This window comes from Shewanella sp. M-Br (assembly GCF_036245925.1).
GTDB classification, from domain to species: Bacteria; Pseudomonadota; Gammaproteobacteria; order Enterobacterales; family Shewanellaceae; genus Shewanella; species Shewanella oncorhynchi.
In genome coordinates, this window is record NZ_BJBV01000032.1 from 1 (window position 1) to 45,954 (window position 45,954).

At 45.7% G+C, this 45,954-nt stretch carries 56 protein-coding genes and 4 tRNA genes; 8 read left to right on the plus strand and 52 right to left on the minus strand.

Going from position 1 to position 45,954, the window contains the following annotated elements; translation table 11 throughout:
• Window positions 1-74 precede the first annotated feature (74 nt).
• Genes AAA952_RS20520 through AAA952_RS20535 form a run of 4 tightly spaced genes read right to left on the minus strand, consistent with a single transcriptional unit; the run spans window position 75 to window position 3,680 of the window.
• Window positions 75-662, minus strand: a complete 588-nt coding sequence (locus AAA952_RS20520; protein ID WP_113941593.1) for a TlpA family protein disulfide reductase — start codon at window positions 660-662, stop codon at window positions 75-77.
• Window positions 659-1,138 carry a heme lyase NrfEFG subunit NrfF gene (gene nrfF, locus AAA952_RS20525; RefSeq protein WP_198573869.1) on the minus strand — a complete coding sequence of 160 codons (480 nt, stop codon included), beginning with the start codon at window positions 1,136-1,138 and terminating at the stop codon, window positions 659-661. Before nrfF ends, AAA952_RS20520 begins: the two co-directional genes overlap by 4 nt.
• On the minus strand, window positions 1,135-1,689 hold the full coding sequence (locus AAA952_RS20530; protein WP_105251044.1) for a DsbE family thiol:disulfide interchange protein: 555 nt from the start codon (window positions 1,687-1,689) through the stop codon (window positions 1,135-1,137). Before AAA952_RS20530 ends, nrfF begins: the two co-directional genes overlap by 4 nt.
• Window positions 1,690-1,700: 11 nt before the next feature.
• Window positions 1,701-3,680, minus strand: coding sequence for a heme lyase CcmF/NrfE family subunit (locus AAA952_RS20535; RefSeq protein ID WP_105251043.1), 1,980 nt, complete (start codon window positions 3,678-3,680; stop codon window positions 1,701-1,703).
• A 400-nt stretch (window positions 3,681-4,080) separates the two neighbouring features.
• Here AAA952_RS20535 and ccmI point away from each other — a divergent pair, with 400 nt between their 5' ends.
• On the plus strand, window positions 4,081-5,331 hold the full coding sequence (gene ccmI / locus AAA952_RS20540) for a c-type cytochrome biogenesis protein CcmI (protein WP_168827730.1): 1,251 nt from the start codon (window positions 4,081-4,083) through the stop codon (window positions 5,329-5,331).
• A 61-nt stretch (window positions 5,332-5,392) separates the two neighbouring features.
• Here the strand turns inward: ccmI and AAA952_RS20545 are convergent, their stop codons facing one another.
• Window positions 5,393-5,692 (minus strand): c-type cytochrome, encoded by a 300-nt coding sequence (locus AAA952_RS20545; RefSeq protein ID WP_105251041.1) that lies wholly within the window; start codon window positions 5,690-5,692, stop codon window positions 5,393-5,395.
• Between the two features lie 318 nt (window positions 5,693-6,010).
• Between AAA952_RS20545 and ccmA the strand changes: the two genes are divergently transcribed.
• The 6 genes from ccmA to AAA952_RS20575 all read left to right on the plus strand — a co-directional run bounded on the left by ccmA (window position 6,011) and on the right by AAA952_RS20575 (window position 9,939).
• Window positions 6,011-6,661: a cytochrome c biogenesis heme-transporting ATPase CcmA gene (ccmA, locus tag AAA952_RS20550; protein WP_131525727.1), complete on the plus strand. Its 651-nt coding sequence runs from the start codon at window positions 6,011-6,013 to the stop codon at window positions 6,659-6,661.
• 11 nt (window positions 6,662-6,672) lie between these two features.
• Window positions 6,673-7,359 carry a heme exporter protein CcmB gene (ccmB, locus tag AAA952_RS20555; protein WP_006079706.1) on the plus strand — a complete coding sequence of 229 codons (687 nt, stop codon included), beginning with the start codon at window positions 6,673-6,675 and terminating at the stop codon, window positions 7,357-7,359.
• Between the two features lies 1 nt (window position 7,360).
• Window positions 7,361-8,107: a heme ABC transporter permease gene (locus AAA952_RS20560; RefSeq protein WP_338259297.1), complete on the plus strand. Its 747-nt coding sequence runs from the start codon at window positions 7,361-7,363 to the stop codon at window positions 8,105-8,107.
• Window positions 8,107-8,307: a heme exporter protein CcmD gene (gene ccmD / locus AAA952_RS20565; RefSeq protein WP_338259334.1), complete on the plus strand. Its 201-nt coding sequence runs from the start codon at window positions 8,107-8,109 to the stop codon at window positions 8,305-8,307. Before AAA952_RS20560 ends, ccmD begins: the two co-directional genes overlap by 1 nt.
• Entirely contained in the window at window positions 8,304-8,792 is a 489-nt protein-coding gene (ccmE, locus tag AAA952_RS20570; protein ID WP_105251038.1) for a cytochrome c maturation protein CcmE, read from the plus strand. Before ccmD ends, ccmE begins: the two co-directional genes overlap by 4 nt.
• A 196-nt stretch (window positions 8,793-8,988) precedes the next feature.
• Window positions 8,989-9,939, plus strand: a complete 951-nt coding sequence (locus tag AAA952_RS20575; protein WP_338259299.1) for an ABC transporter substrate-binding protein — start codon at window positions 8,989-8,991, stop codon at window positions 9,937-9,939.
• A gap of 57 nt (window positions 9,940-9,996) precedes the next feature.
• On the opposite strand, the gene rplQ is transcribed toward AAA952_RS20575, so the two are convergent.
• From rplQ to AAA952_RS20800, 45 genes are all read right to left on the minus strand, one after another.
• Entirely contained in the window at window positions 9,997-10,392 is a 396-nt protein-coding gene (rplQ, locus tag AAA952_RS20580; RefSeq protein ID WP_006083573.1) for a 50S ribosomal protein L17, read from the minus strand.
• Between the two features lie 40 nt (window positions 10,393-10,432).
• The gene (locus AAA952_RS20585; RefSeq protein ID WP_006083574.1) at window positions 10,433-11,422 is read right to left on the minus strand and encodes a DNA-directed RNA polymerase subunit alpha; all 990 of its coding nucleotides are present in this window, start codon (window positions 11,420-11,422) and stop codon (window positions 10,433-10,435) included.
• A gap of 24 nt (window positions 11,423-11,446) precedes the next feature.
• Window positions 11,447-12,067, minus strand: coding sequence for a 30S ribosomal protein S4 (gene rpsD / locus AAA952_RS20590; protein WP_006083575.1), 621 nt, complete (start codon window positions 12,065-12,067; stop codon window positions 11,447-11,449).
• A gap of 32 nt (window positions 12,068-12,099) precedes the next feature.
• Window positions 12,100-12,492, minus strand: a complete 393-nt coding sequence (gene rpsK, locus AAA952_RS20595) for a 30S ribosomal protein S11 (protein ID WP_006083577.1) — start codon at window positions 12,490-12,492, stop codon at window positions 12,100-12,102.
• A gap of 15 nt (window positions 12,493-12,507) precedes the next feature.
• A complete protein-coding gene (gene rpsM / locus AAA952_RS20600) occupies window positions 12,508-12,864 on the minus strand; it encodes a 30S ribosomal protein S13 (RefSeq protein WP_011787581.1) in 357 nt (118 codons plus the stop codon).
• Window positions 12,865-12,981: 117 nt separating this feature from the next.
• Window positions 12,982-13,095: a 50S ribosomal protein L36 gene (gene rpmJ / locus AAA952_RS20605; RefSeq protein WP_006083579.1), complete on the minus strand. Its 114-nt coding sequence runs from the start codon at window positions 13,093-13,095 to the stop codon at window positions 12,982-12,984.
• Window positions 13,096-13,116: 21 nt separating this feature from the next.
• On the minus strand, window positions 13,117-14,457 hold the full coding sequence (gene secY, locus AAA952_RS20610) for a preprotein translocase subunit SecY (RefSeq protein ID WP_007644459.1): 1,341 nt from the start codon (window positions 14,455-14,457) through the stop codon (window positions 13,117-13,119).
• 7 nt (window positions 14,458-14,464) lie between these two features.
• A complete protein-coding gene (gene rplO, locus AAA952_RS20615; protein ID WP_006083581.1) occupies window positions 14,465-14,899 on the minus strand; it encodes a 50S ribosomal protein L15 in 435 nt (144 codons plus the stop codon).
• Window positions 14,900-14,902: 3 nt separating this feature from the next.
• Window positions 14,903-15,085, minus strand: coding sequence for a 50S ribosomal protein L30 (gene rpmD, locus AAA952_RS20620; protein ID WP_006083582.1), 183 nt, complete (start codon window positions 15,083-15,085; stop codon window positions 14,903-14,905).
• Between the two features lie 6 nt (window positions 15,086-15,091).
• Complete coding sequence (gene rpsE / locus AAA952_RS20625; RefSeq protein WP_006083583.1) at window positions 15,092-15,595, minus strand: 30S ribosomal protein S5; 504 nt, start codon at window positions 15,593-15,595, stop codon at window positions 15,092-15,094.
• Between the two features lie 11 nt (window positions 15,596-15,606).
• A complete protein-coding gene (rplR, locus tag AAA952_RS20630; RefSeq protein ID WP_006083584.1) occupies window positions 15,607-15,957 on the minus strand; it encodes a 50S ribosomal protein L18 in 351 nt (116 codons plus the stop codon).
• 10 nt (window positions 15,958-15,967) lie between these two features.
• A complete protein-coding gene (gene rplF / locus AAA952_RS20635; RefSeq protein WP_105251036.1) occupies window positions 15,968-16,501 on the minus strand; it encodes a 50S ribosomal protein L6 in 534 nt (177 codons plus the stop codon).
• 10 nt (window positions 16,502-16,511) lie between these two features.
• On the minus strand, window positions 16,512-16,904 hold the full coding sequence (rpsH, locus tag AAA952_RS20640; RefSeq protein ID WP_006083586.1) for a 30S ribosomal protein S8: 393 nt from the start codon (window positions 16,902-16,904) through the stop codon (window positions 16,512-16,514).
• 24 nt (window positions 16,905-16,928) lie between these two features.
• On the minus strand, window positions 16,929-17,234 hold the full coding sequence (rpsN, locus tag AAA952_RS20645; protein ID WP_006083587.1) for a 30S ribosomal protein S14: 306 nt from the start codon (window positions 17,232-17,234) through the stop codon (window positions 16,929-16,931).
• Between the two features lie 10 nt (window positions 17,235-17,244).
• On the minus strand, window positions 17,245-17,784 hold the full coding sequence (gene rplE / locus AAA952_RS20650) for a 50S ribosomal protein L5 (protein WP_006083588.1): 540 nt from the start codon (window positions 17,782-17,784) through the stop codon (window positions 17,245-17,247).
• Between the two features lie 12 nt (window positions 17,785-17,796).
• On the minus strand, window positions 17,797-18,111 hold the full coding sequence (gene rplX / locus AAA952_RS20655) for a 50S ribosomal protein L24 (RefSeq protein WP_006083589.1): 315 nt from the start codon (window positions 18,109-18,111) through the stop codon (window positions 17,797-17,799).
• 11 nt (window positions 18,112-18,122) lie between these two features.
• Window positions 18,123-18,491 carry a 50S ribosomal protein L14 gene (gene rplN, locus AAA952_RS20660; protein WP_006083590.1) on the minus strand — a complete coding sequence of 123 codons (369 nt, stop codon included), beginning with the start codon at window positions 18,489-18,491 and terminating at the stop codon, window positions 18,123-18,125.
• A gap of 180 nt (window positions 18,492-18,671) precedes the next feature.
• Window positions 18,672-18,920: a 30S ribosomal protein S17 gene (gene rpsQ, locus AAA952_RS20665; RefSeq protein ID WP_006083591.1), complete on the minus strand. Its 249-nt coding sequence runs from the start codon at window positions 18,918-18,920 to the stop codon at window positions 18,672-18,674.
• Window positions 18,920-19,111: a 50S ribosomal protein L29 gene (gene rpmC, locus AAA952_RS20670; RefSeq protein ID WP_006083592.1), complete on the minus strand. Its 192-nt coding sequence runs from the start codon at window positions 19,109-19,111 to the stop codon at window positions 18,920-18,922. The genes rpsQ and rpmC overlap by 1 nt, the downstream gene beginning before the upstream one ends.
• Window positions 19,111-19,521, minus strand: a complete 411-nt coding sequence (gene rplP, locus AAA952_RS20675; RefSeq protein WP_006083593.1) for a 50S ribosomal protein L16 — start codon at window positions 19,519-19,521, stop codon at window positions 19,111-19,113. The genes rpmC and rplP overlap by 1 nt, the downstream gene beginning before the upstream one ends.
• An 11-nt stretch (window positions 19,522-19,532) precedes the next feature.
• Window positions 19,533-20,225, minus strand: a complete 693-nt coding sequence (rpsC, locus tag AAA952_RS20680) for a 30S ribosomal protein S3 (protein WP_006083594.1) — start codon at window positions 20,223-20,225, stop codon at window positions 19,533-19,535.
• Window positions 20,226-20,234: 9 nt separating this feature from the next.
• Window positions 20,235-20,567, minus strand: coding sequence for a 50S ribosomal protein L22 (gene rplV, locus AAA952_RS20685; protein ID WP_006083595.1), 333 nt, complete (start codon window positions 20,565-20,567; stop codon window positions 20,235-20,237).
• 15 nt (window positions 20,568-20,582) lie between these two features.
• Entirely contained in the window at window positions 20,583-20,861 is a 279-nt protein-coding gene (gene rpsS, locus AAA952_RS20690; protein ID WP_006083596.1) for a 30S ribosomal protein S19, read from the minus strand.
• A 14-nt stretch (window positions 20,862-20,875) separates the two neighbouring features.
• Window positions 20,876-21,700, minus strand: coding sequence for a 50S ribosomal protein L2 (gene rplB, locus AAA952_RS20695; RefSeq protein WP_006083597.1), 825 nt, complete (start codon window positions 21,698-21,700; stop codon window positions 20,876-20,878).
• Window positions 21,701-21,716: 16 nt separating this feature from the next.
• On the minus strand, window positions 21,717-22,019 hold the full coding sequence (gene rplW, locus AAA952_RS20700; protein ID WP_025008843.1) for a 50S ribosomal protein L23: 303 nt from the start codon (window positions 22,017-22,019) through the stop codon (window positions 21,717-21,719).
• The gene (gene rplD / locus AAA952_RS20705) at window positions 22,019-22,624 is read right to left on the minus strand and encodes a 50S ribosomal protein L4 (RefSeq protein ID WP_113941598.1); all 606 of its coding nucleotides are present in this window, start codon (window positions 22,622-22,624) and stop codon (window positions 22,019-22,021) included. The genes rplW and rplD overlap by 1 nt, the downstream gene beginning before the upstream one ends.
• A gap of 17 nt (window positions 22,625-22,641) precedes the next feature.
• Entirely contained in the window at window positions 22,642-23,280 is a 639-nt protein-coding gene (rplC, locus tag AAA952_RS20710) for a 50S ribosomal protein L3 (protein WP_006083600.1), read from the minus strand.
• A gap of 30 nt (window positions 23,281-23,310) precedes the next feature.
• Window positions 23,311-23,622: a 30S ribosomal protein S10 gene (gene rpsJ, locus AAA952_RS20715; protein ID WP_006083601.1), complete on the minus strand. Its 312-nt coding sequence runs from the start codon at window positions 23,620-23,622 to the stop codon at window positions 23,311-23,313.
• A 334-nt stretch (window positions 23,623-23,956) separates the two neighbouring features.
• On the minus strand, window positions 23,957-25,141 hold the full coding sequence (tuf, locus tag AAA952_RS20720) for an elongation factor Tu (protein ID WP_105251028.1): 1,185 nt from the start codon (window positions 25,139-25,141) through the stop codon (window positions 23,957-23,959).
• Window positions 25,142-25,213: 72 nt separating this feature from the next.
• Window positions 25,214-27,310 (minus strand): elongation factor G, encoded by a 2,097-nt coding sequence (gene fusA, locus AAA952_RS20725; protein WP_338259326.1) that lies wholly within the window; start codon window positions 27,308-27,310, stop codon window positions 25,214-25,216.
• A gap of 78 nt (window positions 27,311-27,388) precedes the next feature.
• Window positions 27,389-27,859 (minus strand): 30S ribosomal protein S7, encoded by a 471-nt coding sequence (gene rpsG, locus AAA952_RS20730; RefSeq protein ID WP_011787570.1) that lies wholly within the window; start codon window positions 27,857-27,859, stop codon window positions 27,389-27,391.
• A gap of 81 nt (window positions 27,860-27,940) precedes the next feature.
• Entirely contained in the window at window positions 27,941-28,315 is a 375-nt protein-coding gene (gene rpsL, locus AAA952_RS20735; protein WP_006083605.1) for a 30S ribosomal protein S12, read from the minus strand.
• Window positions 28,316-28,494: 179 nt separating this feature from the next.
• Window positions 28,495-32,712, minus strand: coding sequence for a DNA-directed RNA polymerase subunit beta' (rpoC, locus tag AAA952_RS20740; protein WP_105251033.1), 4,218 nt, complete (start codon window positions 32,710-32,712; stop codon window positions 28,495-28,497).
• Window positions 32,713-32,796: 84 nt separating this feature from the next.
• Window positions 32,797-36,828 carry a DNA-directed RNA polymerase subunit beta gene (gene rpoB / locus AAA952_RS20745; protein ID WP_113941599.1) on the minus strand — a complete coding sequence of 1,344 codons (4,032 nt, stop codon included), beginning with the start codon at window positions 36,826-36,828 and terminating at the stop codon, window positions 32,797-32,799.
• A 243-nt stretch (window positions 36,829-37,071) separates the two neighbouring features.
• Entirely contained in the window at window positions 37,072-37,437 is a 366-nt protein-coding gene (gene rplL, locus AAA952_RS20750) for a 50S ribosomal protein L7/L12 (protein WP_105251031.1), read from the minus strand.
• 54 nt (window positions 37,438-37,491) lie between these two features.
• Complete coding sequence (rplJ, locus tag AAA952_RS20755) at window positions 37,492-37,992, minus strand: 50S ribosomal protein L10 (protein WP_006083609.1); 501 nt, start codon at window positions 37,990-37,992, stop codon at window positions 37,492-37,494.
• 268 nt (window positions 37,993-38,260) lie between these two features.
• Complete coding sequence (gene rplA, locus AAA952_RS20760) at window positions 38,261-38,962, minus strand: 50S ribosomal protein L1 (protein ID WP_105251030.1); 702 nt, start codon at window positions 38,960-38,962, stop codon at window positions 38,261-38,263.
• Between the two features lie 4 nt (window positions 38,963-38,966).
• Window positions 38,967-39,395 carry a 50S ribosomal protein L11 gene (rplK, locus tag AAA952_RS20765; protein ID WP_006083611.1) on the minus strand — a complete coding sequence of 143 codons (429 nt, stop codon included), beginning with the start codon at window positions 39,393-39,395 and terminating at the stop codon, window positions 38,967-38,969.
• Between the two features lie 127 nt (window positions 39,396-39,522).
• On the minus strand, window positions 39,523-40,074 hold the full coding sequence (gene nusG, locus AAA952_RS20770; RefSeq protein ID WP_105251029.1) for a transcription termination/antitermination protein NusG: 552 nt from the start codon (window positions 40,072-40,074) through the stop codon (window positions 39,523-39,525).
• A 9-nt stretch (window positions 40,075-40,083) separates the two neighbouring features.
• On the minus strand, window positions 40,084-40,455 hold the full coding sequence (secE, locus tag AAA952_RS20775) for a preprotein translocase subunit SecE (RefSeq protein WP_006083613.1): 372 nt from the start codon (window positions 40,453-40,455) through the stop codon (window positions 40,084-40,086).
• Between the two features lie 261 nt (window positions 40,456-40,716).
• Window positions 40,717-41,901, minus strand: coding sequence for an elongation factor Tu (gene tuf / locus AAA952_RS20780; protein WP_105251028.1), 1,185 nt, complete (start codon window positions 41,899-41,901; stop codon window positions 40,717-40,719).
• A gap of 117 nt (window positions 41,902-42,018) precedes the next feature.
• Window positions 42,019-42,094 (minus strand) — tRNA-Thr (locus AAA952_RS20785).
• Window positions 42,095-42,102: 8 nt separating this feature from the next.
• Window positions 42,103-42,176, minus strand: a tRNA-Gly gene (locus AAA952_RS20790).
• 38 nt (window positions 42,177-42,214) lie between these two features.
• Window positions 42,215-42,299 (minus strand) — tRNA-Tyr (locus tag AAA952_RS20795).
• A gap of 8 nt (window positions 42,300-42,307) precedes the next feature.
• Window positions 42,308-42,383 (minus strand) — tRNA-Thr (locus AAA952_RS20800).
• A gap of 235 nt (window positions 42,384-42,618) precedes the next feature.
• Here AAA952_RS20800 and coaA point away from each other — a divergent pair.
• Entirely contained in the window at window positions 42,619-43,569 is a 951-nt protein-coding gene (gene coaA, locus AAA952_RS20805; RefSeq protein WP_105251027.1) for a type I pantothenate kinase, read from the plus strand.
• Between the two features lie 27 nt (window positions 43,570-43,596).
• Here coaA and birA read toward each other — a convergent pair whose 3' ends face one another.
• Together birA and murB are read right to left on the minus strand one after the other, a co-directional pair.
• A complete protein-coding gene (gene birA / locus AAA952_RS20810) occupies window positions 43,597-44,556 on the minus strand; it encodes a bifunctional biotin--[acetyl-CoA-carboxylase] ligase/biotin operon repressor BirA (RefSeq protein ID WP_168827728.1) in 960 nt (319 codons plus the stop codon).
• Window positions 44,549-45,574: a UDP-N-acetylmuramate dehydrogenase gene (murB, locus tag AAA952_RS20815; RefSeq protein ID WP_263186906.1), complete on the minus strand. Its 1,026-nt coding sequence runs from the start codon at window positions 45,572-45,574 to the stop codon at window positions 44,549-44,551. The genes birA and murB overlap by 8 nt, the downstream gene beginning before the upstream one ends.
• Window positions 45,575-45,954: the final 380 nt, after the last annotated feature.

Below are 45,954 nucleotides of genomic sequence, written 5' to 3' on the forward strand. Positions count from 1 at the left end.
GGGCTTTTTAAATGAAAAAAGATCGCATGGCGATCTTTTAAACAATGGCGATTATTTTACATGCAAAGTGCCCCTTAATTGGGCTTTTTGCTGCCTTTATCGATAAAACCTTGGATTAACGAGACGGCTTTTACGTCATCCCAATCAACATAGGATCGAACAAAGGCAATTAATTGACCCTGTTGATCAAGAATAAAGGTCGCAGGAATCGTGTCGAGCGGAAAAACGTTCCCAAGACTTTGTGGTTGATCGTAGTAAGAGTTAAAATTCGCCATACCCAATGAACTTAAGAACGGCTGAACCTGCTGCTTACCTTCTGCATCAATAGAGATAGGCAGTACGACAAAATCTTCAGTCTTGAACTTAGTTGCTAACCTTTCGATTGCAGGCAACTCTCTGACACATGGCGGACACCAAGTCGCCCACATGTTAACCATAATGATCTTGCCTTTAAATTGGCTGAAGTCGATAGCTTTACCATCGACATCATTAAAGGCAACAGGCTCAATAGGAAAAGTCTTTGGCAGTACATTGATCAAATCAACCGTTGATTCCATCGGTTTAGCCGTTTGCTGCATACCAGGGTACGCATGCGCGACCCCAGCAACAAATACCGAAAGAATGGATGACAACATGAATGCCGTTATGACTTTATGCTTCATTTTGTATTGCGCTTTAGCAAGGTATCTAACTCGCGCTGATCTTCTGCGCTAATTTCGTTCGGCACATTACCGCCAATACGTTGCTTACGAATGAAGATGAATCCAATCACTAGACCCAGAAGTAATAAACCAATAGGACCTAACCAGAGAATGTAGGTCTTGGTTTCCATCTTAGGTTTATAGAGAACAAACTCACCGTAACGACTAGTCATAAACTCGATGATCTCATCATCCCCTTTTCCTTCGTCAACCATCTTGAATACCTCAAGACGCAGATCTCGAGCAACGGGTGAATTGGAGTCGATCAAATTTTGGTTTTGACACTGTGGACAACGTAGTTCATGGGCCAAAGACAAACCGCGCTTTTGATTTTCAGGCGACTTGAATTCGTAAGTATCAACTGGTGTTGCCATGACGGCAGTCGTCATGCTGAACATCAGCACTAGACCACCCATGATTTTTATCAGCGTTCTCATGCTGCGCCATCCTTCGCTGCTTCAGCTTGTAATTGTTGGATCATAGGGTAAAGGGTTTCACTCCATACGCGTTGGTCTATTGGGCCTGCATAACGGAAACGGATAATACCGTTGTGATCAACAATAAAACTCTCTGGTGCACCATAAACGCCAAGATCTAATCCTAAACGCCCATCTTTATCATAGATATTAACGTTGTAGGGATCGCCCTGACGTTTTAACTCTTCTAACGCAGGAACACGCTCATCACGATAGTTGATCCCGTAAATTGGCAAAAGATTTTTACGTTTTAGCATCACTAAGAAAGGATGCTCATATTTACAAGATGGACACCACGTCGCCCATACGTTAAGTAATGATACCTTACCTTTTAATTGCTCATTCGTTATTATCTCAGCCGGTGTTTCTAGACGTTCCAGTTGGAAAGCCGGAATAGGCTTCCCTTCCAGTGCTGAATCCAATTGCTGCGGATTCAGAAATAACCCTTTATATAGAAACACCCCCATGGCGAGAAATATGACCAATGGGATAAACAGAACCAACTTCTTCATACATTCCCCAATTATTGAGCCGTTGCCAATTTTGCCTTTTCGGCCAAAGGCGCGACGGCTGCAGTGACTTTCGCACGGTAACGTTTATCCGATGCAGCGAAGAATCCACCTATCATCATGAAAATTGCCCCAAACCATAACCAACGCACGAACGGCTTATAGTTTAAACGAACCGCAAATTCAGTGCTGGTAATAGGGTCCCCCATAGTCACGTACAAGTCACGGAATAAACCCCAGTCAATACCGGCTTCTGTCATATCCATAGTTCGCACATTATATTGACGACGATCGGGTTTTAGTAATGTCAGTAGCTCATCGCCCTTGTAGATCTCTATCTGTCCCTGCTGTGCAGTGTAGTTAGGACCCACTACGTTTTTGGTCTCGAGATACTTAAAAGTATAACCGGCGAGTTCTTGGCTTACACCAGGTCCCATACGAACACTTTTCTCAATCGAGTAATTTGACACCATAGTGGCACCAATCACAGAAACGGCAATACCGAGATGCGCGAAGATCATACCAAGCTGACTACGACCCATGCGGCTGATGCTGATATCACCTTCTTTCGACTTGACCATGTTATAGGCCGCTCTTGCGGTAGCCAGAATAATCCAAGCAGCGGCAGCAATACCAAAGGTAACCCAAATATTGAATACACCATCGACGATAAATGGCGTCACAATACCGATAGCAGCAGCAATCATTGCTGGGATCAATAGCTGACGCTTAAGCTCGCCCGCTTTCGATTTTTTCCAACGAATAATTGGACCAATACCCATAAAGCCAAATAGCACTAATACGATAGGCACGAACACCGCATTAAAGTATGGGGGTCCAACAGAGATTTTACCCATACCAAGCGCGTCGATGAGCAATGGATATAATGTACCCAATAGTACTGTACCTGCGGCAACTGTCAGTAGCACGTTACACACTAAGAGCATAGTTTCTTTAGACTTAAGCTCGAAACGGGCAGGACTACTCATTTCACTGGCACGTAATGCAAACAGTGTTAATGAACCGCCAACAGCTAAACCAAGTAACAACAGGATGAACATACCGCGGCTTGGATCGGCTGCGAATGAATGCACTGAGGTTAATACACCAGAGCGAACAATAAAGGTACCAAGCAAACTTAAAGAGAAAGCGAAAATAGACAGTAATACAGTCCAGTTACGGAAGGCGCCGCGTTTCTCAGTCACAATCAAAGAGTGAACAAGCGCAGTACCCACTAACCAAGGCATAAAAGAGGCGTTCTCAACAGGATCCCAGAACCACCAACCGCCCCAGCCTAATTCATAATAAGCCCACCAAGATCCTAGTGCGATACCGCCCGTAAGGAAGGTCCAAGCAGCCAATGTCCATGGACGAGTCCAACGAGCCCATGCAGAATCGAGACGGCCGCTCATCAGCGCAGCAATCGCAAATGCAAAGCTTACAGAGAAGCCCACATAACCTAAGTACAACATAGGAGGATGGAAGATTAATCCCACGTCCTGCAGCATTGGATTTAAGTCACGACCTTCGGCTGGGATCGGGAATAAACGTTCAAATGGGCTAGATGTGAGTAGCATAAACAAACTAAAGCCAATCACAATAAGAGCCAATACTGCCAGCACACGGGCAGTAAACACTTCTTCTAAACCTTTGCTAAACAAGGCAACCGCAGCCGCCCAAGTTGATAAAGCAAACACCCAAAATAACAGTGACCCTTCATGACCGCCCCATACGGCCGAGATCTTAAAGAAGATAGGTAACTGAGAATTTGAATGATGTGCCACATAGGCGACCGAGAAATCATCGACGGCAAAACTATAAGCCAGCACGACAACAGATAAGGTAATAAAAAAGAACATTCCGTACGTTAATGGCCAAGCGTACCTAACAAGGTATTGGTCTTTTCTGGCAACACCTATTAGGGGGACGCTGATTAATAAGAAGGCAAAAGCCACCCCTATTATCAACGCAAAGTGTCCAAGTTCTGGGATCATGGGTTTTCCTCAGTCTTCAATAATATGTTGATTTAGAAAGACTCTATCTCAACGCACAACATGCTATTCACGCAAATGCACGAAATTTTGCTCATTTTAGTATTTGCTATTGTTCCTGTCTGCCTCTTTCGTACAAAACTGGGTTACTTGTCTCATTCTCAATTTTAGAGGTCGATGAAAGTCACGGAAGAGGCTCAGTTCTGCATGTGACCGACAAATGACACTTAAGTTTCATACAAAATTTACAAGAAGAATCAATTTGTGAACCAGTGCCCAACTATAAGCTTTCAGCACTGGGATTACCTTATATTACTGTTCAATGAACAATCTTTACGTATAATCTTGCTTCCAAGCCTAGCGGTTACTCCGCTTTCTGCAAACTAAAGTGAATATAGAAACAATGACGACATTTTGGATTTTTATTGCGCTTGTTATGTTAGTCGGCCTGATGCTGATTTGGATCCCGCACTTCAGACAGCAAAAATTGCTGAAAACGGAAGAAGCTGGAGTTCGTAAACAAACGAACCTTGAATTGTTCAATGAGCGCTTAGGCGTTCTTGAAAAAGAATTAAGTGAAGAGCTACTCGATCAAGCCGAATTTGATGCATTGAAGAAAGAACTGGAAATCAGTCTACTCCAAGACATCAAACAAGCGAACGACGATTCACTGGTCAACCAAATAAAGCCAAAGACGATTCTGTGGCCGTCGATCATGTCAGTTTGTTTGATTGTCATCTCAGGCTATCTCTATCAACACTTAGGTGCCTTCGAGAATATTGATAGTGCTCAACAACCTGCAAATCCACATGCAGGAATGGATACGGCTCAAATCATGATGCAACGCGTGCAGATGATGGAAGCTCAAGTTAAAGCCGAGCCAGAAAACAGCCAACTGTGGTTTAGCTTAGGTCATGCTTATGTATCAGCAAACCAATACGATAAAGCGATTGCGGCTTTCGATAAAGTAATCGAATTAGTCGGAAAGCATGCAGAATTGCTCGGTCCAAAAGCAACGGCGATGTATTACAAAGCGGGTCAACAAATGACACCGCAAATCCAAGCTCTTATCGATGAGTCCTTAGCTATGGATGCCCAAGATCCTTCAACGCTACTGCTCGTGGGTATGGATGCTTTCTTTACTGCTGACTACAAGAAAGCCATCACCTCTTGGCAAACGATTTTAGATAGCGGTCGTGCCGACGTTGATCGTGCAGCTCTTATGAATGCAATCGAAACCGCTAACTTACGCATGCAGTCGGAAACCGCTGGCATGCCAAATGATGATGCACATAAGCAAGTCAAAGCGAGTGCTAAATCGGTCAATGTCACTATATCTATCTCTGCAGAACTTGCGGCTAAAGCCAGTCCAGAAGACACCATTTTCATCTTTGCCCGTGCAACTGAAGGACCTAAAGTCCCATTAGCTGCAACCAAAGTCAGTGCTAAGTCTTTCCCGATTACAGTGACATTAGATGACAGCAGCGGTATGGGTGGTGATGTAAAGTTAAGCGATGCAGCCAATGTGGAAGTGATTGCTGTACTGTCTAAACAAGGTAATATCAAACCGCAAACGGGTGATATTCAAGGCAAGATCAGTAAAGTCGCCGTAGGCGATACAGCGAACCTAGTACTTGATACTCAAGTGCAATAAATCGCAGTTAATTGCAGATATAAAAAAACCGGCTTTCGCCGGTTTTTTTATATCTGAAGAATTACTTAGCTGTAGACATAAATTTGATAGCAGCTTTGTAATCATCATCAGTACAATCAGTACACATACCGCCTGGTGGCATAGCATTCAGACCGGTTTTCACACTCTTCACTAGAGCGTCAACACCCTTAGCTAAGCGTGGTTCCCATTCTGCAGCGTTGTGCACTTTTGGAGCACCAGCAACACCCATGCTGTGGCATACGGTACATGCCTTATTATAAATAGCCTCAGCATCTTGAGCTGAAGCGTTAACTGACATAGTCAAAGCAGCGACAGCAGTCATTGCTAACAGTTTTTTCATGTTCAATGTTCCTAATGCAAATACGTACAAAGCTCGGCGCCGCCCTTACTTAGGCAGACTCATTATAGCCGACTAAGATTACTACAAACTTCAAGAAATCTCATCTTTTTGTGATTAGAATCTCAACACAAAATGAATCAGGCGACAAGGATGACAAATTCGTTAATATATTAGCAAGTCGTAAAAAAGTTCGATAAATATTGCGGTTATTGGAACCACATCATATTGCTGACATCTAGTGCAAACCAAGAGTAAACCCCCAATAACGTTTGTGTTAGAATGACTTGTGTTTCCTTCCGGCTTGAGATAGAGGGTTCAGTGACAAATATAACTAAAGAAACCACATTAGTGTCAGCCAGCAAGCTGACCTGTATCCGCGAAGAACGCATCCTTTTTGATGAGTTAAGTTTTGATATAAATGCCGGTGATATTGTTCAGATTGAAGGCCCTAACGGCGCAGGCAAGACCAGTTTATTACGCATATTGGCGGGTCTTTCTCGCCCCTATGCCGGACAAACTTTTTACATTAATGAAGACATAAACCGTTGCCGCGATGAATACAATGAAGACCTCTTGTATTTGGGCCATTTAGCTGGCGTGAAATGCGAGCTGACTGCCGAAGAAAACCTTAATTTCAATTTAAGAATCAGTGGTTATGATGACTTTGATACGTCAGAGATTTTAGCCAAAGTCAATTTAACGGGCTTTGAAGAAGCTCTCGCGGGACATTTATCCGCAGGCCAGCATCGCAGAACAGCGCTATCAAGATTGTGGCATAGCAACTGTAAAATTTGGATCCTTGACGAACCTTTTACTGCAATCGATAAAAAAGGTGTCGAAGAACTGGAGCAGTTATTTATTCAGCATGCGGATAATGGTGGCTGTGTGATCCTCACAACTCACCAAGATATGGGCATTATCACAGATGATAGGCTTCGTAAAATTCGTCTCGATTATCGCTTCATATAAGGTCCGGCTCAATGAAAAGAGGCATCAGTTTTACCCAAGCATTTTTCACCTTACTGCAGCGAGATCTTAAAATTGCTATTCGCCACCGCGGCGACATTTTTAACCCACTGCTATTTTTTATTATGGTCGTTACCTTGTTTCCGCTGGGGATTGGACCAGAACCGCAAATGTTAGCACGTGTGGCACCGGGGATAATTTGGGTCGCCGCATTATTAGCATCGATGTTGTCACTTGAAAGGCTTTTCAAGGCCGACTTTAGTGATGGTAGCTTAGAACAAATGCTATTAAGTCCACAGCCATTAGCCATTCTCGTATTAGCTAAAGTGTTAGCCCACTGGATTTTAACTGGTGTGCCGCTGATTATTATCGCACCACTGTTAGCGGTATTACTCAATCTAGACGGCAACAGCTACGGTGCGTTAATTTCGACGCTTGCGCTAGGCACGCCAGTATTGTCGCTGTTAGGTGCTATCGGTGTGGCATTAACCGTCGGTCTAAGGAAAGGCGGCGTGTTACTCAGCTTACTTATTTTGCCCCTATATATCCCAGTACTCATTTTTGCAACGAGTGCCATAGACGCGGCAGGAATGAATTTACCCTATGATGGTCAGCTCGCTATAATAGGCGCTATGCTGGTCGGATCGTTAACCTTAGCACCTTTTGCAATTGGTGCATCTCTGCGAGTGAGTACTAACTAAAATGTGGAAATGGTTACACCCTTACGCGGATCCTGAACGCGCATATAAATTATCAGGAACGTTATTTCCATGGTTTGCGATCTTAGCCGGTCTATTGATTGCTGTTGGCACGATATGGGGACTTGTCTTCGCGCCGACGGATTACCAGCAGGGAGATAGCTACCGTATTATCTTTATCCATGTTCCTGCCGCGTCTATGTCAATGGCGGCTTATATGGGTATGGCAACCGCGGCCTTTATCGGTCTAGTTTGGCAGATAAAACTTGCCGACTGGGCTGCAGCATCTATTGCTCCCATTGGCGCAGTGATCACCTTTATCGCACTCTTTACCGGAGCGGCATGGGGTAAACCTATGTGGGGTGCTTGGTGGGTATGGGATGCACGCTTAACTTCTGAGCTGGTATTACTATTCCTATATCTAGGTGTGATCTCGCTCTATGCCTCATTTGAGGATAAAGTGCTCGCAGCTCGTGCAGCAGGGATCTTAGCGATCGTCGGTGTGATCAATATTCCTATCATCAAATACTCTGTTGAATGGTGGAGCTCATTACATCAACCGTCGACAATACGCATTACCGAGAAATCGACAATGTCGACGGAAATGCTCTATCCACTGTTAATTAACATACTGGGCTTCGGTCTTATGATTGGCGCCATCACTATTGTTCGTTTTAGAGCAGAAATTTTGGCAAGAAATGGCATGCGCCCTTGGGTCCGTGAACTAGCTAAAGCGGAGGAGGTCAAATGATGCAATTCGATTCAATCAGTGATTTTTTTAATATGGGCGGCTATGCATTCTATGTATGGCTATCCTACGGAGTGACCCTCTTCTGCCTCTCTACGCTCATCATTACCAGCGCACGCCAAAAGCGTAAGGTGTTAATTGATATCGCGAAAAAGATGGATAGAGAAGAACGCTTAAAAGAAACCAGGAGTACTAAATCGTGAACCCAAGACGCAAAAAAAGACTGACATTAGCTGTAGCATTAATCGGTGGCGTTGCTGCGATTACTTCGCTTTTGCTCTATGCGCTGAACTCCAACTTGAACTTATTCTATACTCCGTCTGAAATTGTCCACGGCAAGACAGACACTGGCGTAAAACCTGAAATTGGCCAACGTATTCGTGTCGGCGGAATGGTGACGGTAGGTTCTATGGTGCGAGATCCCAAAAGCTTGCATGTCGAATTTGCAGTACATGACTCCCTCGGCGGTGAAGTACTGGTCACTTATGACGACCTATTGCCCGATCTTTTCCGTGAAGGACAAGGCATTGTTGCTCAGGGTGTACTGGGTGCTGATGGCAAACTAGAAGCTACTGAAGTACTGGCCAAGCATGATGAAAACTACATGCCACCAGAAGTTGCTGAAGCCATGGGCCAAAAGCACGAAAAGTTAGATTATAGCCAGCAAAAGGCACCAGATACTAAGTAGGTTATTGATGGATCAGCAATAGCGTACAAACTAAGCCTCCTAGCTTAATAACTAGTGAGGCTTTTTTATTATCTCAATATGCACAATTAAAGGTGGACTATACTCTAGGCAGCACCAATACCTAAGACTGTATATGATTCAAATAAGACAACTAAACTCTAGTTTGCAACACATTCTAAGCTTCCTAATTATCTGCTTGGTAGGCCTCTCTCAGGAAGCCAATGCTGCTAAAGTTGTTGTTATCGAAAGCTACCATCATAGCTATCAATGGGACCAAGAATACTATCAAGCGATTTATGACACGCTCAGCCCTCACCACGATGTTAGTTATTTCGAGATGGATACCAAACGCTTACCCCAAGAGCAATTTACTGAACGAGCTGACTTAGCATGGAAATACATTCAACAACAAGCACCTCAATTGGTTATTCTCGCCGATGATAATGCGGTTAATCTCTTACACCAGCGCCTAAATGACAGCCTAATCCCAGTAGTCTATTTAGGGGTGAACATGAATCCTAGAGAATATCATCTCAATGAACACAAACGCTTCACAGGCGTCATTGAGAGACCACTACTACGACGTTCTCTACTGCTCATTCAACGTTTACTACCGCAGACTGTACATAGAAAAATCTTAGTTCTATTCGACCAAGGAGTCACCTCTGACTCAGCGGCTGAATACATCAGTAAACAGCACTCAAGCATGTTAGGCGATATCGAAGTCAATTTGGTGCAATTGTCAAAGCTAACGGATTGGCAGCGGAATGTATTGACCGCGAAGGAACAAGGTTATAACGCAATAGTCGTGGCGCTATACCACACGGTTAGAGACGCAGATAATCGCTCAGTGGATGCAGATCAACTCCTAAAATGGATATCTGAAAATACTCCGGTACCGAATTTTGGGTTTTGGGGATTTAGTGTCTCTGCTGAAGGCAATATTGGCGGCTATGTTCTCGATGGCTATCATCATGGAAAGATTGCAGCGAATATGGCGACAAAAATACTCGGCGGCGAGAAACCCAAAAATATTTTCCCAGTAACAGATGATCTTGGAAAATACATGTTTAGCCAGAAAGGCTTAGCTAAATGGAATATCGTCCTCCCAAAAGAAATCGAGAAAACTACACTTTGGGTAAAATAGTAAAAAAGGCATAAAAAAGCCGGGCTAATGCCCGGCTTTTTAAAAGTGTAACCTTAATTACTCAGCAGCTTCAACATCAACAGCTTGAGCAGCTTCTGGGCGACCAACTAGCTCGATGTAAGCCATAGGGGCTTTATCACCAGCACGTAAACCGCACTTAAGGATACGGGTATAGCCACCAGGACGTTCCTGGTAACGTGGACCCAACTCAGTAAATAACTTACCAACGACTTCAGCGTCGCGAGTACGTGCAAACGCTAAACGACGGTTTGCAACGCTGTCACTCTTAGCAAGTGTTATCAGAGGCTCAACTACGCGACGCAGTTCTTTCGCTTTAGCCACAGTTGTCTTGATGATCTCATGACGAACTAGTGAACCGGCCATGTTACGAAACATGGCTTGGCGATGACTGCTGTTACGGTTTAGTTGACGACCACTCTTACGATGGCGCATGACCTAATCCTTATAACCTAAATCTGTACAAACCTGAGACTTATAGGTCGTCTGCTAAACTAGCTGGAGGCCAGTTTTCCAAACGCATACCTAACGACAGTCCGCGAGAAGCTAAAACATCCTTAATTTCAGTAAGAGATTTCTTACCTAAGTTCGGGGTTTTCAGCAACTCAACTTCAGTGCGCTGTACCAGATCTCCGATGTAATGAATCGCTTCGGCTTTCAAGCAGTTAGCCGAACGTACAGTTAGCTCTAAATCGTCGACAGGACGCAGCAGAATCGGATCGAATTCCGGTTTCTCTTCTTTCAGCTCTGGCTCAGTCACGTCACGTAACTCTACAAACGCATCTAGCTGTTCAGCCAGAATAGTTGCAGAACGACGGATAGCTTCCTCAGGATCGATAGTACCGTTTGTGGTCATATCGATAACGAGTTTATCTAAGTCAGTACGCTGTTCTACACGTGCTGCTTCTACATTGTAGGCAATACGTGCAACTGGCGAGAAAGAAGCATCAACCAGCAAGCGGCCGATTGGGCGATCATCGTCTTCGGTCTGTGCACGAGCAGATGCTGGTACATAACCACGACCACGCTCAACGCGAATACGCATGCTGATATCATTGTTACCTGTCAGATGACAGATAATATGATCAGGATTCACGATAGTGACATCACCATCATGCGTGATATCTGCTGCGATGACAGGGCCTGCGCCGGACTTGCTCAACGTAAGCATAGCCTCGTCTTTACCCTCGATGGTCACTGCTAACCCTTTCAGGTTTAACAAGATCTCAAGGATATCTTCTTGAACGCCTTCCTTACTGCTGTATTCGTGCAGTACACCGTCAATCTCGACTTCGGTAACCGCGCAGCCGGGCATAGACGACAATAGGATGCGACGCAACGCGTTACCTAAAGTGTGGCCGAAACCACGCTCAAGTGGTTCCAATGTAACCTTGGCACGTGTTGAGTTAACCTGCTCGATATCAACGAGACGCGGTTTAAGAAATTCTGTAACAGAACCCTGCATTGTGTCCTCTCTTGTTTGTTAGCCTTACTTAGAGTAAAGCTCGACGATCAGCTGTTCGTTAATTTCCGCAGACAAATCGCTACGTTCTGGAACGCGCTTGAAAGCACCTTCCATTTTCGCGTTGTCGACTTCAACCCATGTAGGCTTCTCGCGTTGAGCTGCCACTTCTAAAGCCGCTTTAATACGAGCTTGAGTACGTGACTTCTCGCGGATGCTCACAACATCATTCGCAGACACTTTGAATGATGGAATGTTAACAACACGACCGTTAACCATAATAGATTTATGGCTTACTAGCTGACGTGATTCTGCACGAGTTGCACCGAAGCCCATACGATAAACAACGTTATCAAGACGGGTTTCTAAAAGCTGAAGCAGGTTTTCACCTGTGTTGCCTTTAGTACGTGCAGCATCTTTGTAATAGTTACGGAATTGTTTTTCTAACACACCGTAAATACGACGAACTTTTTGTTTTTCGCGTAACTGAGTACCGTACTCTGACAAACGTGGCTTACGAGCGCCATGTTGTCCAGGTGCAGTTTCCAGTTTACACTTTGAATCGATTGCTCTCACACCGCTTTTTAAGAAAAGGTCTGTACCTTCTCGGCGGCTGAGCTTGAGCTTGGGACCCAAGTATCTTGCCATGATCTTTCTCCAACTATCCTAATGAAACGGCGTTATACACGACGCTTTTTAGGAGGACGACAACCATTATGAGGGATCGGCGTCACATCGGTAATGTTGGTAATTTTATAACCAACAGCGTTCAGCGCACGAATGGCTGACTCACGACCTGGACCTGGACCCTTCACAAACACTTCAAGGTTTTTTAAACCGTAGTCTTGAGCAGCAGCACCTGCACGCTCAGCAGCCACCTGTGCAGCAAATGGAGTAGATTTACGTGAACCACGGAAACCTGAACCACCTGAAGTAGCCCATGACAACGCATTACCTTGACGATCTGTAATGGTGACAATAGTGTTGTTGAAAGAAGCATGGATATGAGCCATGCCATCTGCAACCTGTTTACGTACGCGCTTACGCGGAGAACGTGACGGAACTTTAGCCATTGCTTTACCTTCCCGTTACTTTCTAATAGGTTTACGTGGACCTTTACGCGTACGCGCATTGGTCTTAGTACGTTGCCCACGGAGAGGCAGGCTACGGCGATGGCGGAGACCACGATAACAACCAAGATCCATAAGACGCTTGATGTTCATTGAAATCTCACGACGTAAGTCACCTTCTACTAGGTATTTGGCGACTTCTTCGCGTAGTGTGTCTATTTGAGCTTCGCTCAATTCCTTGATCTTAGCAGTTTCAGCGATTGCTGTAGCCGCGCAGATTGCTCTAGCGCGAGTACGGCCGATGCCGAAAATTGCAGTCAATGCGATGACTGTATGCTTTTGATCAGGAATGTTAATGCCAGCGATACGGGCCACTATGCACTCCTTAAAGTTAAAGGCCAACTGCGAAAAGCCCGAAAGGATACTCGACAGTCGACAGATTTGCAAACAAAATTTTGTTCAGCCCAATTCATGGGCTGAACAAATTACTTTTTAGCCTTGACGCTGTTTGTGTTTTGGTTCAACACAGATAACGCGTACAACGCCACTACGCTTGACGATCTTGCAGTTACGGCAGATCTTCTTCACGGAAGCTCGAACTTTCATTTCATCACTCCGTAAAGCTACTTAGCGACCAAAGCGATCTAAATTCGCTTTGTTAACTAGGTTAGCTTTCTTCATCACAGACTCATACTGATGAGACATCATATGCGTCTGAACCTGAGCCATGAAGTCCATGATTACGACTACCATAATTAGTAGTGAAGTACCGCCGAAATAGAACTGTACTTTCCACGCAATTAACATGAACTCCGGAATTAAGCAGATAAAGGTTATGTATAACGCGCCTGCCAATGTCAAACGGGTCATAACTTTATCAATGTAACGCGAAGTCTGTTCTCCAGGACGGATCCCAGGGATGAATGCACCACTCTTCTTCAAGTTATCTGCTGTTTCACGTGGGTTAAACACCAACGCAGTATAGAAGAAACAGAAAAAGATAATCGCTGTTGCATATAATAATGAGTAAAGCGGTTGTCCAGGTGACACAGCCAGTGAAAAATCACTCAACCATGACATGGACTCATTTTGACCGAACCACTGAGCCAGTGTTCCAGGAAACAAAATGATGCTTGACGCAAAAATTGGCGGAATAACACCTGCCATGTTTATTTTCAGCGGTAGATGGGTACTTTGCGCAGCGAACACCTTACGGCCTTGCTGACGCTTAGCATAGTTAACGACGATTCGACGCTGACCACGTTCCACAAACACTACAAAATAAGTCACTGCAAACACAATTACCGCGAGCAACAACAATACTAACACATTCAAGTCACCTTGACGCGCCTGCTCAGCCGTTTGGCCGATAGCGGAAGGTAATCCAGCAACAATACCTGCGAAAATCAAAATCGAGATACCATTACCTATACCACGTTCGGTAATTTGCTCACCTAGCCACATAAGGAACATAGTTCCTGTTACTAAGCTCACAACCGCAACAAAGTAGAATCCAAATCCAATGTTGACCACAAGGCCTGGCACTAAGTTTGGTAACCCGGTTGCAATACCGACCGACTGGAATGTACCCAGCACTAAGGTACCCCATCTGGTATATTGACTGATTTTCTTACGTCCTGATTCGCCTTCTTTTTTCAATTCAGCGAGTGCAGGATGTACGACAGTCAACAGTTGCATGATAATCGATGCCGAAATGTACGGCATAATACCTAATGCAAAGATAGAGGCACGCTCAAGGGCACCACCCGAGAACATGTTAAACATGCCAAGGATGGTTCCACTTTGCTGAGCAAACAGCTCTGCTAATACAGCTGCGTCAATACCAGGAATTGGCACAAACGAACCGGCTCTAAAGACGATAATCGCACCAATCACGAACAGGAGGCGAGCTTTCAATTCAGAAAGTCCACCTTTCGCGCTTTTTAAATCAAGTCCTGGTTTTGCCATCGACGTATTATTCCTCGATCTTACCGCCGGCAGCTTCAATAGCTGCACGTGCACCTTTGGTTACCTTCAGACCTTTAACAGTCACAGGGCGCTCAATGGTACCTGAAAGAACAATTTTCGCAAACTGGATGTTGCGAGTTATTACGTTCGCATCTTTCAGAGCGTTTAAGTCGATAACATCACCGTTAACTTTTGCCAGTTCGAGTACACGAACTTCAGCTGTTACCATAGCGCGACGCGAGGTAAAACCAAATTTAGGTAAACGGATTTTCAGTGGCATTTGACCACCTTCGAATCCTGGGCGTACACCGCCACCAGAGCGAGACTTTTGGCCTTTATGACCACGACCCGCTGTTTTACCTAGACCTGAGCCCATACCACGGCCTACACGCTTTGGTGCATGCTTAGAGCCTGCAGCTGGAGATAGAGTATTTAAACGCATCTATTAATCCTCCACCTTAACCATGTAGTAGACCTTGTTGATCATACCGCGAACAGAAGGAGTATCTTCTAATTCAACAGTGTGACCAATGCGACGCAAACCAAGACCCGTTAGGGTTGCACGGTGCTTCGGTAAACGACCGATACCGCTTTTAGTTTGAGTAACTTTTACAGTTTTAGTTGCCATGGTGCATTACCCCCGAATTTCGTCAACATTCAGGCCACGCTTAGCTGCGATTTGCGAAGGTGACTTCATGTGCACCAAAGCATCGACAGTCGCGCGAACGATGTTGATCGGGTTAGTAGAACCGTATGCTTTTGACAGAACGTTATGCACGCCTGCTACTTCCAATACGGCACGCATTGCGCCACCGGCAATAATACCAGTACCTTGTGATGCAGGTTGCATGTACACAAGTGAACCAGTATGACGACCTTTAACTGGGTGATGCAGAGTACCTGCATTCAACTCAACGGTCACAATGTTACGACGAGCTTTTTCCATCGCTTTTTGAATCGCGGCTGGAACTTCACGTGCTTTGCCATAGCCATAGCCAATCTTACCGTTACCGTCACCCACTACTGTCAGTGCTGTGAAGCTAAAGATACGACCGCCCTTAACTACTTTAGAAACACGATTAACTGCAATTAATTTCTCTTGCAGATCGTCTTTTTGCTGAGCTTCTAATTTAGCCATTTTATAACCCCTTAGAACTTCAGGCCAGCTTCACGAGCTGCATCTGCTAAAGCAGCTACACGACCGTGATACTTGAAACCAGAACGATCGAACGCAACTGAAGTTACGCCTTTTTCGATCGCGCGCTCAGCAACAAATTTACCTACTGCTTTCGCTGCGTCTACGTTACCGGTACTCTTCAGTAGCTCTTTAACCGCTTTTTCTACGGTTGAAGCAGCTGCCAACACCTGAGCTTCAGGATTTATCACCTGAGCATAAATGTGACGCGGTGTACGATGTACAACCAGACGGTTCACGCCCAGCTCTTGGATCTTCTTACGAGCGCGAGTAGCGCGACGTAAGCGAGATGTTTTCTTATCCATATCGCGTTACCTACTTCTTCTTAGCCTCTTTACGGCGTACTACTTCGTCGTCATAGCGAACACCTTTGCCTTTGTATGGCTCTGGTGGACGGTATCCGCGAATCTCAGCAGCGACTTGGCCAATTAACTGTTTATCAACGCCACGTAGGACGATGTCAGTTTGGCTAGGGCACTCTGCAGTAACGCCTGCGGGCAGTTTGTGTACTAACGGATGAGAGAAACCTAAAGTAAGGTCAATATCAGCACCGACGAGTTTCGCACGGTAACCAACGCCAACTAACTTTAACTTACGCTCAAAACCTTGAGATACACCAACAACCATGTTGTTTACTAATGCACGAGTTGTACCAGCCTGTGCCCAAGCGTTAACAACGCCTTCAACAGGGAGGAACTTAACTACGCCGGCTTCAATAACAACATTGACCGCATTGTTGATCACTCGAGTCAGACTACCTTTTCCGCCTTTGACGGTAAGGGTCTGTTCGTTCAAGGTCACCTCTACGCCAGCTGGAATAGATACTGGTGCTTTTGCTACACGAGACATTCCTAGCTCCTTAAGCTACGTAGCAGATAACCTCGCCACCCATGCCTGCAAGGCGGGCGGCACGATCAGTCATCAAGCCTTTAGAAGTGGACACAATTGCGACACCCAGACCGCCCATCACCTTTGGAAGTTCGTTTTTACCTTTGTAAATACGAAGACCAGGGCGACTTACACGCTGGATAGTCTCAACGACTGGTTGGCCTTGGAAATACTTTAAAGTAACTTCCAGTTCAGGCTTGGCTTCATCTGCTACGGCGTAATCAGCAATATAACCTTCATCTTTAAGTAGTTTCGCAATTGCGACTTTCAACTTAGCTGAAGGCATCTTCACTGATACGTGGTTAGCAGCTTGGCCGTTACGAATACGGGTTAACATATCCGCAATAGGATCTTGCATGCTCATATTAGCTTACTCCGTGACAAGTGCTTACCAGCTGGCCTTACGCAGGCCAGGAACTTCACCACGCATGGTTGCTTCACGTAATTTGATACGGCTTAAGCCGAATTTACGTAAGAAGCCATGAGGGCGACCAGTTTGATTACAACGATTGCGTTGACGCGCAGCGCTGGAATCACGTGGTAGAGCTTGCAGCTTAAGAACCGCATCCCAACGATCTTCGTCAGAAGAAGCTGGACTTGCAATGATAGTCTTAAGAGCCGCACGCTTTTCAGCGTACTTGGCCACGAGCTGTGCACGTTTAGCTTCACGTGCTTTCATTGATGTTTTTGCCATTACGCTACCCTTATTTCTTGAATGGGAAGTTAAAAGCGTCTAACAAAGCACGACCTTCTTCATCATTCTTCGCAGTAGTAGTGATAACAATATCCATACCACGAATCTTATCGATTTTATCGTAATCGATTTCTGGGAAGATGATCTGCTCACGCACGCCCATTGCGTAGTTACCACGGCCGTCAAACGCTTTAGCGCTTAAGCCACGGAAGTCACGAATACGTGGGATTGCGATATCGACTAAACGCTCTAAGAATTCCCACATACGCTCACCGCGTAGGGTCACTTTACAGCCAATAGGGTAGCCTTCACGGATTTTAAAACCAGCAACTGACTTACGAGCTACAGTCACAACTGGCTTTTGACCAGCGATTGCAGTCATATCACGGACAGCATGGTCCATGATTTTCTTGTCTGCAACAGCTTCGCCAACACCCATGTTCAGGGTGATTTTCTCAATCCGAGGGACTTGCATGACACTGGTATAACCGAACTTTTTAGCAAGTTCAGCGACAACAGTCTCTTGGTATTTATCATGCAGTTTCGCCATCGTTTACTCCAATTACTTAACGAGTTCACTGTTCGATTTGAAGAAACGAACTTTTTTGCCGTCTTCAAAGCGGAAACCAACGCGATCAGCTTTGCCAGTGGCAGAGTTGAAAATCGCTACATTTGATGCTTGTATCGGTGCTTCTTTCTCAACAATACCGCCAGCTACACCCAATTGTGGGTTTGGCTTTTGGTGTTTTTTGACAAGATTGATGCCTTCAACAATCAATTTACCAGTAGGAAGGACTTGAGAAACTTTTGCACGTTTACCCTTGTCTTTACCTGCTAATACAATCACTTCGTCTTCACGACGTATTTTAGCTGCCATTTTGAAGCTCCTTACAGTACTTCTGGTGCCAGCGAGACAATTTTCATAAATTGCTCATTACGCAATTCACGTGTCACTGGTCCAAAGATACGAGTACCAATCGGCTGCAGGTTGTTGTTCAAAAGAACAGCTGCATTCCGATCGAAGCGAATGACAGAACCGTCTGGACGACGTACGCCTTTCTTAGTACGGACTACCACCGCGTTATACACATCGCCTTTCTTCGCTTTAGCGCGAGGAATCGCTTCTTTAACAGAAACTTTGATGATGTCGCCGATACCGGCATAACGACGATGAGAGCCACCCAAGACCTTAATACACTGAACTCTGCGTGCGCCGCTGTTACAAGCAACGTCAAGAGTCGATTGCATTTGGATCATTTTAAGTGCTCCGCTATCGTTACTACACAATTCCCACTATGGGACAATAAAAACACTCATTTTTGCTATTAATTTAGTCAAAAATGGCGCGCAAATATAACACCATAAAAGTGGAATGTATAGTATTAAAAAACAAACGGCCCCACATTCTGGAGCCGTTTACCTAAATACCTAATTAACTTAGGCCTTTGATACTACTTCAACCAGGGTCCAAGACTTAGTCTTAGACAAAGGACGACATTCGCGAATCGCTACTAAATCGCCTTCATTGCACTGATTCGTTTCGTCATGTGCATGGATCTTTGTCGTACGCTTAATGTATTTCCCATAAATTGGGTGTTTCACTTGGCGTTCGATAGCAACAGTAATGGACTTGTCCATTTTGTTGCTAGTTACACGACCCTGCAAAGTACGGATTTTATCAGACATTATGCACCCGCCTTAGAAGTAATAATGGTCTTAACGCGCGCAATGTTACGGCGCACCAATTTCAGTTGATTAGTCTGAGTCAACTGACCAGTGGCGTGTTGCATACGCAGGTTGAACTGCTCACGCAGCAGACCAAGTAGTTCAGCGTTCAGTTCTTCAACGCTCTTTTCTCTCAGTTCGCTCGCTTTCATTACATCACCGTCTTAGTTACGAAGGTAGTCTTAATTGGAAGCTTGGCAGCAGCCAAAGCAAACGCTTCACGAGCGATCACTTCAGAAACACCATTCATCTCATAAAGAACCTTACCAGGTTGAATCTGACATACCCAGTATTCAACGTTACCTTTACCTTTACCCATACGCACTTCAAGAGGCTTAGAGGTAATCGGCTTGTCCGGGAAAACTCGAATCCAAATTTGTCCCTGACGCTTAATGTGACGTGTCATGGCACGACGTGCAGATTCGATCTGACGTGCAGTTAAACGGCCACGACCGACTGCTTTCAGACCAAAAGTACCAAAGCTAACTTCGGTACCGTTCGCTAGACCGCGGTTGCGGCCTTTGAACATCTTGCGAAACTTCATACGTTTAGGTTGCAGCATTGCCGGCTCTCCTATTTACCACGAGGCTTGCGCTTAGGTTGCTGCTGCTTCGGCTCTTCAATCTGTGGCAGCATTCCGTCTAGAACTTCACCTTTGAAGATCCAAACTTTAACGCCAATCACACCGTATTGGGTGTGACTTTCAGATGTAGAATAGTCGATATCAGCACGCAAAGTATGTAAAGGTACACGACCTTCACGATACCACTCATCGCGCGCAATCTCAGCTCCGCCTAAACGGCCACTAACTTGTACTTTGATACCTTGAGCACCAATACGCATTGCGTTTTGAACTGCGCGCTTCATAGCACGACGGAACATTACGCGACGCTCTAATTGCTGTGCAATAGAGTCAGCAACTAACTTGGCATCTAGCTCAGGTTTACGGATCTCAGCGATGTTAATTTGAGCAGGAGTGCCAGCAAGTTTTGACACTGCAGCACGCAATACTTCAACGTCTTCACCTTTCTTACCGATCACAACACCTGGACGGGCAGTGTGAATGGTAACGCGGATGCTTTTCGCTGGACGCTCGATAACAATCTTAGATACTGAAGCAGCTTGTAATTTCTCTACAAGAAACTTACGCACTTCCCAGTCGCTGTTCAGGTTACTTGCGTAATCTGATTTATCTGCGTACCAGGTAGAGATCCAAGGCTTGGTGATACCCAGACGGATACCATTAGGATGTACTTTCTGTCCCATTGCTCTCTCCTAGCGATCTGATACAACCACAGTAATGTGGCTGGTACGCTTCATGATACGATCAGCGCGGCCTTTAGCACGTGGCATGATACGCTTCATAGTTGGGCCTTCATCTACGAAGACGGCTCCGACTTTAAGCTCATCAATATCCGCGCCTTCGTTGTGTTCGGCGTTTGCGATAGCTGAGTCAAGTACTTTTTTAACCAGTACGGCGGCTTTCTTGGGGCTGAAAGTCAAAATCTCGAGGGCCTTAGCAACAGGCAATCCACGAATTTGATCAGCAACCAGACGGGCCTTCTGCGCAGACGTACGGGCAAAACGATGTTTAGCTAAAACTTCCATCTTATTCCTCCCGTATTAACGCTTCTTCGCTTTCTTATCTGCAGCATGGCCGCGATAAGTGCGAGTTGGTGAAAATTCACCAAGTTTGTGGCCGATCATTTCGTCAGTTACGAACACAGGAACGTGCTGACGACCATTATGGACAGCGATGGTCAAACCAATCATATTTGGAATGATCATAGAGCGACGTGACCAAGTCTTAATAGGCTTTTTGTCACCGGCTTCCATCGCTTTCTCTACCTTCTTCAGCAAGTGCAGGTCAATGAAGGGACCTTTCTTGAGAGAACGTGGCATGGCGAATCCTCTTACTATTTATTACGACGACGTACGATGTACTTGTCAGTGCGCTTGTTACTACGAGTTTTATAACCCTTAGTTGGCACACCCCATGGAGTCACTGGGTGACGACCACCAGAAGTACGGCCTTCACCACCACCGTGTGGATGGTCTACTGGGTTCATTGCAACACCACGCACTGTAGGACGTATGCCTCTCCAGCGCTTAGCACCTGCTTTACCTAACTGGCGTAGCATGTGTTCGGCATTACCAACTTCACCAAATGTCGCGCGGCAATCAACTGGCACTTTACGCATTTCGCCAGAGCGAAGACGTAGAGTGGCATATGCGCCATCACGAGCAACAACTTGTACATAAGCACCTGCAGAACGAGCGATCTGAGCACCTTTACCAGGCTTCATTTCAACTGCGTGAACTACAGAACCTACTGGGATGTTGCGCAGTGGCATAGCGTTACCGGTTTTGATCTCGGCAGCAACACCAGACTGGATCTTATCGCCAGCTTGCATGCCTTTGGCAGCAAGAATATAACGACGCTCACCATCCGCATACAATACTAACGCGATGTTAGCAGTACGGTTTGGATCGTATTCCAGACGCTCAATCTTTGCAGGGATACCATCTTTATCGCGTTTGAAGTCGATTAGACGATAATGCTGCTTATGACCACCACCTACGTGACGGACAGTGATACGGCCAGTATTGTTACGGCCACCACTTTTAGATTTTTTCGCCAACAAGCCAGCAAAAGGTTTACCCTTGTGCAGGTCAGTGTTCACCACTTTAACTACGTGGCGACGACCTGGAGAGGTTGGCTTACACTTAATAACTGCCATGATAATTCTCCTTTGCTTACTCAGCGCCGCCGACGAAATCGATGTCAGCACCAGCAGCTAGAGTCACATAGGCTTTTTTCCAATCGCTACGACGACCAGTACGGCCACCAGTGCGTTTAGTTTTGCCTTTGCTCACTAAAGTGCGAACTGAATCAACTTCAACTTCAAATAGCTTAGCAACAGCAGCTTTAATTTCAGCTTTAGTTGCATCGATAGCTACGCGGAAAACAACAGTGTTGTGCTTCTCAGCGTTCACAGTGCTCTTTTCAGAGATATGTGGAGCGAGAATAACTTTTAGCAAACGTTCTTCGCGGATCATCATGCTAGCATCTCCTCGATTTGCTTCACTGCGTCAGCAGTCACAAGCACAGTGTTGAAGGCGATCAGACTCACTGGGTCTAGACCCGCTACATCACGAACGTCAACCTTGTACAGGTTACGAGCTGCTAAGAATAAGTTCTCATCAACTTCTGCAGTCACAATCAGAACGTCTTCAAGGTTCATTGCTTTCAATTTAGCTTTCAGCTCTTTAGTTTTAGGAGCTTCAACACCGAAAGATTCAACAATAACCAAACGCTCTTGACGTACCAATTCAGACAGAATGCTTCTCAGCGCGCCGCGGTACATCTTTTTGTTAACTTTTTGGCTGTGATCTTGGGTTTTAGCAGCGAATGTTACGCCACCGCCACGCCAGATTGGGCCTTTAACAGAACCAGCACGAGCACGGCCAGTTCCTTTTTGGCGCCAAGGCTTTTTGCCTGAGCCAGTTACTTCCGCACGAGTCTTTTGAGCACGAGTGCCCTGACGCGCGTTTGCAGCGTATGCTACAACTACCTGATGAACCAGTGCCTCGTTAAAGTCACGGCCGAAGGTAGTTTCGGAAACTTCAAGAGCGCTTTGCGCGTCTTTCAATACCAATTCCATTACTATCTCCTCAGACCTTAAGCTTTAACGGCAGGCTTGATAATCAAGTCGCCATTGGTAGCGCCAGGAACAGCGCCACGGACTAGTAGCAGGTTACGCTCAACATCTACACGAACAACAACTAGATTTTGAGTAGTAACACGCTCGGCACCCATATGGCCTGACATTTTTTTGCCTTTGAATACGCGACCAGGCGTTTGGTTCTGACCGATAGAACCATTCGAGCGGTGCGACAAAGAGTTACCGTGAGTCATATCTTGAGTACGGAAGTTCCAACGCTTAACGCCGCCTTGGAAGCCTTTACCTTTTGATTGACCAGTAACATCAACTTTCGCTACGTCTGCGAAAATATCAACATTTAGCTCAGCACCAACTTCAATGCCCTCGCCTTCACCGTCTACCAAACGCATTTCCCACAAACCACGACCGGCTTCAACGCCGCTCTTGGCAAAGTGACCTGCTTCTGGTTTAGTGATGCGATTGGCTTTTTTGGTGCCAGTTGTAACTTGAAGTGCACGGTAGCCGTCAGTTTCTAAAGTTTTCACTTGAGTAACACGGTTGCCTGCAACTTCAATTACAGTAACTGGTATTGAAACACCATCTTCAGTGAAGATGCGAGTCATACCAACTTTACGACCAATAAGACCGATAGCCATCTCTCAAACCTCTTCTTACTAGGATCTCAATTAACCCAAGCTAATCTGTACGTCGACACCAGCCGCAAGATCTAAACGCATTAACGCGTCAACAGTCTTTTCAGTTGGCTCTACGATGTCAACCAGGCGCTTGTGTGTACGTAATTCGTACTGGTCACGAGCATCTTTATTAACGTGCGGAGAGATCAAAATGGTATAACGCTCTTTGCGAGTAGGTAGTGGAATTGGACCACGAACCTGCGCGCCTGTACGCTTAGCAGTTTCAACGATTTCCGCTGTAGACTGATCAATTAAGCGATGATCAAATCCCTTTAAGCGGATACGGATTCTTTGGTTCTGCATTGACCAGAGCTCCTAAAATGGACATATAAAAAATCACCCTCTAGCTTCTTCAATATAGAAAAGCAGAGCGAGATGATTTAACCGTTCGGCTCCCAATCGGAGCCGCTATGATAATGATTAACTTCAGCGACTAATCATTTAATTCGCCAACCTAAGTCGACGAGGGGGCCATTATACCTATCTAAATCCGGATATCAAGCCCGCTGTGTAAATAGTCATCAAATAACTATTTAACTTCAGAGTGGCGAGCATTTTACACAAATTTGTGAATAAAACCAGCCCTCAAACAAAAAAGGAAGCCGAAGCTTCCTTTTCAAACTAATTTCTATCGCAATTAAGCGATGATTTTAGCTACTACACCAGCACCAACTGTACGACCACCTTCACGGATTGCGAAACGTAAACCTTCGTCCATCGCGATTGGGCAAATCAGAGTCACTACCATTTTGATGTTGTCGCCAGGCATTACCATCTCTACGCCTTCTGGCAGTTCGATAGTACCGGTTACGTCAGTTGTACGGAAGTAGAACTGTGGACGGTAGCCTTTGAAGAATGGAGTGTGACGTCCGCCTTCTTCTTTTGACAGAACGTAAACTTCTGATTCAAAAGTCGTGTGTGGGTTGATTGAACCTGGTTTAGCCAATACTTGACCACGTTCTACGTCATCACGCTTAGTACCACGTAATAACACACCACAGTTCTCGCCTGCACGACCTTCGTCAAGCAGTTTACGGAACATTTCTACACCAGTACACGTTGTTTTAGTCGTTGTGCGAACACCAACGATTTCAACTTCGTCACCCACTTTAACAATACCACGCTCAACACGACCAGTAACTACTGTACCACGGCCTGAAATTGAGAATACGTCTTCGATTGGCAGTAGGAACGGCTTATCGATGTCACGTTGTGGTTCTGGAATGTAAGAATCCAGTGCTGCGGCTAATTCAAGGATCTTAGCTTCCCACTCTGGTTGACCTTCTAGGGCCTTCAGAGCTGAACCTTGGATTACTGGTAAATCATCACCCGGGAAATCGTATTCTGACAGAAGTTCACGCACTTCCATTTCAACCAATTCCAGTAACTCTTCGTCATCTACCATGTCACATTTGTTCATGAACACGATGATGAAAGGTACGCCAACCTGACGAGAAAGCAGGATGTGCTCACGAGTCTGTGGCATTGGACCGTCTGTAGAGGCAACTACTAGAATCGCGCCGTCCATCTGTGCAGCACCAGTGATCATGTTTTTAACATAGTCAGCGTGGCCTGGGCAGTCTACGTGTGCGTAGTGACGTGAAGGCGTGTCATATTCGATGTGAGAGGTATTGATCGTAATACCGCGCTCACGCTCTTCTGGAGCGTTATCGATTTGAGAGAAGTCTTTAGCTTCGCCACCGTAGGTCTTAGCCAGTACGTGAGAGATAGCTGCAGTCAGTGTGGTTTTACCATGGTCAACGTGACCAATGGTGCCCACGTTTACGTGAGGCTTAATACGTTCAAATTTAGCTTTTGCCACGATATATTCCTTTCTTTTCAGAATAGTCCAGTCAGTGCTGGACCATAATAACATTTATGTCGTAACTGGATATTAGCTACGAGATTCAATAATCGCTTTTGCAATGTTTTGCGGTGCATCAGAGTACTTCAAGAACTCCATAGAGTATGAAGCGCGACCCTGTGTAGCAGAGCGCAAATCAGTTGCATAACCAAACATTTCAGAAAGAGGCACTACAGCATGGACTATTTTGATGCCACCAAAGCCATCATCCATCCCTTCAATTAGGCCACGACGACGGTTCAAATCACCAACGACGTCACCCATATAATTTTCAGGGGTAGTTACTTCTACTTTCATGCAAGGTTCGAGCAACGCCGGATTCGCTTCAAGCGCACCCTTTTTGAAGCCCATAGAACCTGCAATTTTGAACGCCATCTCGTTCGAGTCCACATCATGATATGAACCATCGAACAGAGTGACCTTCACGTCCAACACAGGGAAGCCAGCGAGAACGCCATTCTTCATCTGTTCTTGGATACCTTTATCAACCGCAGGAATGAATTCACGAGGAATCACACCTCCCACAACAGCATTGACAAATTCGTAACCAGCGCCTTCTTCATTAGGCTCTAGTTTTAACCAAACGTGACCGAATTGTCCACGACCACCTGATTGGCGTACAAATTTACCTTCAGCTTCTACTGAAGCTCGGATAGTTTCGCGGTAGGCCACTTGTGGCTTACCTACGTTACATTCAACACCAAATTCGCGACGCATACGGTCTACGATGATGTCTAAGTGTAACTCACCCATACCCGAAATCAGAGTTTGTGATGATTCTTCGTCAGTTTCAACTCGGAATGATGGATCTTCCGCTGCAAGTTTTTGCAACGCGATACCCATTTTGTCCTGATCTGCTTTTGACTTAGGCTCAACGGCAATGGTAATTACTGGCTCTGGGAACTCCATACGTTCCAAGATCACTCTATGATCGTTATCACAAAGCGTATCACCCGTAGTCACTTCTTTTAGACCAATCGCCGCTGCGATATCACCAGCACGGACTTCTTTCAGTTCAGTGCGATCGTTTGCGTGCATTTGCACCATGCGACCTACGCGTTCACGCTTCTGTTTGACAGAGTTGTAAACGCCCGAACCTGATTCGAGTACGCCTGAGTACACGCGAATAAAGGTCAAAGTTCCTACGAATGGATCTGTAGCAATCTTAAATGCCAATGCAGCAAAAGGCGCATTGTCATCTGATGGGCGTTCTACTTCTTGGTCGTTCTCGTCGATGCCCTTAATTGGAGGCACATCAATTGGCGCTGACAAGAATTCAATAACCGCATCAAGTACCGCTTGAACGCCTTTGTTCTTAAATGCAGAACCACAAGTCGCTAAAACGATTTCATTATTTATAGTACGCTGACGTAGCGCCTTTTTAATTTCGTCTTCTGATAGCGTGCCTTCTTCAAGGTACTTATCCATCAGTTCATCCGAAGATTCAGCTGCCACTTCAACCAGATACTCATGCATTTCAGCCGCTTTAGCAGCTAACTCTGCAGGGATCTCCTCATAAGTGAAAGTCATACCCTGGTCTGATTCATTCCAGTTAATCGCTTTCATCTTGATTAAGTCGATCACGCCTTTGAAGTTTTCTTCTGCACCGATATTCAATTGAATAGGCACACAAGTGGCTCCAAGACGAGTTCTAATTTGCTTCACTACACGTTCAAAGTCTGCACCTGCACGGTCCATCTTGTTGATAAATACCAAACGTGGAACGCGGTATTTATCAGCTTGACGCCACACTGTTTCTGACTGAGGTTCAACACCAGATGAACCACAGAAAACGACAACAGCACCGTCGAGGACGCGCAGAGACCGTTCAACTTCAATAGTAAAGTCAACGTGACCAGGGGTATCGATGATATTGATGCGGTGTTCAGTGAATTGAGCATCCATACCACGCCAGAATGTGGTTACCGCAGCCGAGGTGATAGTGATACCACGCTCTTGCTCTTGAACCATCCAGTCTGTGGTAGCGGCGCCGTCATGCACCTCACCGATTTTATGAGACAAACCGGTATAGAACAGAACACGTTCTGTTGTGGTGGTTTTACCTGCGTCAACATGAGCACAAATACCGATATTACGATAACGCTCAATTGGGGTTGTACGAGCCACGATTATACCCTCTCCACCAAGACCTAAGTCTTGGCAATATCAACAACTATGGTGTGGGCCTAAGCCCACACCATCATATTACCAACGGTAATGAGCAAAGGCTTTGTTAGCTTCAGCCATGCGATGCACGTCTTCACGCTTCTTAACAGCAGTACCTTTGTTTTCAGACGCATCCAGCATTTCACCTGCCAGACGTAAAGCCATAGATTTTTCACCACGCTTACGAGCAGCTTCAACTAACCAGCGCATCGCCAGTGCGTTACGACGCACAGGACGAACTTCACATGGTACCTGGTACGTAGAACCACCAACGCGACGAGATTTAACTTCGACTGATGGGCGAACGTTGTCCAGGGCTGCTTCAAGGATAACTAAATGGTTTTCGCTTTTCTTTTCAGCGACAACATCTAGTGCCTTGTAAATAATTTTTTCTGCAGTCGACTTTTTGCCGTCTTGCATAATGACGTTGATGAACTTAGCCAGCAACTCACTGTGAAACTTTGGATCTGGTAGGATTTTACGTTGTCCTACAACGCGACGTCTTGGCATAACAATTCTCCGTATGCTTCAGGGATTTCCAAAACTGGAATTCTCAAAATAAAACTAGCTTGGCCTTACTTAACGGATAAGTTAAGACTTAGGACGCTTAGCACCGTATTTAGAACGGCTTTGGCGACGTGAAGTCACGCCTGCACAGTCTAATGCGCCACGAATAGTGTGATAACGCACACCTGGTAAGTCTTTAACACGACCACCACGGATTAAGATCACGCTATGTTCCTGCAGGTTGTGGCCTTCACCGCCGATGTACGAAGTAACTTCGAAACCGTTAGTTAGACGCACACGAGCTACTTTACGTAGTGCAGAGTTAGGTTTTTTAGGGGTAGTAGTGTACACACGTGTACAAACACCACGTTTTTGCGGGCACGCATTCAACGCAGGCACGTTAGTCTTGTCGACTTTTGGCGCGCGTGGCTTACGTACCAACTGGTTTACAGTTGCCATGTATAGCTCCGAGTCAGTTGAATCAAACTCAACGATAAGGTGTGAAAAATCTATATCCCACAATGGTGGGACGCGGAATTTTAGAAAGGTAATGCCTGACTGTCAAGAAATAGCCAACTTTTGCGGCATATTACAAGAAAAAAGGCGCCATAGGCGCCTTTTTATAACAAACTTATTACTTAATCTTGGCTACCAGCCAAGTTTAAGAGATCGGCCAAGTTCTGTTCGGCTTCACTTGCAGTGATCTTGTTCACTACTACAGGTTCGTTTTTCTTCGCACGCGCTTCATTACGAGTCTTGTGATAAGCGTAACCAGTACCGGCTGGGATCAGTCGGCCAACGATAACGTTTTCTTTCAGACCACGTAATTGATCGCTCTTACCACCTACGGCGGCTTCGGTCAGTACGCGCGTCGTTTCTTGGAACGATGCTGCTGAGATAAAGGATTCTGTTGCCAGAGATGCTTTAGTAATACCCAGTAGTTCACGTTCAAAGGTCGCAGGCACTTTACCTTGGGCGATCAGTTCGCGGTTAGCGATCTTCACGCGTGACACTTCAGCTTGTTCCCCTTCGAGGAAGTCAGTGTCACCGGCAGAAGTGATAAGACACTTACGCAGCATCTGACGGATGATCACTTCGATATGCTTATCGTTGATCTTCACGCCTTGCAGACGGTAAACGTCCTGTACTTCGTTCACAATGTAGTTTGCTACGTTGTGGATACCACGAAGACGCAGAATGTCGTGTGCCGCTTCTGGACCGTCAGCGATAACTTCACCACGTTCGACTTTTTCACCTTCGAACACGTTTAAGTTACGCCACTTAGGGATCATCTCTTCATAATGATCGCCGCCATCAGCAGGTGTAATCACCAAACGACGCTTACCTTTGGTCTCTTTACCAAACGAGATGGTACCAGAGATTTCCGCCAGAATAGCAGGCTCTTTTGGCTTACGCGCTTCGAACAAGTCAGCAACGCGTGGCAGACCACCGGTGATGTCGCGAGTTTTAGACGATTCCTGAGGAATACGAGCTAATGCGTCACCCACGTTGATTTGCGCGTTATCTTCTAAGTTAACGATCGCACTACCTGGTAAGAAGTATTGTGCTGGTACTTCAGTACCTGGGATCATCAAGTCAGCACCATTAGCGCCAAGCAGACGGATCATTGGGCGCATTTCTTTACCCGCAGTACCACGCTGACCAACGTCAAGGATCACGATTGATGACAGACCCGTTAGTTCGTCTGTTTGACGTGTCATCGTGACACCGTCAATCATGTCTACGAACTTGATACTACCCGCCACTTCAGAAATGATTGGGTGAGTATGTGGATCCCAGTTAGCGATAACATCGCCCGCTTCAACAGCCGCTTCTTCTAGTTTCTCGAGCACAGTACCGTATGGCACTTTATAACGCTCTTTCTCACGACCCAGCTCGTCAATAACAGCCAGTTCAGAAGAACGAGAAACGATAACCAGTTTGCCGTCACTGTTAGTCACATGCTTAGCATTATGCAGTTTCAATGAACCCGAGTTTTTCACTTGGACATTGTTTTCTGCAGACGCTCTAGATGCCGCACCACCGATGTGGAACGTACGCATCGTTAACTGTGTACCTGGTTCACCGATAGATTGTGCTGCCACAACACCGATGGCTTCACCGTGGTTAATAATATGACCACGAGCCAAGTCACGACCGTAACAAGCTGCACACACACCGAAATCGGTATCACAAGAAATAACAGAACGTACAATCACTTCGTCGATTGAATGCTCTTCTAACTTGTCACACCATGCTTCGTCGAGTAGCGTGTTACGTGGTGCTAATACGTCTTCAGTGCCTGGATAGAACACATCAATCGCAACCACACGACCCAGTACGCGTTCACGTAACGGCTCAACCACATCACCACCTTCAATCAGCGGTTTCATGGTTAGACCTTCGTGAGTACCACAATCGTCTTCGATAACCACTAAATCTTGTGCAACGTCTACAAGACGACGAGTCAGGTAACCCGAGTTCGCTGTCTTCAATGCCGTATCGGCTAGACCTTTACGCGCACCGTGAGTAGAAATAAAGTACTGGAGTACGTTTAGACCTTCACGGAAGTTAGCGGTAATTGGCGTTTCGATGATTGAGCCGTCTGGCTTAGCCATCAGACCACGCATACCCGCCAACTGACGGATCTGTGCGGCACTACCACGAGCGCCTGAGTCAGCCATCATATAGATGCTGTTAAACGAGGCTTGTTTCTCTTCAACACCATCACGGTTAATCACTGTCTCAGTTGACAGGTTTTCCATCATAGCTTTAGAAACTTTTTCGTTGGCACTAGCCCAGATATCGATAACTTTGTTGTAACGCTCACCGGCTGTGACTAGACCAGATTGGAACTGCTCTTGAATTTCAAGAACTTCCGCTTCTGCATCAGCAACTAAGGTGTATTTCTCGTCTGGAATAACCATGTCATCGATACCTACAGAGGCACCAGAGATGGTTGCAAAACGGAAACCGGTATACATCAATTGGTCAGCGAAGATAACAGTATCTTTCAGACCCAGTTGACGATAACAGGTGTTCAACAGTTTAGAGATCTGCTTTTTGCCCATGTTCTGGTTAACCAGATCAAATGACAAACCTGCTGGCAGAATAAGTGACAGCAGAGCACGACCCACAGTCGTATCAACGATACGGCGTTGTTCAGTGCGCTCACCATCGTCACCAATAATGGTTTCAGTGATACGAACTTTAACGCGGGCATGCAGTTCAGCAGCGCCAGTTGCGTAAGCTTTTTCAACTTCAGCAACAGACATAAATGCCATACCTTCACCACGGCCGTTAATACGCTCACGGCTGGTGTAGTACAGACCCAATACCACGTCTTGAGACGGGGTGATAACAGGCTCGCCGTTGGCTGGTGACAGGATGTTGTTAGTAGACATCATCAGGGCACGGGCTTCAAGCTGCGCTTCCAGTGTTAACGGTACGTGTACCGCCATTTGGTCACCATCGAAGTCGGCGTTGTATGCCGCACAAACGAGTGGGTGTAACTGGATTGCTTTACCTTCAATCAGTACTGGTTCGAACGCTTGGATACCCAGTCTGTGCAGTGTTGGTGCACGGTTGAGCATCACTGGATGTTCGCGGATCACTTCATCCAGAACGTCCCAAACTTCCGCTACTTCACGCTCAACCATCTTCTTAGCCGCTTTGATAGTAGTAGCTAAGCCACGACCTTCTAGCTTGCCATAGATGAATGGCTTGAACAGTTCCAGTGCCATCTTCTTAGGAAGACCACATTGGTGCAGACGTAGAGTAGGACCTACGGTAATTACCGAACGACCAGAATAGTCAACGCGCTTACCCAACAAGTTCTGACGGAAACGACCTTGCTTACCTTTGATCATATCAGCCAAAGATTTCAGAGGACGCTTGTTAGAACCGGTAATAGCACGACCACGACGACCGTTATCTAATAGCGCATCAACAGACTCTTGTAACATACGCTTTTCGTTGCGTACGATAATGTCTGGCGCAGCTAAATCTAACAGACGCTTCAAACGGTTGTTACGGTTGATCACGCGGCGATACAGGTCGTTAAGATCTGAAGTCGCGAAGCGGCCGCCATCGAGCGGAACCAACGGACGTAAGTCAGGTGGTAACACAGGCAGTACTTTTAAGATCATCCACTCAGGCTTGTTGCCTGAAGTGTAGAATGCTTCCATCAACTTAAGACGTTTAGTCACTTTCTTGCGACGAGTCTCAGAATTGATTGAAGGCAATTCTTCACGCATTTGTTCAATTTCTTTTGCTAAATCGATAGCACGTAACAGTTCAAGCACTGCTTCGGCACCCATTTTAGCTTCGAACTCATCACCGTATTCTTCTAATGCATCCAGATAAGTTTCTTCTGTCAGCATTTGGCCACGTTCAAGGCTGGTCATGCCAGGCTCGATCACGACAAATGATTCAAAATACAGTACGCGTTCGATATCACGCAGCGTCATATCCAGCATTAAGCCAATACGTGACGGCAGTGATTTTAAGAACCAAATGTGCGCAACTGGGCTAGCCAGTTCGATGTGACCCATACGTTCACGACGTACTTTAGTTTGGGTTACTTCAACGCCACACTTTTCACAAATAACACCACGGTGCTTCAAACGTTTGTACTTACCGCACAAACATTCGTAATCTTTGACTGGGCCAAAGATACGCGCACAGAACAGACCTTCACGCTCAGGCTTGAAGGTACGGTAGTTGATGGTTTCTGGCTTCTTAACTTCACCAAAAGACCAAGAACGGATCAGATCAGGCGATGCCAGACCAATTTTGATGCCGTTAAATTCTTCAGTCTTGCTTTGCTGTTTCAGAAACTTTAATAAGTCTTTCACGTTTCTCTCCTGAAGGAGTTAAACCGGGTGCTCCGCTTGCACGGAGCACCATTCTGTTTGCCAAACGCGGCTAAAGGCCTGCGCTTATGCCTGATCCAACTCGATATTAATACCGAGTGAACGGATCTCCTTCAGTAACACGTTGAAGGACTCTGGCATGCCAGGTTGCATCTGATGGTTACCGTCGACGATGTTCTTATACATCTGAGTACGACCGTTAACGTCATCCGATTTAACAGTGAGCATTTCTTGAAGCGTATAAGCGGCACCGTATGCTTCTAGTGCCCACACTTCCATCTCACCGAAACGCTGACCACCGAACTGAGCTTTACCGCCCAGTGGTTGTTGAGTCACTAAGCTGTACGAACCGGTAGAACGGGCGTGCATCTTGTCATCAACTAAGTGGTTCAGTTTGAGCATGTACATGTAACCTACCGTTACTTGACGCTCAAATTCGTTACCGGTACGACCATCAAACAACTTCAACTGACCAGAGGTTGGCAAACCTGCAAGTTCAAGCATCTGCTTGATCTCTTTCTCTTTAGCACCGTCGAATGCAGGAGTTGCAATCGGGATACCGCCTTTCAGGTTAGTCGCAAGACGTAATACTTCATCATCAGTGAATGAATCGATATCGACGCGCTGCTGCACTTCGTCACCTAATTCATAAACTTGCTTGATGTAACCACGAACTTCAGCCAGCTCACGCTGTTCTTCAAGCATCGCAGTGATCTTGTTACCAATGCCTTTGGCAGCGGCGCCCATATGGACTTCAAGTACCTGACCAATGTTCATACGTGATGGAACACCTAGCGGGTTCAATACGATGTCTACTGGGTTACCTTGTTCGTCATATGGCATGTCTTCGATTGGGCAAATCTTAGAGATAACACCCTTGTTACCGTGACGACCCGCCATCTTGTCACCAGGTTGGATAGTACGCTTAACCGCTAAGTAAACCTTAACGATTTTGAGTACGCCTGGCGCCAAATCATCACCTTGGGTGATCTTGCGACGTTTGATTTCAAACTTCTTATCGAAGTCAGCTTTCAGCTCTTCATGCTGTTCAGCTAATTGCTCAAGTTCAGTTTGTTTTGCTTCATCGTCAATGACTTGAACCAATACATCTTTACGTGGCAACGCAGCAATTTGCGCTTCAGTGAAACCAGCACCGATTAACAGGTTACGCGCACGGCTCAATACACCTTCTTCAAGGATCTTGAACTCTTCGCCTAAGTCTTTACGAGCTTGGGCAATGTGCATCTCTTCGATTTCAACTGCACGCTTATCTTTTTCAACGCCGTCACGGGTAAATACCTGAACGTCGATGATAGTGCCCTTAACAGAGTTAGGAACACGCAGTGAACTGTCTTTAACGTCAGACGCTTTCTCACCGAAGATAGCACGGAGTAACTTCTCTTCTGGCGTTAGCTGTGTTTCGCCTTTTGGCGTCACTTTACCAACCAGAATATCGCCGCCCTTCACTTCTGCACCAATGTAAACGATACCTGACTCGTCGAGTTTCGACAGAGCAGATTCACCTACGTTTGGAATATCAGCCGTGATTTCTTCGCTACCCAGTTTGGTATCACGAGCAATACAAGACAGCTCCTGAATGTGGATAGTGGTGAAACGGTCTTCTTGCGCTACGCGCTCAGAAATTAAGATCGAGTCTTCGAAGTTGTAACCGTTCCAAGGCATGAATGCGATACGCATGTTCTGGCCAAGGGCTAAGTCACCTAAGTCAGTAGACGGACCGTCTGCTAACACGTCACCACGAACGACTGGCTCACCAACAGCACAACAAGGGCGTTGGTTGATACAAGTGTTTTGGTTAGAACGGGTGTATTTAGTCAGGTTATAAATGTCGATACCGGCTTCGCCTGGACGCAACTCATCTTCATTTACTTTAACAACGATGCGGCTCGCATCAACGTAGTCTACAAAACCACCACGTTTAGCAACAACCACAACACCAGAGTCAACAGCCAAAGTACGTTCAATACCAGTACCTACTAGCGGCTTTTCAGAGCGCAGTGTGGGTACGGCTTGACGTTGCATGTTCGCACCCATCAAGGCACGGTTAGCATCGTCGTGTTCTAAGAACGGGATCAGCGACGCAGCAACAGAAATAATCTGTTGTGGCGAAACGTCCATATACTGGATGTCAGCAGCGCGCATAAAGGTAGATTCACCTTTATGACGACAAGCAATTTGCTCTTCTGCCATACGACCGTTCGCGTCAACTTCAATGTTCGCCTGTGCAATCACATAACGACCTTCTTCGATTGCTGACAAGTATTCCACTTCGTCAGTAATCACGCCGTCGATAACCTTGCGGTATGGCGTTTCTAGGAAGCCGTAAGAGTTAGTACGGGCAAAACTTGCTAATGAGTTGATTAGACCAATGTTTGGACCTTCAGGGGTCTCAATTGGACATAAACGACCATAATGCGTTGGATGTACGTCGCGGACTTCGAAGCCTGCACGTTCACGAGTCAAACCACCAGGGCCAAGTGCAGAAATACGACGCTTATGCGTTACTTCTGACAGCGGGTTGTTTTGGTCCATGAATTGTGACAGCTGAGAAGAACCGAAGAACTCTTTCACTGCAGCAGAAATTGGCTTAGCGTTGATCAAGTCTTGTGGCATCAGCTCGTTCAGATCGCCTAAAGACAGACGTTCACGCACGGCGCGCTCAACACGGACTAAACCAACACGGAATTGGTTTTCAGCCATTTCACCGACGCTACGAATACGACGGTTACCTAAGTGATCGATGTCATCGACTTCGTCGAAACCGTTACGGATATGAATGATGTTCTTCATTACCGCGACGATGTCTTCTTTAGACAATACACCGCTACCTTCGTCATCAGGAATGCTGAGACGACGGTTGAACTTCATACGACCTACTTTAGACAGGTCATAACGCTCTTCACTGAAGAACAAGTTCTGGAATAGCGCTTCGGCAGCATCTTTGGTTGGTGGCTCGCCAGGACGCATCATACGATAGATCTCAACCAGCGCTTCTAAGCGGTTAGTGGTTGAATCGATACGCAGCGTATCTGAAATATAAGCACCATGATCTAGCTCGTTGATATACAACGTGCTGATATCTTTAATACCGGCCAATGATAGTTTAGCCAGATCTTCTAAGCTAATTTCACTGTTGGCAGAGACTAAAACTTCACCCGTGTCCGGATCGATATAATCTTGAGCAGCATATTTGCCCACGATATATTCAACTGGCACTTCAAGCTCAGTGGTATTAGTCTTTTCTAACTGACGAATGTGACGCGCAGTAATACGACGTCCCGCTTCAACCAGTACAGAACCTTCAGCATCCTTGATGTCATAGCTGGCAGTTTCGCCACGCAGACGTTCAGGCACCAAAGACATGACCAGAGTATCTTTCTTGATCTTGAACTCAACGCGTTCGAAGAACAGATCGAGGATCTCTTGAGTAGAATATTCTAATGCACGTAACATGATGGTCGCAGGCAGTTTGCGGCGACGGTCAATACGCACAAATAGTGCATCTTTAGGATCGAATTCAAAGTCAAGCCATGAACCACGGTAAGGAATAATACGTGCGTTATACAGCACCTTACCGGATGAGTGGGTTTTACCACGGTCATGATCAAAGAACACGCCTGGAGAACGGTGTAATTGAGATACGATTACACGCTCAGTACCGTTGATAACAAAAGTACCGTTATCCGTCATCAATGGGATATCACCCATGTAGACTTCTTGTTCTTTAATATCTTTTACTGTGCCCGCCGCTGCTTCACGGTCATACAACACCATGCGTAATTTAACGCGTAGTGGAGCTGAATACGTAACACCACGGATCTGACACTCTTTCACATCAAAAACAGGCTCGCCAAGCTTATAGCTGACGTATTGCAGTTCTGAGTTACCAGAAAAGCTCTTGATGGGAAAAACGCTACGGAAGGCGGCTTCTAAACCGCGCTCACCGGTAGGATCTTGATCGGTGAACTTCTTAAAAGAGTCTAGCTGGATAGACAATAAATAAGGGATATCCAAAACTTTTGGACGCTTACCAAAGTCTTTGCGAATACGCTTCTTTTCAGAATAGGAGTAAACCATGGGTTTCCTCTGCTTACGAGATGTGACCAAGACTGAATAAATAACTTAAGTTATTAAAATTCAGCACGTTTGCCCATCACCGTTGATGGCAAGAACCTAACCAGTAATCTCTGCTAGGGACTGCAAAATTTGGCGACAAACGGTGAAAAAAAATCGCCAGCGCATATAGCGCAAAAAAGGCCGACGGTTAAAAAACCGCCAGCCTCCACCCAAGTGGCTTGGGTGAGCAAGCTAAATAATAGCTTACTTAATTTCTACAGAAGCACCAGCTTCAGTAAGTTCTTTCTTCAGAGCTTCAGCTTCTTCTTTAGAAACGCCTTCTTTAACTGCTACTGGAGCAGCTTCAGACATAGCTTTAGCTTCTTTCAGGCCTAAACCAGTTGCGCCACGGATGGCTTTAATAACTGCAACTTTGTTGTCGCCGTGAGCAGTCAGAACTACGTTGAATTCTGTTTGTTCTTCAACAACAACTGCTTCTGCACCGCCAGAAACAACAGCAGCAGCGGCAGAAACGCCGAACTTCTCTTCCATAGCTTCGATCAGTTCAACAACTTCCATTACAGACATAGCTGCAAAGGCTTCTAAGATTTGGTCTTTAGTGATAGACATAACAAATGTTTCCTATTGTTCTGAATTCAATTTTATTAAGCAGCCAGCTTGAAATTAAGCGGCTTCTTGTTTTTGATCGCGCAGGGCGGCCAGTGTACGAACGAACTTGCCAGCAGATGCTTCTTTCATAGTCATCATTAACTGAGCTAGTGCTTCTTCGTATGTTGGCAGTTTCGCCAAACGATCAATTTCAGCTGCAGGGATGAAATTCCCTTCAAAGGCTGCGCCTTTAACTTCGAAGTTAGCTTGTTCTTTAGCAAAGTCTTTTAACAGACGTGCTGCAGCACCTGGGTGCTCTAAAGAAAAAGCAATCAAAGTTGGGCCAGTGAACGTTTCTGCTAGGCACTCAAAAGCAGTACCTTCAACAGCACGACGAGCTAGCGTGTTACGTACTACACGTACATATACACCAGCTTCGCGAGCTTTTTTACGCAGACCGGTCATAGCACCTACAGTCACACCGCGAGAATCAGCGGCAACTGCAGATAGCGCACCTTTGGCAGCTTCGTTGACTTCAGCAACAATCGCTTTTTTGTCTTCGAGTCTTAATGCCATTGGCTTTACTCCTGGATTCTACCTAGGGTATTCCCTAGTATTTACCATACTAAATACTTATGTATTTAGTGACTTACGGTGCAGATTATCCAGTAAAAAATTTTAGCTGGGGCCTGACACCGTCTACGCAGGAAATTAAGTTATTTTTACAAAAAACACCTGCGGTCTTGGACGGAAACCTGAGTTAAACTCCGCCTAAACGAGAGATAAAACAGGCTTCAACCCACAAAGTGCGCGCATTATAGACTAATGCACCCGCTTTGTAAAATTATAGAGTTGTTTCAAGCGTAGCTTGATCAACTGCAACACCTGCACCCATAGTGGTAGAGATGCTGATCTTTTTCACGAAAATGCCTTTAGCAACTGCAGGCTTAGCCTTTTTCAGTGCTGACACTAACGCTTCCAAGTTTTCTTTCAATTGAACTGGTGTGAAATCCACTTTACCGATAGTAGTGTGGATAATACCGTTCTTGTCGTTACGGTAACGAACTTGACCCGCTTTGGCGTTCTTAACAGCTTCAGCAACGTTTGGCGTTACTGTACCTGTTTTAGGGTTAGGCATTAAACCACGTGGGCCTAAGATTTGACCTAACATACCAACAACGCGCATTGCATCTGGAGATGCGATAACTACGTCAAAGTTCATTTCACCGGCTTTGATTTTCTCAGCCAGATCATCCATACCAACTAGCTCAGCGCCAGCAGCTTTAGCAGCTTCAGCATTTGCACCTTGTGTAAATACTGCAACGCGAACGTCACGACCAGTACCGTGTGGCAACACTGTTGCACCACGAACGTTTTGGTCAGATTTACGAGGGTCAATACCCAGGTTAACTGCTACGTCTACACTTTCAACGAATTTTGCAGTTGCTAATTCTTTTAACAGAGCAACAGCTTCGTTGATATCGTAGCTTTTAGTACCGTCAACTTTTTCGCGAATTACGCGCATGCGTTTAGTTAGCTTTGCCATTATATTAATCCTCTACAACCAAACCCATTGAACGCGCAGTACCTTCGATTGAGCGAGTCATCGCTTCAATGTCAGCACCAGTCATATCGGCAGCTTTCAGTTCAGCAATTTCTTGAACTTTAGCGCGAGCGATAGTACCCACTTTCTGAGTGTTTGGACGTGGAGAACCTGATTTCAGGCCTGCAGCAGTCTTCAGTAAGTAAGACGCTGGAGAAGTCTTAGTTTCAAAAGTGAATGAACGGTCACTGTAAACAGTGATCACGACTGGAATAGGCATGCCTTTTTCCATTTTTTCTGTACGGGCGTTAAACGCTTTACAGAATTCCATGATGTTCACACCTTTTTGACCCAAAGCTGGACCAACTGGTGGTGATGGGTTCGCAGAACCGGATTTTACTTGTAGCTTAATATAAGCATCAATCTTCTTTGCCATCTGACATTTCCTCAGTTTGGGTTCAAACGCGCATCAGCGACATGCTGACATGCTCCCCCGAAAACAACGGGTGCGAATTATATAGAAATTCGCACCCGTTGCCAAACGGATTTTGTAGTTTATTTAATCAGCCTTTTTCAACTTGACTAAAATCAAGTTCAACAGGCGTAGAACGACCAAAGATCATCACTGATACTTTCACGCGGCTCTTGTCATAATCCACTTCTTCAACGGTACCGTTAAAGTCAGCAAATGGACCATCACACACACGTACCACTTCACCAGGCTCAAATATGGTTCTATGAGTCGGTGACGCTGTCGTTTCTTGTAAGCGACGCAGAATTGCATCAGCTTCTTTATCTGAAATTGGGGCAGGACGATCAGACGTTCCGCCAATAAAGCCTAAAACACGCGGGATGCTTTTGACTAAATGCCAGCTGTCATCGTTCATTTCCATCTGGACTAACACATAGCCAGGGAAAAACTTACGTTCGCTCTTGCGACGCTGACCTGCACGCATTTCGATGACTTCTTCAGTCGGAACCAATACTTCACCGAAGTATGCTTCCATGCCATGCATTTTAATATATTCAATCAGTGACTTACAAACTCGGCCTTCATAGCCTGAGAATGCCTGCACTACATACCATCTTTTTTTAGCTTCTTTAGCTTCAGTCATTCGAGGTGCCTATACGCCAGTGATAAAATTGACAATTCGCATTAACACAGCATCCATACCCCAAAGGATAAGAGCTAAGATACCTGTTGCTGCAAGGACAATAAAAGTGGTGTTTAGCGCTTCTTGACGCGTCGGCCATACAACCTTGCGCACTTCGATATGCGCTTCACGGGCAAAAGCTAACGCTTTTTTACCTTTTACAGTCTGAAGCGCAATAAAACCAGCAATAGCGAATGCAACGATAACACTAAGCGCACGTATGACGGCACTGGCTTCGCTATACATTTGATTGCCAATAACAGCAGCGGCTAGCAATACAATCACTAAACCCCACTTCACGATATCCAGAGAATTGTTCTGGTTTTCAGTATTTGTTGTCATCGGTTTTTCCGTTACTCAATACGGCCTGAGCTTAGAGCACATTAATTGACGGGCATAATCCCACATCACTCTGCATTTCCGAACACCCTTAGAAACGCAAAATAGCATAAGCTCAGGGTCAAAAATCGGCCATAGATTGTATTCTTATTCGACTTTGTAAGCAAGGATGCGAATCCCATGCAAACCACAAAACCTATGAAATAATCCACTTAAACAAAAAAGGAAGCCGAAGCTTCCTTTTCAAACTAATTTCTATCGCAATTAAGCGATGATTTTAGCTACTACACCAGCACCAACTGTACGACCACCTTCACGGATTGCGAAGCGTAAACCTTCGTCCATCGCGATTGGGCAAATCAGAGTCACTACCATTTTGATGTTGTCGCCAGGCATTACCATCTCTACGCCTTCTGGCAGTTCGATAGTACCGGTTACGTCAGTTGTACGGAAGTAGAACTGTGGACGGTAGCCTTTGAAGAATGGAGTGTGACGTCCGCCTTCTTCTTTTGACAGAACATAAACTTCTGATTCAAAAGTCGTGTGTGGGTTGATTGAACCTGGTTTAGCCAATACTTGACCACGTTCTACGTCATCACGCTTAGTACCACGTAATAACACACCACAGTTCTCACCTGCACGACCTTCGTCAAGCAGTTTACGGAACATTTCTACACCAGTACACGTTGTTTTAGTCGTTGTGCGAACACCAACGATTTCAACTTCGTCACCCACTTTAACAATACCACGCTCAACACGACCAGTAACGACTGTACCACGGCCTGAAATTGAGAATACGTCTTCGATTGGCAGTAGGAACGGCTTATCGATATCACGTTGTGGTTCTGGAATGTAAGAATCCAGTGCTGCGGCTAATTCAAGGATCTTAGCTTCCCACTCTGGTTGACCTTCTAGGGCCTTCAGAGCTGAACCTTGGATTACTGGTAAATCATCACCTGGGAAATCGTATTCTGACAGAAGTTCACGCACTTCCATTTCGACCAATTCCAGTAACTCTTCGTCATCTACCATGTCACATTTGTTCATGAACACGATGATGAAAGGTACGCCAACCTGACGAGAAAGCAGGATGTGCTCACGAGTCTGTGGCATTGGACCGTCTGTAGAGGCAACCACTAGAATCGCGCCGTCCATCTGTGCAGCACCAGTGATCATGTTTTTAACATAGTCAGCGTGGCCTGGGCAGTCTACGTGTGCGTAGTGACGTGAAGGCGTGTCATATTCGATGTGAGAGGTATTGATCGTGATACCGCGCTCACGCTCTTCTGGAGCGTTATCGATTTGAGAGAAGTCTTTAGCTTCGCCACCGTAGGTCTTAGCCAGTACGTGAGAGATAGCTGCAGTCAGTGTGGTTTTACCATGGTCAACGTGACCAATGGTGCCCACGTTTACATGGGGCTTAATACGTTCAAATTTAGCTTTAGCCATGGTAATGCCTCAGTCCAAGATTCTTGGTGATGAAAACTAACATATAGAAAAAATCCGATGCATTAAAATGACATCGAACCGATTATGTTTAGGCGTAGGAGCTAAATTTAGAGAGGCTGGTGCTGATAGGCAGATTCGAACTGCCGACCTCACCCTTACCAAGGGTGTGCTCTACCAACTGAGCCATATCAGCAACTAATTTGGAGCGGACAGCGGGAATCGAACCCGCGTTATCAGCTTGGAAGGCTGGAGTAATACCATTATACGATGTCCGCGCAACCTAACTAAGGCTACCTAACTACCTAGAAAAAAGTGGTGGAGGGAGAAGGATTCGAACCTTCGAAGGCTGAGCCGTCAGATTTACAGTCTGATCCCTTTGGCCACTCGGGAACCCCTCCACAGAAAATGGTGCCGGCACCAAGAGTCGAACTCGGGACCTACTGATTACAAGTCAGTTGCTCTACCAACTGAGCTATGCCGGCATTATCATTTCGGAACGGGATATTAGGTAAATGCGCTCCCAAGTGCAAGTAAAAAACGCCTATTTACGTAAAAAAAGCGCTTGAACGGTGTTTTTTTACACGTTATGCAACTTTGACGGCCAATTAAACAGCGAATACATCAAACGGTAACGGAAACACGACTGCAATCACCCATTTAGTATTGTTCCAAATAATCTCATAGTGTACTGTGCCTTTCCTAAGCTGAGGAAAGCCTATGACTTCTAAAAATTCAATTCAAAAAGCACTCTATCTCGCCTTCGAGCGCCTGCAATGGTCTGAGTTACGAGATTCAGTGCCGTTGACACTGAGTGAGCAAGACTTGGAGAACCTTAGAGGCATAAATGAAAAGATTTCCTTATCGGAAGTGACCGATATTTATCTTCCCCTTAGCCGGCTACTGAATTTGATCGTTAAAGCTAAGCAACAACGAGGCTTAGTGGTTGATGAATTCCTCGGTCAAAAACCATCAAAAAGTCCTTACATCATTAGTATTGCTGGTAGTGTCGCCGTCGGGAAAAGCACCACAGCACGTATTTTGCAAGCTTTACTACGACACTGGCCTGAACACCCAAAAGTTGATTTGGTGACAACAGATGGTTTTTTGTATCCTCTGGCGGACTTAAAACGTAAAGGACTCTTACAGCGTAAGGGATTTCCAGAAAGTTACGATATGAAAATGCTGGTTGAGTTTATCTCCGCCGTGAAATCCGGTCAGCCACATGTGAAAGCCCCTATCTATTCGCACGTCACCTATGACCGCGTTAAGAATCAGCATCAAACCGTTTCTCAGCCAGACATCTTAATTTTAGAAGGCTTGAATGTATTACAGACTGGACTCGACTCCCCCGTTGATACCCGTCGTCCTTTCGTCTCCGATTTTGTCGACTTTTCTATTTATGTCGATGCGGAAGAACCTTTGCTGAAACAATGGTATAAAGAACGATTCTTGCAGTTCCGCTCTGGCGCATTCAGTGACAAAAAATCTTATTTTCATCACTATTCGACGCTAACCGACGATGAAGCCAATACGATTGCCGCCAATATTTGGGACACAATCAATGGCCCAAACCTACAACTTAACATTCAACCGACCCGTGAGAGGGCCCATTTGATCCTGCAGAAAGGTCAGGATCATTTGATGTCCCACGTGCTGATGCGCAAATAGCCTTATATAAAATTGACTCTTGCGTACTTAGCGTGCCCTTAAGCTAATTTCACCGCCGATAAATGCTTGAACACCATCGGCGGTTTCGAGCAATACCGCACCTTGCTCATCAACGCCACGACAAATTCCTTCGACAGACTTTTCCCCCATAAGCAAACGTATTTCACGGCCATAAAATAAGTCCGCAGCTTGCCAACGAGTCTTGAATGCAGCTAATCCTTCACGCTCAAATAACTGAATATCACGCTTAAGCTGCTTCTGTAATGCAATAACAAGCGCCGTCTTGTCAGGCATGTCGACCAACTCTGACAAATCACTCCAAGGCTGATCGATACCTTTACCTTGTTCCTCTGACATAGCCATATTGACACCAACACCTATGATAAGCTGGCACAGGCTATCAGCCTGCCCCGACATTTCAATCAAGATCCCGGCAAGCTTCTTGTTATCCAAATAGATGTCATTGGGCCACTTAACACCAATATTCTCGACGCCAAAAGATTTAAGCACTTCAACCAATGTACAGGCCACCACTAAACTCAATCCCATGGCCTGTGCCATTCCCTGCGGGAAAGTCCAAAACAGCGAGAAATATAAGTGATGCCCATAGGGCGACACCCAAGTTCGGCCTCGACGACCACGACCTGCGGATTGATACTCTGCCACACACACATCACCATTCTTCAATTCAGTAGTATGGTCCAGCATAAAGCCGTTGGTGCTTGCTATCTCATCAAAGTAAAAGCAACGGTTATCAATTGATTGCACTAAACGTGATGCATCAATCAAAGAAATAGGATTAGCTAACTTATAACCGCGACCTTTGACGCTATAAATTGCCACACCATAGGTTTCTAGCGCATCGATGTGCTTATTCACTGCGGCACGCGAAATCCCAAGTTCAGTGGCTAACTGCTCGCCAGAAACAAATTGCCCGCTAGATAATAAAGCTAATATCTGGCGTTTTCTTCCCCAATGATCAGACATGCAAATCTCCTTCGCCATTGGCCCCAATGATTCTAGGCTCGGCTTCTAGAACGACACCAAATTTATCCCGAACTTGCGCAATAACATGCAGTGCTAGGCGGCAAATATCATGCCCCGTTGCTCCGCCTCGATTCACTAACACTAAGGCTTGCTTGTCATGCACTGCCACATTGCCGAGCACAAAACCTTTCAGTCCCGCTTGTTCAATCAACCAGCCTGCAGCCAATTTCACTGTTGCATCCGCTTGTGCGTAGCCCACTATCGTCGGAAAACGCTGTGCTAAATCTAGATAACAGGCCGCGCTTACAATGGGGTTTTTAAAGAAACTGCCTGCATTGCCGAGCACAGCGGGATCAGGAAGCTTTTCACTTCGTACTTGGCATACGCGCTCAAAAATCTCATGCGCTGTAACGGTTGCAGGATCAAACGATTGCAATGGACCATAGGCCAAACGCGGTTGCCAACGTTTAGCTAAGCGCAGTCCAACAACAGTGACTACAGCGAGATTGCGCAATTTGTCTTTGAAAATAGACTCACGGTAAGCAAATTGACACTCAGTTGTACTGATGCGCACAAACTCACCTGAGGGTAAATCAAGATACTCAACCCAATCACACACATCACATAGTTCAACACCATAAGCGCCAATATTCTGAATAGGTGCTGCACCAACCGTCCCAGGAATTAATGCCATATTCTCCAGCCCAAACATGCCATGCTCGAGCGTAAACTGAATTAACTCGTGCCAATTCTCACCTGCCTCAACATCGAGATAAAACGCTTCTGTGTCTTCAGATACTTTTATCCCTTTCGATAAAATCCTGACAACTGTGCCGTTAAAGTCCTCCGTAAAGACCAGATTGCTACCGCCACCAAGCACTAACATAGGCAATTGCTTTTGCCATAGTGGCAGACATATCGCCTTAACAGCTTCTTTTGAGTGCGCTTCAACAAGATCCGCGCAAGATTGGGCTAAACCAAAGGAATTAAATGATTGAAGGCTATGAGATAGAGACATGTGTTTGTTCAATGACGACAAAAACGTATTGTAACTGCTAAAAGCGAGGATTGCAGCTCATGCTAGAGAAGATGGCTGGATGAAGAACAGAGAGAAAAGCAGGAAAATCACTCCAATTAACAAATTATAGACGCAAAAAAGCCAGCTTATTCAGCTGGCTTGGTTACATCTCAATGAAATAATTAGGCGCTTGGCGATGACCTACTCTCACATGGGGGTGAAATCATCGCGCTATAAATACGGAGTATTTAGCCATGATTGAACGCGAAGAAGCTTGTCTTCGTAGCTGGGGAGTCCGCTTAGCGGCGGGTTGACATCGAGATAAGTTTTCGCGGAGCGTATAAACACCAAAGCCCTAGCGGTTTAGGCTAGGGCTTTGG

What these genes read in the sequence shown, in the direction of transcription:
- AAA952_RS20520 (WP_113941593.1), bottom strand. Translation starts at nt 662, where the DNA reads ATGAAGCATAAAGTCATAACGGCATTCATGTTGTCATCCATTCTTTCG.
- nrfF (WP_198573869.1), bottom strand. Translation starts at nt 1,138, where the DNA reads ATGAGAACGCTGATAAAAATCATGGGTGGTCTAGTGCTGATGTTCAGC.
- AAA952_RS20530 (WP_105251044.1), bottom strand. Translation starts at nt 1,689, where the DNA reads ATGAAGAAGTTGGTTCTGTTTATCCCATTGGTCATATTTCTCGCCATG.
- AAA952_RS20535 (WP_105251043.1), bottom strand. Translation starts at nt 3,680, where the DNA reads ATGATCCCAGAACTTGGACACTTTGCGTTGATAATAGGGGTGGCTTTT.
- ccmI (WP_168827730.1), top strand. Translation starts at nt 4,081, where the DNA reads ATGACGACATTTTGGATTTTTATTGCGCTTGTTATGTTAGTCGGCCTG.
- AAA952_RS20545 (WP_105251041.1), bottom strand. Translation starts at nt 5,692, where the DNA reads ATGAAAAAACTGTTAGCAATGACTGCTGTCGCTGCTTTGACTATGTCA.
- ccmB (WP_006079706.1), top strand. Translation starts at nt 6,673, where the DNA reads ATGAAAAGAGGCATCAGTTTTACCCAAGCATTTTTCACCTTACTGCAG.
- AAA952_RS20560 (WP_338259297.1), top strand. Translation starts at nt 7,361, where the DNA reads ATGTGGAAATGGTTACACCCTTACGCGGATCCTGAACGCGCATATAAA.
- ccmD (WP_338259334.1), top strand. Translation starts at nt 8,107, where the DNA reads ATGCAATTCGATTCAATCAGTGATTTTTTTAATATGGGCGGCTATGCA.
- rplQ (WP_006083573.1), bottom strand. Translation starts at nt 10,392, where the DNA reads ATGCGCCATCGTAAGAGTGGTCGTCAACTAAACCGTAACAGCAGTCAT.
- AAA952_RS20585 (WP_006083574.1), bottom strand. Translation starts at nt 11,422, where the DNA reads ATGCAGGGTTCTGTTACAGAATTTCTTAAACCGCGTCTCGTTGATATC.
- rpsD (WP_006083575.1), bottom strand. Translation starts at nt 12,067, where the DNA reads ATGGCAAGATACTTGGGTCCCAAGCTCAAGCTCAGCCGCCGAGAAGGT.
- rpsK (WP_006083577.1), bottom strand. Translation starts at nt 12,492, where the DNA reads ATGGCTAAAGTTCCGTCACGTTCTCCGCGTAAGCGCGTACGTAAACAG.
- rpmJ (WP_006083579.1), bottom strand. Translation starts at nt 13,095, where the DNA reads ATGAAAGTTCGAGCTTCCGTGAAGAAGATCTGCCGTAACTGCAAGATC.
- secY (WP_007644459.1), bottom strand. Translation starts at nt 14,457, where the DNA reads ATGGCAAAACCAGGACTTGATTTAAAAAGCGCGAAAGGTGGACTTTCT.
- rplO (WP_006083581.1), bottom strand. Translation starts at nt 14,899, where the DNA reads ATGCGTTTAAATACTCTATCTCCAGCTGCAGGCTCTAAGCATGCACCA.
- rpmD (WP_006083582.1), bottom strand. Translation starts at nt 15,085, where the DNA reads ATGGCAACTAAAACTGTAAAAGTTACTCAAACTAAAAGCGGTATCGGT.
- rpsE (WP_006083583.1), bottom strand. Translation starts at nt 15,595, where the DNA reads ATGGCTAAATTAGAAGCTCAGCAAAAAGACGATCTGCAAGAGAAATTA.
- rplR (WP_006083584.1), bottom strand. Translation starts at nt 15,957, where the DNA reads ATGGATAAGAAAACATCTCGCTTACGTCGCGCTACTCGCGCTCGTAAG.
- rplF (WP_105251036.1), bottom strand. Translation starts at nt 16,501, where the DNA reads ATGTCTCGTGTAGCAAAAGCACCAGTATCTATTCCAGCTGGCGTAGAG.
- rpsH (WP_006083586.1), bottom strand. Translation starts at nt 16,904, where the DNA reads ATGAGCATGCAAGATCCTATTGCGGATATGTTAACCCGTATTCGTAAC.
- rpsN (WP_006083587.1), bottom strand. Translation starts at nt 17,234, where the DNA reads ATGGCAAAAACATCAATGAAAGCACGTGAAGCTAAACGTGCACAGCTC.
- rplE (WP_006083588.1), bottom strand. Translation starts at nt 17,784, where the DNA reads ATGGCGAAACTGCATGATAAATACCAAGAGACTGTTGTCGCTGAACTT.
- rplX (WP_006083589.1), bottom strand. Translation starts at nt 18,111, where the DNA reads ATGGCAGCTAAAATACGTCGTGAAGACGAAGTGATTGTATTAGCAGGT.
- rplN (WP_006083590.1), bottom strand. Translation starts at nt 18,491, where the DNA reads ATGATCCAAATGCAATCGACTCTTGACGTTGCTTGTAACAGCGGCGCA.
- rpsQ (WP_006083591.1), bottom strand. Translation starts at nt 18,920, where the DNA reads ATGTCTGATAAAATCCGTACTTTGCAGGGTCGTGTAACTAGCAACAAA.
- rpmC (WP_006083592.1), bottom strand. Translation starts at nt 19,111, where the DNA reads ATGAAAGCGAGCGAACTGAGAGAAAAGAGCGTTGAAGAACTGAACGCT.
- rplP (WP_006083593.1), bottom strand. Translation starts at nt 19,521, where the DNA reads ATGCTGCAACCTAAACGTATGAAGTTTCGCAAGATGTTCAAAGGCCGC.
- rpsC (WP_006083594.1), bottom strand. Translation starts at nt 20,225, where the DNA reads ATGGGACAGAAAGTACATCCTAATGGTATCCGTCTGGGTATCACCAAG.
- rplV (WP_006083595.1), bottom strand. Translation starts at nt 20,567, where the DNA reads ATGGAAGTTTTAGCTAAACATCGTTTTGCCCGTACGTCTGCGCAGAAG.
- rpsS (WP_006083596.1), bottom strand. Translation starts at nt 20,861, where the DNA reads ATGCCACGTTCTCTCAAGAAAGGTCCCTTCATTGACCTGCACTTGCTG.
- rplB (WP_006083597.1), bottom strand. Translation starts at nt 21,700, where the DNA reads ATGGCAGTTATTAAGTGTAAGCCAACCTCTCCAGGTCGTCGCCACGTA.
- rplW (WP_025008843.1), bottom strand. Translation starts at nt 22,019, where the DNA reads ATGATCCGCGAAGAACGTTTGCTAAAAGTTATTCTCGCTCCACATATC.
- rplD (WP_113941598.1), bottom strand. Translation starts at nt 22,624, where the DNA reads ATGGAATTGGTATTGAAAGACGCGCAAAGCGCTCTTGAAGTTTCCGAA.
- rplC (WP_006083600.1), bottom strand. Translation starts at nt 23,280, where the DNA reads ATGGCTATCGGTCTTATTGGTCGTAAAGTTGGTATGACTCGCATCTTC.
- rpsJ (WP_006083601.1), bottom strand. Translation starts at nt 23,622, where the DNA reads ATGCAGAACCAAAGAATCCGTATCCGCTTAAAGGGATTTGATCATCGC.
- rpsG (WP_011787570.1), bottom strand. Translation starts at nt 27,859, where the DNA reads ATGCCAAGACGTCGCGTTGTAGGACAACGTAAAATCCTACCAGATCCA.
- rpsL (WP_006083605.1), bottom strand. Translation starts at nt 28,315, where the DNA reads ATGGCAACTGTAAACCAGTTGGTACGTAAGCCACGCGCGCCAAAAGTC.
- rpoB (WP_113941599.1), bottom strand. Translation starts at nt 36,828, where the DNA reads ATGGTTTACTCCTATTCTGAAAAGAAGCGTATTCGCAAAGACTTTGGT.
- rplL (WP_105251031.1), bottom strand. Translation starts at nt 37,437, where the DNA reads ATGTCTATCACTAAAGACCAAATCTTAGAAGCCTTTGCAGCTATGTCT.
- rplJ (WP_006083609.1), bottom strand. Translation starts at nt 37,992, where the DNA reads ATGGCATTAAGACTCGAAGACAAAAAAGCGATTGTTGCTGAAGTCAAC.
- rplA (WP_105251030.1), bottom strand. Translation starts at nt 38,962, where the DNA reads ATGGCAAAGCTAACTAAACGCATGCGCGTAATTCGCGAAAAAGTTGAC.
- rplK (WP_006083611.1), bottom strand. Translation starts at nt 39,395, where the DNA reads ATGGCAAAGAAGATTGATGCTTATATTAAGCTACAAGTAAAATCCGGT.
- nusG (WP_105251029.1), bottom strand. Translation starts at nt 40,074, where the DNA reads ATGACTGAAGCTAAAGAAGCTAAAAAAAGATGGTATGTAGTGCAGGCA.
- secE (WP_006083613.1), bottom strand. Translation starts at nt 40,455, where the DNA reads ATGACAACAAATACTGAAAACCAGAACAATTCTCTGGATATCGTGAAG.
- tuf (WP_105251028.1), bottom strand. Translation starts at nt 41,901, where the DNA reads ATGGCTAAAGCTAAATTTGAACGTATTAAGCCCCATGTAAACGTGGGC.
- coaA (WP_105251027.1), top strand. Translation starts at nt 42,619, where the DNA reads ATGACTTCTAAAAATTCAATTCAAAAAGCACTCTATCTCGCCTTCGAG.
- birA (WP_168827728.1), bottom strand. Translation starts at nt 44,556, where the DNA reads ATGTCTGATCATTGGGGAAGAAAACGCCAGATATTAGCTTTATTATCT.
- murB (WP_263186906.1), bottom strand. Translation starts at nt 45,574, where the DNA reads ATGTCTCTATCTCATAGCCTTCAATCATTTAATTCCTTTGGTTTAGCC.